Here is a 55690-nt window from a genome sequence, read left to right as displayed (position 1 = left end):
CCCACCGCAGGTTCTCCAGCGCGACGTAGTACACGCGCAGCAGCGCGCCGAACGCCGACACCAGCGTGCAGGACGCCATCAGCGCCGTGATCGGGGTGGGGGCGCCCTGGTAGACGTCCGGCTTCCACATGTGGAACGGCACCGCGCCCAGCTTGAACAGCAGCCCGACCGACAGCAGCGCCACCCCGGCCAGCAGCAGCGGCTCGCTGCCCGCCTCCCGCTGGATCTGCGTGGCGATCACCGAGAGCCGCACCGAGCCGGCGTAGCCGTACAGCAGCGCCACCCCGTACAGGAAGAACGCCGAGGAGAACGCGCCGAGCAGGAAGTACTTGACCGCGGCCTCCTGCGACAGCAGCCGCCTGCGGCGGGCGAGGCCGCACAGCAGGTACAGCGGCAGCGACAGGATCTCCAGCGCCACGAACATGGTGAGCAGGTCGTTGGACGCGGGGAACATCAGCATCCCGGCGACCGCGAAGGTCATCAGCGGGAACACCTCGGTCTGCGCCAGACCGGCCGCGTGCGTCTCCTGCTCGGCCTCGCTGCCGGGCAGCGCGGACGCCTGCGCGGCGAAGTGCACCTGCCTGCGCTCGACGATCAGCAGCAGGCTGACCAGCGCCAGCACCAGGATCGTGCCCTGTAGGAACAGCGTGGGCCCGTCCACCGCCAGCGCGCCTTCGGCCGCCACGTGGTGCGGCTTGTCCCGCCAGGCCAGCGCGATCGTCCACACGAACGCGGCCGCGAGGCCGATGAAGGCCAGCCCCGCCTGCAACGGGAAGCGCAGCCCGCGGCCTGCGAACGCCTCGATCAGCACGCCGACGATGGCGATGCCGAACACCAGCAGCATCGGGCCGAGCTGCCCGTACTCGATGTGCGGTGCGGGGATGTCGGGCGCCGCCTGCGTGAGGACGAGGCTCACGGGGGTGGTGACGCTCATGGGCGTGCTCCGTTCTCAACGGCGGTACCGGCGATCTCCGGCGCCGGGTCGCGCTGGTCGACCCTGACCAGCGTCTGCTCCACCGAGGGTTTGATCACGTTCAGGACCGGCTGCGGGAAGAAGCCCATCACCACGATGATCGCGATGATCGGGCCGATCACCCACTTCTCTCGTCCGGACAGGTCCGGGAAGTCGTCCCCCGCTCCGCTCGGGATGCGGAGCGGACCGCCCATCGTCCGCTGGTACATCCACAGGATGTAGATCGCGGCCAGCACGATCCCGACCGTCGCGATGATCGCGGGCACCCGGTAGCGGGCGAAGGTGCCGGTGAAGACCAGGAACTCCGAGACGAACGGCGAGAGCCCGGGAAGGGACAGCGAGGACAGCCCGGCGACCAGGAACGTCCCGGCCAGCACCGGCGCGACCTTCTGGACGCCGCCGTAGTCGTCGATCCGCGCCGAGCCACGCCGCACGATCATGAAGCCGACCAGCAGGAACATCGCGCCGGTCGAGAAGCCGTGGTTGACCATGTACAGCGCGGCGCCGGACTGCGCCTGGCTGGTCATCGCGAACACGCCCAGCACGATGAACCCGAAGTGGGAGACCGAGGTGTAGGCGACCAGCCGCTTCAGGTCGACCTGGCCGATCGCCAGGACGGCGCCGTAGATGACGCTCAGCACGGCGAAGCCCAGCACGACCGGGGTGGCCCACTCGGCGGCGCCGGGGAACAGCTCCAGGCAGAACCGCAGCATCCCGAACGTGCCGACCTTGTCCAGCACGCCGACGATCAGGACCAGCGCGCCGGGCGGCGCCTGCTGCGCCGCGTCCGGCAGCCAGGTGTGGACGGGCACCATCGGCGCCTTGATGGCGAACGCGACGAAGAACGCCAGGAACAGCCACTTGGCCGTGGTCGGGTCGATGTCCAGCCGGGTCAGCTCGGTGAACAGGAACGTGCCGCGGCCCAGCCCGCCCTCGCTCGGCGACGCGGCCGACAGCGGGTACAGCCAGATCACCGCGACCAGCATCAGCAGCCCGCCGAGCAGCGAGTACAGCAGGAACTTGACCGCCGCGTAGGAGCGCTGGGCGCCGCCGTACGACCCGATGAGGAAGTACGCGGGGATCAGCATCGCCTCGAAGAAGACGTAGAAGAGGAAGACGTCGGTCGCCGCGAAGACGCCGATCATCATCGCTTCCATCGTCAGCAGCAGCGCGAAATAGGTGTTGACGCTGCGCTTGGCGGGGACGCCGACGCCGCCGGAGCGGTCCGCCTCGTTCCAGGACGCCAGGATCACCAGCGGGACGAGGACCACCGACAGCAGGATGAGGACGAGCGCCACGCCGTCCACCCCGACGGCCCAGTGCACCCCGAACTGCCGGATCCACCAGTACTGCTCGGCGAACTGGAACCGCGGCCCGCCGGTCTCGAAACCGGAGGCCATCGCGATCGTCCCGGCCGCGACCAGCAGCGAGACCGCCAGCGCGACCTGCTTGACCAGCGACTCGCGCGCCCGCGGCAGCAAGGCCACCAGCAGCGCTCCCACCGCGGGCACCGCGATGAGGACGCTCAGCCAGGGAAAGTCTTCCATTTAGACGTTCACCACCAGGAGCGCCGCCACGATGACCGCAGCGCCGCAGAACATGGAGAGGGCATAGGTCCGGGCGAACCCGGTCTGGATGCGGCGGACACGGCCCGACGTGCCGCCGATACCGGCGGCCAGGCCGTTGACCAGGCCGTCGACGCCGCGGCCGTCGAACCAGACCGCGAGCCGGGTCAGCCACTGGCCCGGACGCATCAGCAGCGACTCGTTGATCGCGTCGCCGTACAGGTCCTTGCGGGCCGCGACGGTGACGAACGAGCCCGCGGGGGCCTCGCGCGGCACCGGGCGGGCGCCGTACTGCCGCCACGCGATGCCGACGCCGATCAGCATCAGCACGAACGTGGCGACCCCGGGACCGGTGATCGGCTGGAAGCCGTGATGCTCGGCCACGCCCACCACCGGGGCGAGGAACTCGGAGAACCCGCCCAGCACCAGGAACCCGCCGGCGAACACCGAGCCGACCGCCAGCAGCATCAGCGGGACGGTCATCACCTTCGGCGACTCGTGCGGGTGGACGCCCTCTTCCCAGCGTTCCTTGCCGTAGAAGGTCATGAACATCACCCGCGACATGTAGTACGCGGTGATGCCCGCGCCGATCAGCGCGCACGTGCCGAGGACGGCGCCCGACGTGCCGCCCTTCTCGAAGGCCGCCTCGATGATGCCGTCCTTGGTGAACCAGCCGGACAGCCCGGGGAACCCGATGATGGCCAGGTAGCCGAGCCCGAAGGTGGCCCAGGTGACCGCCATCAGCCCGCGCAGCGCGCCGTAGTGGCGCATGTTCACGTCGTCGTTGGTGCCGTGCATGACCGACCCGGCGCCCAGGAACAGGCCCGCCTTGAAGAAGCCGTGCGCGATCAGGTGCGCGATGGCGAAGGCGTACCCGGCCTTGCCGAGCCCGGCGGCCAGGTGCATGTAGCCGATCTGCGACATGGTGGAGCCGGCCAGCGCCTTCTTGATGTCGTCCTTGCCGGTACCGATGATCGCACCGGCCAGCAGCGTGGCGGCGCCCACGATGGTCACCACCAGTTGCGCGTCCGGCGCCATCTCGAAGATCGGCGCGGAGCGGACGATCAGGTAGACGCCCGCGGTCACCATGGTCGCGGCATGGATGAGCGCCGACACCGGGGTCGGGCCCTCCATCGCGTCCAGCAGCCAGGACTGCAACGGCAGTTGCGCGGACTTGCCGCACGCGCCGAGCAGGAGCAGCAGCCCGAGCGCGGTGGCGGTGCCGGTGCTCAGCCGCGCGGCCGCCCCGGCGTGCTCGGCGCCCTCACCCAGGATCTGCTCGAAGCCGACCGTCCCGAAGGTGGCGAACATCAGCATGATCGCGATCAGGAAGCCCATGTCGCCGACGCGGTTCACGACGAACGCCTTCTTGGCCGCGGTCGCCGCGGTCGGCTTGTACTGCCAGAACCCGATCAGCAGGTACGAGGCGAGGCCGACACCCTCCCAGCCGATGAACATGGCCAGGTAGTTGTCGCCCAGCACCAGCAGCAGCATCGCCGCCACGAACAGGTTGAGGTAGGCGAAGAACCGGCGCCGGTCGGGATCGTGCTCCATGTAGCCGATGGAGTAGATGTGGATCAGCGACCCCACCCCGGTGATCAGCAGCACGAAGCTGATCGACAGCGGGTCCACCAGCAGGCCCATGTCGACCTTGAACGAGCCGACGTTCAGGAACTCCCACAGGTGCACGGTGCGGCGGCGCTCCTCGGCGCCGTACCCGAGCATCTGGGCGAACATCGCCGCGCCCAGCGCGAAGGAGGCCAGCGGCGTCAGCACGCCGAGCAGATGCCCCCACCGGTCGGTGCGGCGGCCGCCCAGCAGCAGGATCGCCGCGCTCGCCGCCGGCAACGCGATCAGAAGCCAGGCCAGCGACTGGATGCCTTCCGCTTTCATCCCGGACCTCTCTGGTCTTCCTGGGGACGGCCCCCCAGACCCCCAGGGCTACGCCCAGTCATCAGTACCTGCACTTTCTGGGGGCGGACCCCCAGACCCCCAGGGCTTCGCCCAACCATCAGTACCTGCACTTTCTGGGGGCGGACCCCCAGACCCCCAGGGCTTCGCCCGAACATCAGTACTTAAGCAGGTTCGCGTCGTCCACCGACGACGACCTGCGTGTTCGGAAGATGGTCATGATGATCGCCAGACCCACCACGACCTCGGCCGCCGCCACCACCATCACGAAGAAGGCGATGATCTGCCCGTCCAGGTTGCCGTGCATCCGGGCGAACGAGACGAACGCCAGGTTGGTCGCGTTCAGCATCAGCTCGACGCACATGAACACGACGATCGCGTTGCGCCGCACCAGCACGCCGACGGCGCCGATGGTGAACAGGATCGCCGAGAGCGCCAGGTAGTGCCCCGGACTCATTGACCAGCCTCGCCTTCTGAGCCGCCGGCACCGCCGGAGGCGCCGGCGCCGCCGCGGTCGCCCGCCACCGGCGTCCCGGCCTTCACGACCCGGCCTTCGGCGTCGGCCTGCTTGGACTTCTCGGTCACCGCGCGCACCGCGGCGACGTCCTCCTCCACCGCGCGCTCCTCGGTCTCGCCGTACAGGTCGGCGTGCCGCTCGATGGTGTCGGTACGGGCCGCGATGACGGGGTTGACGGACAGTTCCGACACCGAGCCGTCCGGCAGCAGCGCGGGCATGTCGACCGCGTTGTGCCGGGCGTAGGTGCCGGGGCCGGGCAGCGGGCCCGGGTGGGCGCCGGACGCGAACCGGCGCCGCGCCAGGTCCTTCTGCGTCGGCTTGGGCTTGAGCCGTTCGCGGTGCGCCAGCACCATCGCGCCGAGCGCCGCGGTGATCAGCAGGGCGCTGGTGGCCTCGAACGCGAACACGTACTTGCCGAACAGCAGCCGGGCCAGCGCGACCACGTTGCCGTCGGCGTTGGCCTCGCGCAGCCCGGCCGAGTCGCCCAGCGCCGCGTCGCCGAAGCCGACGCCCAGCAGGACCAGGAAGCCCAGCGCCGCGATCCCGGCCCACAGCCGCTGCCCGCGGATCGTCTCCACCAGCGAGTCGGTGGAGCTCACCCCGACGAGCATCAGCACGAACAGGAAGAGCATCAGCACCGCGCCGGTGTAGACGATCACCTGGACGAACGCCAGGAACGGCGCGTCCTGGATCGCGTACAGCGCGGCCAGCGACAGCATCACCGTCGCCAGCAGCAGCGCGGAGTGCACCGCCCGCCGCATGAAGATCATGCCGAGCGCGGCGGCGACCGACGCGACCGCCAGCACCCAGAAGAAGAACGGCTCTCCCGGCTGGGCGTCGGCGACCTGCGCCACGACGGTCTGGCCCGGGCTCACTTGCCCTCACCGCCTTCGGACGGTGCGGTCTCCGGCTGAAGGCCGAGGCGGTAGTAGTCCTCCTCGGTCTCGCCGAGGCGCATCGCGTGCGGCGGCGCCTCCATGCCCTCGCGCAGCGGCGCCAGCAGCATGTCCTTGGTGTAGATCAGGCTCTCGCGGCTGTCGTCGGCCAGCTCGTACTCGTTGGTCATCGTCAACGCCCGGGTGGGGCACGCCTCGATGCACAGCCCGCACAGGATGCAGCGCAGGTAGTTGATCTGGTAGACGCGGCCGTACCGCTCGCCCGGGGAGTAGCGCTCCTCCTCGGAGTTGTCCGCGCCCTCCACGTAGATGGCGTCGGCCGGGCACGCCCAGGCGCACAGCTCGCAGCCGACGCACTTCTCCAGCCCGTCCGGCCACCGGTTGAGCTGGTGGCGTCCGTGGAAGCGCGGCGCGGTCGGCTTCTTCACCTCGGGATACTGGACGGTCTCGCTCTTCATGAACATCTGGTGGAACGAGACCCCGAACCCCTTGACCGGGTTCAGGAAGTCAGTGACTCCCACTTCCGACCTCCTCACGCGTGGTCGTGCTCGTGGTGGCCGCCGGGGCCTGCCGGGACGTGCCGGCGCTGCGGCCGTGGTAGTGCGGGGCGTCCATCGGCGGCACCGGGAACCCGCCCGCCGCGGCCGCGCCGGTCTCCCCGGGGCCGCCCGCCGCGCCCTGGACGGCGGTCTCGCGCTCCTCGCCGCCACGGCCGCGCAGCGTCTCCCACAGGAGGGTGGCGACCAGCACCACGCCCACCGCGATGGCCGAGTACAGCACGATCTCCTGCATGTCGTGGCCCTCGTTGCGCAGCGCGCGGATGGTGGCGACCAGCAGGATCCAGCCGAGCGAGACCGGCATCAGCACCTTCCAGCCGAGCCGCATGAGCTGGTCGTAGCGCACCCGCGGCAGCGAGCCGCGCAGCCAGATGAAGAAGAAGACGAACAGCCCCGTCTTGATCAGGAACCACAGCACCGGCCACCAGCCGGCGTTGGCGCCCTCCCAGACCGTGGAGATCGGCGCCGGGGCCCGCCAGCCGCCCAGGAACAGCGTGGTGGCCAAGGCCGACAGCGTGGTCAGGTTGATGTACTCGGCCAGGAAGAACATCGCGAACTTCAGCGACGAGTACTCGGTGTGGAACCCGCCCACCAGCTCGCCCTCGCCCTCGGGCAGGTCGAAGGGGATCCGGTTGGACTCGCCCATCATCGTGACCACGTACACCAGGAACGAGGGCAGCAGCAGGAGCACGAACCAGCGGTCGGACTGCGCGTTGACGATCCCCGAGGTGGACATCGTCCCGGCGAACAGGAACACCGCGACGAACGACAGGCCCATCGCGATCTCGTACGAGATCACCTGCGCGGACGAGCGCAGCCCGCCCAGCAGCGAGTACGGCGACATCGACGACCAGCCGGCCAGCACGATCCCGTACACGCCCATCGACGACATCGCCAGCACCAGCAGCACCGCGACGGGCAGGTCGGTGCCCTGCAACGCGGTGTGGTGGCCGAACACCGACACCGTCGGGCCGAACGGGATGATGACGAAGGAGATGAACGCCGGGACCGCCGACATGATCGGGGCCAGCACGAACACGACCTTGTCGACCTGGCGCGGGACGATGTCCTCCTTCAGCGCCAGCTTGATCCCGTCCGCCAGTCCCTGGAGCAGGCCGAACGGACCGGCCCTGTTGGGGCCGACGCGCAGTTGCATGCGGCCGATGACCCGGCGCTCGATCCACATCGTCATCAGCACGGTGACGACGAGGAAGGCGAAGATCGCCACCACCTTGCCGCCGATCAGCCACCACGGGTCGCGCCCGAAGTCCTCCAGGGTGGGCGGCGGCGGGGCCGCGAGTGCGGACGACACCGATGTGCTCATGACGCGCCTCCGGCAGAGATCGTGACCAGGCTTCCCGCGTCCACGCCGAGGTCGCGGTAGAGGGCGCAGCCGGCGGAGTTGACCGGCACCCAGACCACCCTGGCGGGCAGGTCGGGCGTGATCTCCAGCGGGAGCGTGACCTCGCCGCGCCCGGCCGCGACGGTGACCGTGCCGCCCTCGGCGACGCCGATCTCGGCGGCGGTGGCGGGCGCCAGCCGGGCGACCGCGGCCTTGGCGGTGCCCGCCAGGTACGGCTCGCCGTCCTGCATCCGGCCCTTGTCCAGCAACAGCCGCCAGGTGGCCAGCAGCGCCTCGCCTCTCTCCGGCTGCGGCTGCGTGCCCGGCGTGACGCTCGGCGCGGCGGGCCGCTCGCCCTTGTACACGCCCAGCGCGGCCATCTCGCGCTTGGCGGCCTGCGGGTCCGGCAGCGCCAGGTGGACGTCCATCTCCGCCGCCAGGGCGTCCAGCACCCGCAGGTCGGACAGCCTGCCGGTGGACTTCAGGACGGTGTCGAAGGGGCGGCCGCGGCCCTCCCAGTCGACGAACGTCCCGGACTTCTCCGCGACGGCCGCGACCGGCAGCACCACGTCGGCCCGGTCGGTGACCGCGCTGACCCGCTGCTCCAGGCTCACCACGAACGGGGTGGCCTCCAGCGCGGCCAGGACGGCGGCGGGGTCGGGCATGTCGTAGGGGTCGACGCCGCCGACCAGCAGCGCGCCCAGCTCACCGGCCGCCCCGGCGGCGATGATGCCCGCGCCGTCCCGTCCGGGGGACGCGGGCAGGTCGGCGACGTTCCAGACGCGGGCGACCTCGGCGCGAGCCTGCGGGTCGGTGACCGGGCGCCCGATCGGCAGCAGGCCGGGCAGCGCCCCCGCCTCGATCGCGCCGCGCTCGCCGGCCCTGCGCGGCACCCACGCCACCCGGGCACCGGTGACCTGCGCCAGCCGGTGCACGCTCGACAGCGCGCCGGGGCTGGTCGCCAGCCGCTCGCCGACCAGGATCACCGCGCCGTCCGCCTCCAGCGCGCCGCGCGCGTCGGCGTTCCGGCCGCCGGCCTCATCCTGGGGAAACGATCCCCCAGACCCCTCGGCGACCAGCGAGCCGAGCACGTCGGCCTCGGCGCCCGGCAGGGAGCGCAGCAGCGTGCCGCCCATCTTCCGCAGCCCGCGGGACGCGAACGGCGCGACCGAGAAGACCTTGAGCCCGGCCTTCCGGTACGCCTTGCGCAGCCGCAGGAAGACGATCGGCGACTCCTCCTCGGGCTCGAACCCGGCCAGCAGCACCGCCGGGGCCTTCTCCAGGTCGGAGTAGGTCACCTCGATCGGGTGCCCGGCGACGGCGCTGGCCAGGAACTCGGCCTCCTCGCGCGAGTGCGCGCGGGCCCGGTGGTCGATGTCGTTGGTGCCGAGCGCGACCCGGGCGAACTTGGCGTACGCGTAGGCGTCCTCAAGGGTGAGCCGCCCGCCGGGCAGCACGCCCGCGCGGCCCCGGGCGCGCGCCAGGCCCTCGGCGGCGACGGTGAGCGCCTCCGGCCAGGACGCGGGCTCCAGCACCCCGTCCTCGTTCCGGACGAGCGGGTGGGTGAGGCGGTCGGGCTGGGTGGCGTAGGTGAACGCCCACCGGCCCTTGTCGCAGTTCCACTCCTCGTTCACCTGCGGGTCGTCACCGGCGAGCCGCCGGGTGATCCTGCCGCGCCGGTGGTCGGTGCGCATCGAGCAGCCGGACGCGCAGTGCTCGCACACGCTCGGCGCCGACACCAGGTCGAACGGCCGGGACCTGAACCGGTACGCGGCGCCGGTCAGCGCGCCCACCGGGCAGATCTGGACGGTGTTGCCGGAGAAGTAGGACTGGAACGGCCTGTCGGAGGCCGCCCCGACCTGCTCCTTGGCGCCCCGCTCGAACAGGTCGATGAACGCGTCCCCGGCGATCTGGTCGGAGAACCGGGTGCAGCGGGCGCACTGGATGCAGCGTTCCCGGTCCAGCAGCACCTGGCTGGACAGCGCGAGCGGCTTGGGGAAGGTCCGCTTGGTCTCGGTGAACCGCGTCTCGCCGCGCCCGTTGGACATCGCCTGGTTCTGTAGCGGGCACTCGCCGCCCTTGTCGCAGACCGGGCAGTCCAATGGGTGGTTGATGAGCAGCAGCTCCATCACGCCGTGCTGCGCCTTGTCGGCCACCGGCGAGGTGAGCTGGGTCTTGACGACCATCCCCGGCATCACCGCGGTGGTGCAGGACGCCTGCGGCTTGGGCATGCCCCGCCCGTTGCCCGCGTCCGGGATCTCCACCAGGCACTGCCGGCAGGCGCCCACCGGGTCCAGCAGCGGGTGGTCGCAGAACCGCGGGATCTGGATGCCCAGCAGCTCGGCCGCCCGGATGATCAGCGTGCCCTTGGGCACCTCGATCTCGAAGCCGTCGATGGTGACCGAGACCATGTCCTCGCGCGGACCACCCCCGCCTTCGCGGGGAGCACCGGAAGCCGCCGAGCCACTACCAACAGTCACAGTCATCAGGCTTCACTTCCCGCCCACAGCGTGGAGGCGGCCGGGTCGAACGGACAGCCGCCCTGCTCGAAGTGCTGGAGGTACTCGTCGCGGAACAGCTTGATGGACGAGACCACCGGGCTGGTCGCGCCGTCCCCCAGCGCGCAGAACGACCGGCCCAGGATGTTGTCCGACAGGTCCAGCAGGGTCTCCAGGTCCTTCTCCTCGCCCTGCCCGGCCTCCAGCCGCTTGAGCATCTGCTTGTACCAGTACGTCCCCTCGCGGCACGGCGTGCACTTGCCGCACGACTCGTGCGCGTAGAACTCCGACCAGCGCAGCACCGCCCGCACCACGCAGGTCGTCTCGTCGAAGATCTGCAGCGCCCTGGTGCCCAGCATGGACCCGGCGGCGCCCACCGACTCGAAGTCCAGCGGCACGTCCAGATGCTGGTCTGTGAAGATCGGGGTGGACGAGCCGCCCGGCGTCCAGAACTTCAGCCGGTGGCCCTCGCGCACGCCGCCCGCCATGTCCAGCAGCTCGCGCAGCGTGATCCCCAGCGGCGCCTCGTACTGGCCCGGCCTGGTCACGTGCCCGGACAGCGAGAAGATCCCGAAGCCCTTGGACTTCTCGGTGCCCATCGAGGCGAACCACTCGGGGCCGTTGGCCACGATCGAGGGAACCGAGGCGATCGACTCGACGTTGTTGATGACGGTGGGACCGCCGTACAGGCCCGCGACCGCGGGGAAGGGGGGCTTGAGCCTGGGTTGGCCGCGGAAGCCCTCCAGGGAGTCCAGCAGCGCCGTCTCCTCGCCGCAGATGTAGGCGCCGGCGCCGGTGTGCACGACCAGATCGAGGTCGTAGCCGGAGCCGAGGATGTCCTTGCCGAGGTAACCCGCCTCGTACGCCTCCGCGACCGCCTGCTGCAACCGGCGGATCACGTGCAGCACCTCGCCGCGCACGTAGATGAACGCGTGGTTGGACCGGATGGCGTACGAGCTGATGATCACACCCTCGACCAGCACGTGCGGGTTGGCCATCAGCAGCGGGATGTCCTTGCAGGTGCCCGGCTCGGACTCGTCCGCGTTCACCACCAGGTACCGCGGGTTCGGGCTGCTGGGCGGCAGGAACCCCCACTTCATCCCGGTCGGGAAGCCCGCGCCGCCGCGGCCGCGCAGCCCGGAGTCCTTGACCGCCTGCACGATCGCGTCCGGGTCCATCCCGAACGCGGTGCGCAACGCCCGGTACCCGCCCTCCCGCTCGTACGCCTCGCGCGTGAACGAGTCGGGCTGGTCCCAGTTCTTGGTGAGGATCGGGGTGAGGGTGGTCATTGGTTGCGGTCCTCCTGCGAGCCGGGCTTGACCGGTCCGCCGATCGGCTTGCCGGGCTCGTTCGGCGGCGGGTCGGTGATCTCGCTCGGCCGGACGGGCTCGTGCGGGCGCTCGCGCTCGACGTCGGCGGGAGGCGCCGCCCAGCCGCGCCGCCGCGCCACCTCCAGGCCGCTCAGCGACCGCGGCCCGGCCTGGACGCCCTCGTGCGCCCGCCCGTCCGGGAACCCGGCCAGGACGCGGGACGCCTCCTTCCACGAGCACAGCCCGCCGGGTCCGCGGGTGGGGGCCACCTGCCTGCCCTGGCGCAGGTCGTCCACCAGCGCCTTGGCCTTCTCGGGAGTCATGTTGTCGAAGAACTCCCAGTTCACCGTCATCACCGGCGCGAAGTCGCAGGCCGCGTTGCACTCGATGCGCTCAAGGCTGACCCGGCCGTCGGGGGTGGCCTCGTCATGGCCGATGCCCAGATGCTCCGACAGCTCCTCCCAGATCTGGTCGCCGCCCATGACCGCGCACAGCGTGTTGATGCAGACGCCCACGTGGTACTCGCCGACCGGCGCCCGCTTGAACATCGTGTAGAAGGTGGCGACCCCGGTCACCTGCGCGGCCGTGATGCCGAGCTGCTCGGCGCAGAACTCGATGCCGCGCTGCGTCACGTACCCGTCCTCGGACTGGACGAGGTGCAGCAGCGGCAGCAGCGCCGAGCGCGGCCGGGGATAGCGGGCGATGATCTCCTTGGCATCCCGTTCGAGCCGCTCCCGCACCTCCGGGTCGTAGGACTCCGTCGCGGCCTCCGTCATCGGTCCACACCCCCCATCACGGGATCGATGCTGGCCACCGCCGCGATCACGTCGGCCACCATGCCGCCCTCGCACATCGCCGGGACGGCCTGCAGGTTGGTGAACGACGGGTCGCGGAAGTGCACCCGGTACGGCCGTGTGCCGCCCTCGCTGACCACGTGCGCGCCCAGCTCGCCGCGGGGCGACTCGATCGGCACGTACGCCTGCCCGGCCGGCACCCGGAAGCCCTCGGTCACCAGCTTGAAGTGGTGGATCAGGGCCTCCATCGAGGTGCCCATGATGTGCGCGATGTGCTTGGGCGAGTTGCCCATGCCGTCCGCGCCGATCGCGAGCTGCGCCGGCCAGCCGATCTTCTTGTCCTCGATCATCACCGGGCCCCTGACCGACTGCAGCCGCTCCACGCACTGCTCGACGATCTTCAGGGACTCCTCCATCTCCTTCATCCGGACCAGGTAGCGCCCGTAGACGTCGCAGGTCTTCTCGGTGGCGATCTCGAAGTCGTAGGTCTCGTAGCCGCAGTACGGCTGGGACTTGCGCAGGTCCCACGGCAGCCCGGTCGCGCGCAGCACCGGGCCGGTGACGCCCAGCGACATGCAGCCGGTCAGGTCGAGGTAGGCGATGTCCTTCGTCCGCGCCAGGTAGACGTGGTTCTCGTCCATCAGCTTGCGCAGCGCCTGGAGGCGCTTGGGCATCCGGCCCAGATAGTCGCGGATCTTGCTGAGCGCCCCGCTCGGCAGGTCCTGCGCCACCCCGCCGGGACGGACGTAGGCCATGTTCATCCGCAGCCCGGTGATCTCCTCGAACAGGTCGAGGGTGTACTCGCGCTCGATGAACCCGTTGAGCATGACCGTGGTCGCGCCGAGCTCGAGACCGAACGTGGCGATCGCGACCAGGTGCGAGGAGATCCGGTTGAGCTCCATCATCATCACCCGGATGATCTGGGCCCGTTCCGGCACCCGGTCCTCGATGCCCAGCAGCCGCTCCACGCCCAGGCAGTACGCCGTCTCATTGAAGATCGGCGCCAGGTAGTCCATCCGGGTACAGAACGTGGTGCCCTGGGTCCAGGTCCGGTACTCCATGTTCTTCTCGATGCCGGTGTGCAGGTAGCCGATGCCGACCCGCGCCTCGGTCACCGTCTCGCCGTCCAAGGTCAGGATGAGGCGCAGCACGCCGTGCGTGGACGGGTGCTGCGGCCCCATGTTGACGACCAGCCGCTCGTCGCCGAGGTCCCCGGCGCCGGCCACGACCTGGTCCCAGTCCTGCCCGGAGACGTCGAAGACCTTGCCCTCGGCCGCCTCGTCGGCGGCGTAGGCGTCATATTCGGTGTACTTCGTCGAGGGACTCATGCCGCGTACCCCCCTCGCCTCCGAGGCGCACCGGGGCGCCGCATTCCCACGTCCCTCTGGTCCAGCTCGCTCATACGTACGACCGCCGTTCGTCCGGTGGCGGGATCTCCGCTCCTCGGTACTCGACGGGGATACCGCCGAGGGGGTAGTCCTTGCGCTGCGGGTGGCCGACCCAGTCGTCGGGCATCTCGATGCGGGTCAGCGCCGGATGCCCGTCGAACACGATCCCGAAGAAGTCGTAGGTCTCGCGCTCGTGCCAGTCGCCGGTCGGGTACACGTCCACGATCGACGGGATGTGCGGGTCGGCGTCGGGGCAGGTGACCTCCAGCCGCACGCGCCGGTTATGGGTGATCGACAGCAGGTGGTAGACCGCGTGCAGCTCGGCGCCCGCGTCCGAGGGGAAGTGGACGCCCGACACGCCGCTGCACAGCTCGAACCGCAGCTCGGGGTCGTCCCGCATCGTCCGCGCGACCGCCTTCAGGTGCTCGCGCCGCACGTAGAAGGTCATCTCGCCGCGGTCGACCACGACCCGCTCGATCGCGTCCCCGAAGTCGGGCAGCGCCCGCTCCAGCCGGTCGGCGACCTCGTCGAACTCGCCCGGCTCCGCGCCGCCCTTGGGCCCGCCGTACGGGCGCGGCGTGGACACCTTCGGGCTCTGCCGGACGACCAGGCGCCCGTACCCGGAGGTGTCGCCGGTCGTCCTCGCGCCGAACATGCCCATGCGGGCGATCGGCTGCTCCTGGCGCTCCTCCTGGGTGTGCGCGGGGAGCTGGTCCGCCGCCTGCTCCGCCCGCTGCTCGGGATGTTGCGAAGTCATGACATGCCTCCCTTGTGGGGGGACGACCCCCCACACCCCCCGGCAAAAGCTGCGCTCATGCCCTCGCTCCGCTCGGTCATGACGCAGTGGGGGGACGACCCCCCACACCCCCCGGCAAAAGCCGCGCTCATGCCCTCGCTCCGCTCGGTCATGACGCGCCCCCGATCGGCTGGCCCAGCAGCGGGAGCCTGCGGCGCTTGGCCTCTTCCAGCTCCTCGATCTGCCGCTTGCGCTGCGCGCCGAGCTTGGTGTTCTGGATCTTGTCGTGCAGCTTCAGGATCGCGTCCAGCAGCATCTCGGGACGCGGCGGGCAGCCCGGCAGGTAGATGTCCACCGGGACGATGTGGTCCACGCCCTGCACGATCGCGTAGTTGTTGAACATACCGCCCGACGACGCGCACACGCCCATCGCGATGACCCACTTGGGCTCGGTCATCTGGTCGTAGATCTGCCGCAGCACCGGCGCCATCTTCTGGCTCACCCGGCCCGCGACGATCATCAGGTCGGCCTGCCGGGGCGTGGCCGAGGCGCGTTCCATCCCCCATCGGGAGAAGTCGTGCCGCGGGTCGCCGGTCGCCATCATCTCGATCGCGCAGCAGGCCAGCCCGAAGGTGGCGGGCCAGACCGAGCTCTTGCGCGCCCAGCCCGCGACCTGCTCGACCGTCGTCAGCAGGAATCCGCTCGGGAGCTTCTCCTCAAGGCCCATCGCTCTACCCCCGTTCCGCTCCGGCGCGCCGTCCGGCGCGCGCTCGCCTCGTCGCGGGCTTGTCGGCCGGGCGCGCGCCGCGCGTCTGCACCTCGCTCATCAATCCCACTCCAGACCGCCGCGCCGCCAGATGTAGGCGTACGCCACCAGCACGGCGAGGATGAACAAGATCATCTCCACCAGGGCGAAGATCCCCATCCGGTCGAACGCGACCGCCCAGGGGTACAGGAAGATGATCTCGATGTCGAAGACGATGAACAGCATCGCCGTCAGGTAGTACTTGACCGGGAAGCGCCCGCCGCCCACCGGCTGCGGGGTCGGCTCGATGCCGCACTCGTAGGCGTCGAGCCGCGCCCTGTTCCACCGCTTGGGCCCGGTGAGCGCGGCCATCGCCACGGAGAAGGCCGCGAAGGCGAAGGCCAGCGCCCCCAGCACAATGATCGGTACGTAGAGATCCACGCTCTACCGCCCCTCCTCGCAAACCACCGTCATGCCGCCGGCGCCACCTTCTGCATCGCGTTGATGACACGGTCCATCGCGTCCCCGCCGCGCCGGTCGGTGAGGTTGGCCAGCAGCTTGAGCGTGAAGCGCATCAGCGTGGGATGCGGCAGGCCGTGCGCGGTCAGGAACTTCATCACCCGCGGGTCGCCGATGGCCTGCACGAACAGCCGGGCGAGCGTGAAGTAGCCGCCGTGCTCCTCCTTGAGGATGCGCGGGTACTCGTACAGCGTCCGCTCCCGCTGCGCGGGGGTGCTGCGGGCCAGCGCCTGCACCATGATCTCGGCGGCCAGCCGCCCGGACTCCAGCGCGTAGTCGATGCCCTCGCCGTTGAACGGGTTGATCATGCCGCCGGCGTCACCGGCCAGGAGCATGCCTCGGGTGTAGTGCGGCTGGCGGTTGAAGCCCATGGGCAGCCCCGCGCCGCGGATCGGCCCGGTGGCGTGGTCCTCGTCCATCTGCCACTCCTCGGGCATCTGGGCGGTCCAGTCCCTGAGCATGTTCCGGTAGTTGATGTTCTGGAACGCCTTGCTGGTGTTCAGCAGGCCGACCCCGACGTTGGACGTGCCGTCGCCGACCGGGAAGATCCAGCCGTACCCGGGGAGCAGGCGCTGCCCGTCCCACAGTTCGAGCCACGCCTCCATGTACTCGTCGTCGTGGCGCGGGGTGCGGTAGTAGCGGCGGACGGCCACGCCCATGGGGCGGTCCTCGCGCCGTTGCAGGCCCATGGCCAGGGACAGGCGGCTGGAGTTGCCGTCGGCGGCCACCACGAGCGGCGCGCGGAACTCCACCTCCTCGCCCTCGTGGACGGCCTTGACGCCGATGATGCGGTCGGTGCGCTCGTCCAGGATCGGGCCGGTGACGTTGCACCCCTGGATCAGCCGGGCGCCCGCCTTCGCCGCGTGCTCGGCGAGCAACTGATCGAGGCTGGTCCTGGTGCGGACCAGGCCGAAGTCGGGGAAGCTCGCCAGCTCGGGCCAGGGCAGCTCGATCCTGACACCGGCGCCGTAGATGCGCAGGCCCTTGTTACGGGTCCAGCCGGGGGCGTCGAGATCGACGCCCATGCCGATCAGCGCGCGGACGGCGCGGGGGGTCAGCCCGTCACCGCAGATCTTGTCGCGCGGGAAGGTGGCCTTCTCCAGCAGCGCGACATCCAGCCCTGACTGGGCCAGCCAGTAGGCGGTGGACGCCCCGGCGGGTCCGGCCCCCACGACGATCGCGTCTGCCTGCCGGGTGGAGTCGGTCACAACGGTCCTTCTTCGCTCGTTCGCTTGTGAAGCACTTCACAAGGATCCGGGGGGAGTCTATTCCTTTAGGGCGGTTCCTGGATACCTCTGGACCACCTCGATTTTGGACCGGTCCGAAAAGGGCTCTGGCTACGGACCGGTGGTGCTGGGGCCCGGATTGGTGGCGTGGTGCAGGGCGGCGACCCCGAAGGTGAGATCGCGCCACCGCACAGCGTCCCAGCCCGCGGCCTGGATGAGCCGGGACAACGCGGCCTGGTCGGGCCAGGCCAGCGTCGACTCGGCAAGATAGCGGTACGAATCGGGATTCGAGCTGATCCGGGCCAGTGCGGGCAGACCGAATCTCAGATGCAGACGGTGACCGAAACGCAGCACCGCGTTGGACGGGTGACTCACCTCACACACCAGCAGCCGCCCGCCGGGACGGGTGACCCGCCGCAGCTCCCGCAGCGCCGCCTCGGTGTCGGCCACGTTCCGGAGCCCGAAGGAGATCGTCACCGCGTCGAACGCGCCGTCCGCGAACGGCAGGCGCAGCGCGTCCCCGGCCACGAAGCCGAGCCCCTCGAGGCCCTTGTTCCGCTTCACACCGACGTGCAGCATGCCGAGCGAGAAGTCACAGGCCACGGTGAGCGCGCCCGCCCTGGCGAAGGGCACCGAGGAGGTCCCCGTACCGGCGGCCAGGTCCAGGATCCGCTCGCCCGGACGCGCGTCCACGGCGCGCACGACGGCCCGCCGCCAGCTCCGGTCCCTCCCACCCGTCATCAGGGTGTTGAGCAGGTCGTAGCGCTCGGCCGTGCGGTCGAACATCGCCGCCACATCGGCCGGTCGCTTGTCGAGAGAGGCCCGGGTCATGACGTCAGCCTAGGGCGTCCCGCCGTCCTCTTTGGTGCGCGCCCTCTCCAGTCTGCGACGCTGCTCCTTCACTCCGCGCACCAGCGCGGAGGACATCGCGTCGCGCTGCCCCGACAGCAGGACGTAGCTCACGATCCCGCTGACCAACACCGCCAGCGCCAGCAGCAGGAGACCGCGGGCCCCCAGCAACGCCAGAACGGCCGCCGTAGCCAGGAAGATCGCGAAGCGGGCGGCAGTGTAGAGGAGTACCGAACGCATGACACCTCCAGGCTATCCCGCGATGTGCGGAGCCCGGACCCGGGTGCGGCCCTACGCGATGGCCTCGGCAAGGTAGGCGGGATCGACGTTGCCACCGGACAGAACGGAGACATAGGTGCGAGCCGAGGGCAGCTCGTCCCTGCGGTAGAGATAGGCGGCCGTGGCGACCGCGCCTCCCGGCTCGGCGACCAGGCGTGCCTCGCGGGCCAGCCTCCTCACCGTCAGCCGGATCTCCTCCTCGCTCACCGTGACGATGTCGTCCACGAAGGCCCGGATGTGCGCGAACGGGATGTCGCCCACCCGCTGGGCGCGCAGCGCGTCCGCGCTGGTACGGGACGTCTGCGCGGCCGTCCAGGACACCGGGCGCCCGGCCAGCAGCGACGCCCGCGCGTCGGCCGCCAACTGGGGCTCCACCCCGATGACCTTGGCCTCGGGCCGCAGCCGCTTCACCGCCGCCGCGACACCGGAGATCAGCCCGCCCCCGCCGATCGGCACGAGCACCACGTCCACGTCCGGGCGGTCCCGCACGATCTCCAGGCCGGCCGTTCCCTGGCCCGCGACGATCCGCCGGTCGTCGTACGGCGGGACGAGCGTGAGCCCGTGCGCCTCGGCCAGCCGCGCGGCCGTGGTCTCCCGCGCCTCCATCGTCGGCTCGACGTACAGGACCTCGGCGCCCAGCGCGACGCACGCGTCGACCTTCACCTGCGGAGCGGTGTTCGGGACGACCAGGACCGCCCGGATGCCGAGAGCCCGCGCCGTGAACGCCACCGCCTGCGCGTGGTTGCCGCTGGAATGCGTCACCACGCCGCGCTTTCGCACGTCCTCCGGCAACCCGGCGATCGTCGCGTAGGCGCCGCGCACCTTGAACGCGCCGATCGGCTGCAGCGACTCCGCCTTGACCAGCAGCGGCGGATCCGACAACGGGAACGGCACGAGCGGGGTGCGGACCGCCGCTCCCGGCAGCCGCCCGGCCGCCTCTTCGATCTCCGCCAGGGAGACAAGATCGGACATGACGGGGAGCCTATGCCGAGGGTGACCGCACTGGTCAACGGGTGCCGCGAAGGCCCCTGCCGGGAGGGACGGCACGGGCCTGCTGCGCTCCACGGGACGGTTGTGAGCGATGAAGCATGTACTTCCCGTGATCTCGCCTGCTCAGCGAATTACTCAGCGTGATGTTTTCCGAAAACAAGGGAGAAATCGGTCTAGAGCCGCCACACTATGAAACAGTCCACCCGCACCGAGAGCGGGACAAAGGGGGAGAGAAAACGTGGAGAGCACCAGCGAGCGCCTGCTGACCCCCGGAGAGGTCGCCGCCCTCTTCCGGGTCGATCCGAAAACGGTCACGCGCTGGGCAGCGGCGGGCCGGATCAGCAGCATCCGCACGCCCGGAGGCCACCGCCGCTTCCGCGAGTCCGAGGTGCACGCGCTCCTGCGCGGCGACGAGCCCGTCGAGGTTCGCTGAGGCGACCGGACGGCGGGCCGTCCCCGGGCGCGCGACGGGAGTACCCCCGAACCCTCGCGCCGCCGACGACCGCAACCGCCTCCAGGTACCGGCCTCAGGTCGCCGCCCTCAGCCGCCGCCCTCGATGTCGGCCTTGTACTCCTCGAACGCTCGGAGCAGGTCGGCGTCGCCGTCCCGCCAGGCGCGGCGCCTGTCCTCCATCTCCTGCTCGGTGATGGACTCGGGCAGCAGCCGGTCGTAGTCCGGGTCGCCGGGGCCGATCTCGACGTAGCCCTGCGCGATGACCCCGGGCCCCTCGCCCGGCTCCCGCGTCCCCTTCGCGGAGCCGGTGAGGACGCTGTGGGGCACCCGGAGCGTTCCGTCGGGTAGCCGGATCACATACATCGTCGATCACCTTCGGTGCTGGTCGTCGCCGGACGGCGCGGCGGTGCGGGGGACGCGCATCAGATTCCGTACCTGCGGTTGAAGAACAGCATGACATCCAGGGCCATCCGGATGTTGCCCGCGAGCATATCGACCAGGGCGGGCCGCTGCCGGGCGGAGATCGCGGCGAACGCGTCGGCGAAGAACTCGCGGCGGCCCAGCGCGTCGGGCTGCCGGTGGAACTCGGCCGCCAGATGGGGCAGGCACCGCTCGTACAGCCGTCGGAACTCCTCGCTATCGGACCGCCAGCCGTCCCCGCCGTCGATGTCGTCGAGCGCGTGCCCGACCTCGTGCATCATGACGTCCGGCGTGGGCGACGGCCGGTCCCCCACGATGATCTTCCCGTCGCCGTAGGCGCCGGCGCAGATGTCCCAGGTCCCCCGTCCCGAGGGCAGCGGCCGGTCGCGCAGGTGCGCCATGTCGTCGAGCTGCGGGACGCCGCCCGGCCCGACATAGATGCCCTCCAGCCCGCCGGCGAGCTTCACCTTCAGCGTGTCGGGCAGCGCGGCGAGGCTGTCGACAGCCCGCACCACCTCGGGCGGCGGCGGGCCCAGCCGGGCGTCCCACTGCCGGTACAGAATGCTCTCCAGGACGCCACAGTGCCGGCGGCCGTCCGCCACGTACGGAGAGCCCGGCGGGCGCGGCTCGGCGCGCGGCGGCGGTGCGTCGTCGAGCTCGAAGTCCTTCCAGGAGTAACGCGGCGGGCCGTCCGGACCCGCGCCTCCCGTCCAGTGCCCGGGACGGTCGCGTGCCACGTCCGGGACGACGTCCGCCACCCCGTACGGCACCGCGTCGGGGCCGGGATCGCGTGCCTCGTCGCGCCGCACCCGGCGGAAACGCCCCAGCCGGTCGCGTGGATGGTCGCCGCGGGGCCGCAGCCGGAACCGTTCGGGGCGCCACCGCACGCGCTGCCGTGAGTCGGAGGACGAGGGGGCGTACGACACGTCCCTCGTCTCCCGGTGCCTACGGTGGATGCCTTTGAAGCGCATCGGGCTCCTCTGCAAGCGGGCCCCCGGACTCAACAACAGCGTCAGGGCCCCCGAGGCAGGGTAAGGGCAGACCCGACTCGGCGTCATCCCCCTCAGTCACGGTCTACGCTCATTGCATGGTGTATGTGCTGCTCTCGCTGATCCTGATCGGAGTGTGGCTCTTCGGACTCTTCGACGTGCTCACCACGGACGAGTCCGAGGTACTGCACCTGCCCAAGTTCGGCTGGCTGCTCATCGTGCTGCTTGGGCTGCTCCCGGGCGCGGTGCTGTGGCTGGCCGTCGGCCGGGCGAAGGTGCGGGTGCCGCCCGGGCGACCGAGCGGATCGGCGAGCCTGCCCGCGGGGGTGCCGGAAAGCGCCGCCGAACCGCCCAGGGGCCCGGAGGACGATCCGGCGTTCCTGCGCGACCTCGAACGGAGGCTGCGCGGCGAAGAGTGACCCGACGCGGGTGCCGGGCGTCCCGAGCTACGCGTAGGAGTGCAGCCCGGAGAACATGTAGTTCACGCCGAAGAAGTTGAACAGCAGCGCGGCGAAGGCGATCAGCGACAGGACCGCGGCCCGGCGTCCCTTCCACCCGGCCGTGGCGCGGGCGTGCAGGTACGCCGCGTACGCCACCCAGGTGACGAACGACCAGATCTCCTTGGGATCCCAGCCCCAGTACCGGCCCCACGCGTCGTCCGCCCAGACGGCGCCCATGATGATGGCGGCCGTCCAGATCGGGAAGGCGAACATCGTGACCCGCAGGGACAGCCGGTCCAGCGCGTCGGCGCCCGGCAGCCGGTCCAGGAACGTCCCGCCGCCCGCCGTGGCCCGCACTTCCTGGCGCACCTTGAGCAGGTAGAGGATCGTCGTCGCGCCGCCGACCGTGAACGCCCCGGTCGCGATGATGGCCGCCGTCACGTGGATCGCGATCCAGTACGAGTTGAGCGCCGGGACGAGCGGGCCGACCGAGTTGTAGAGCCAGATGTTGGCGATCCCGAGCGCGACGACCGCGGCCAGGGTGACGAACGCGCCGAGGAACCGGGCCTGGAAGCGCCACAGAACGACGAGGAACGCCGTCACCGCCGCGAACGCGATGGCGGTGAGGAACTCGTACATGTTGCCCCACGGCCAGCGCTCGGCGGCCAGCCCGCGGCTCACGATCGCGCCGAGGTGCGCCGCCCACCCGAGCACGTTCAGGACGACCGCCAGCCGCGCCCAGTCGACCTGGGCGCGCTCAAGCCCGCCCGAGCCGGAATCCGAGCCGGCGGCCTCGTCGTCCGCCTTCACGGCCGCGGCCGGGGCGTCCGTACCGGACGTGCCCGCGCCGACGAGGACCTTGGCCTTCTCTTCCGCGACCTGCGAGACCGCGTCCGCCTCCGCCTTCGTACGGCGGCGGCCGAAGCCCAGATCGGCGGCGTAGGACGCCATGGCGACGATGTACAGCACCACGGTCGTCAGCATGAGCTTGTCGCTCAGGTTCGCGAGGTCGGCAGTCCCCACCCTCGTCACTCCTTCGTCTCGGTCGCCGGGTCCCGCTCGGGACGCTCGTCCCGGACCACGGTGCCGCGCAGCGCGGCCACGATCTCGTCGAACTCCGGGGTCGGGTTCCCGAGCGTGAGCCCCCCGGCCTCGACCACGGTACGCCCGCCCTCACCGGCCCGCGCCCGGACCCACACCCGGCGGCGCCGCACCATGAACGACGCCACGATCGCCACGATCGCCAGCACGGCCGCGACCAGCGCGGGCATCCGCCCGGGGTCGTGGTTGACCGACAGGCTCGCCCACTCGCGCATCCCGTCGAAGGTGATCGATCCGGCGCCGCCGGGGAGCGTGAAGGTCTCCCCGGGTTCCAGCAGCTTCTGCCCGCCCTTCACCGGGTGCAGCGTCCTGCCGATGCCCTCCAGCTTGTAGACCGACTGGGGGTTCCCCGTGTCCAGCCCGATGTCGCCCTTGAACGAGGAGATCGTCACCACGGGGCGCAGCGGCGCGGGGAAGCCCGAGACGATCTGCTTGCCGTCCTGGTCGGCCACGGCGGTCGGCCACAGGATGGCGTAGAAGGCCAGTTGCTCGGGTTCGGCGTCGGGGACCTTCACGACGCCTTCGGAGGTGTAGTTGCGCTGTTCCATCGGCAGGAACGGCACCGAGTCCTGGAAGGCGATGTTCCCCTTGGCGTCCCGCACGGTGAAGACGGGCGCGTACCCGTGGTTGAGCAGGTAGACCTTCGCGCCGCCCACCGAGAGCGGATGGTTGACGCGCAGGTTGTACGGCTTCTCCGGGGACGAGGGCGTCTCCCGGAACCGCAGCCTCGCCTGGTAGTCGGTCGCCTGCCCGCGCTGCACGCCCTGGGTCTGGTACGTGGCCTTGAAGTCGTCCAGTGTCAGGGAGAACGGCGGCAGCCTGTCGGTGTCGAACCGCCGTCCGGGCGTGAACTGGTCGTAGTACGACAGGGCGTTGGCGAACGACTTTCCCTCGCTGACCACCACGTTGCCGCGGTAGCCGAACACGTTGCCCATTCCCAGCGCGAACAGCAGCGCGAGCAGGGCCAGGTGGAAGACCAGGTTGCCGGTCTCACCCAAGTACCCCTTCTCCGCGGACACCGCGCCGCTGTCAACCTGGGAAGACAACTGCTCTCGAGCGGCCGCATCATCCTGGGGGGACGACCCCCCAGACCTCCCGGAAAAGCCGCGTGACCGCCCTCCGGGCGCTCGGGCGGCCGCATCATCCTGGGGGGGCGACCCCCCAGACCCCCCGGAAAAGCCGCGTGACCGCCCTCCGGGCGCTCGGGCGGCCGCATCATCCTGGGGGGGCGACCCCCCAGACCCCCCGGAAAAGCCGCGTGACCGCCCTCCGGGCGCTCGGGCGGTCACGCCCCCGTCCACCCGGAACCGGCGCTTGCGCAGTATCTTGCGCGCCTCGGCCAGCACCGCCTCCGGTTCGGCGTCGGTCTCGAACGACGCGGACTGCGGCAGCCGCAGCAGGTTGCGCGGCGCCGCGGGCGGACGGGCACGCATCGCCTTGTAGTGCTGGAACGCCCGCGGGATCACGCAGCCGGCCAGCGACACGAACAGCAGGATGTAGATCGCCGCGAACCAGGGCGCGGCGAACACGTCGAACAGCGACAGCCGGTCGAACCAGGGCGCCAGCGTGGCGTGCTTCTCGAAGTACTCGGCGACCCTCTCCGGCGCCTGCCCGCGCTGCGGCAGCACCGAACCGGGGACGGCGCCCAGCGCCACCAGGAACAGCAGGATCAGCGCCGTCCGCATCGTGGTGAGCTGGCGCCAGCCCCAGCGCAGCCACCCGATGGGGCCGAACCCACGCGGCCTGGGTGCCTCGGGGGCCTCACCGGGCGCGCGCCGTTCGGCGGGAGCGCCCGTCGCCGCGGCCTCGGTACCGGCTTCGGTATCGGCCTTGATGTCGGCCCTGGTGTCGGGCGTGGTCGTCTTCGCCACTCACATCACCGTCTCGAAGCCGCCGATCCACGACTTCAGCTCGATGGTCAGATCGCCCCACAGCCCGGTCACCAGCAGCACGCCGAGGGCGACGAGCATGCCCCCGCCGACCCGCATCACCACCGCGTAACGCCGCTTCACCGCGCCGAACGCGCCGAGCGCCCGCCGGTACGCCAGCGCCGTCAGCACGAACGGCAGGCCCAGGCCCGCGCAGTACGCCAGCGACAATAGCGCCCCGCGGCCCGCGCTCGCCTCGCTGAACGCCAGGGCCTGCACCGCGGCCAGCGTGGGCCCGATGCAGGGCGTCCAGCCGAGCCCGAACAGCACGCCCAGCAGCGGCGCGCCCGCCATCCCGGCCGCCGGCAGCCGTCCCGGCTTGAGCGTCCGTTGCAGGCCCGGGACCAGTCCCATGAACGCCAGCCCGAACACGATGGTGGCCGCGCCGAGCACCCGGGTGATGGGGTCCTGGTACTCCAGCAGCCACCGTCCCAGCCCGCCGAACGCCACCCCGGCCGTCACGAACACCACGGTGAACCCGGCGATGAACAGCGCCGCCCCCGCCAGCAGCCGCCCCCGCCGCTGCTCGGCCAGGTCGGCGCCGGTCATCCCGGTCACGTACGACAGGTAGCCGGGCACCAGCGGCAGCACGCACGGCGACACGAACGACACCACGCCCGCCAGCGCCGCCAGCGGCCCCGCCACCAGCAGCGACCCGCCCGCCACCAGCTCGGTGGTGTCCAGGGCGGTCATCGTTCTTCGAGGATCTGGGTGACGAGGGGACGCAGCTTGGAGTAGGTGGTGGCGCCGATGACGCGGGCCGCGACCCGGCCCTGGCGGTCGAGGACGAGGGTGGTGGGGATCGCGTTCGGCGGGACCTCGCGGAAGGCGAGGGTCACGGCGCCGTCGGCGTCGAACAGGCTCGGATAAGTGATCTTGAAGGTGCGCTCGAAGGCCAGCGCGTTGGCCTTGGCGTCCTTGAACGCCACCCCGACGAACCGGACGTCCTCGCCCTTGCTCACCGTCTCGTCGTGGACCTGCTTCAGCGAGGGCGCCTCGCCGCGGCACGGCGCGCACCACGACGCCCAGAAGTTCACGACGGTGACCTTGTCATCGCCGTCGGGCAGCGCGAAGCGCTCGCCCTCCAGGGTTGTGCCCGAGGCCCGCACCGGGGCCTTGCGGTCGGCCGCCTTGATCACCTGGACGGAGCCGTCGCCCGCGACGAACCGGTTGCCGCCGCCCGTGCCGTCCCCGGACGCGCCGGTGCCCGCGCAGCCGGCGAGCAGAGCGCAGGCCGCGAGGCCGGCCGGCAGGGCGGACGCGGCGCGCACGGTGATCGCTCGGGGGCTCAACACGACCCTCCTACTACAAGACGTAGTACACAATCTAACGGGCGTCTCAGGCGCCCGCGACACTGGGTCCCTTCGCGATGCCGGCGGCGGGCTCCCGGTAGGTCACCTCCACCAGCCGCGTCCCCTCGAACGACAGGCTGGTCACGCTGGCCAGGCCGCATTCGCGCTTGACCGGATGGTGCCAGAGCCTGCGATGCTCGGCGTGCAGGCGCAGGATCCAGATCGGCAACTGGTGACTGACGCAGACCGCCTCGTGGCCGCGCGCCGCCTCGCGTGCCCTGATCACCGCCGCCCGCATCCGCGCGGCGATCTGCTTGTACGGCTCGCCCCATGACGGCCGGAACGGGTTGATCAGGTACCGCCAGTGCTCTGGGCGGCGCAGCGAGCCCTTGCCCACCCCGAAGGTCATGCCCTCGAAGTGGTTGTCGGCCTCCAGCAGGCCGTCGTCCACCGTCACCGTCAGGCCGAACGCCTCGGCGATGGGCGCGGCCGTCTCCACGGCGCGCTGCATCGGTGAGGAGAAGATCGCGGCGACGTCCCGCTCCGCGAACCACCGCGCGGCCGCCTTCGCCATGAGGACCCCGTCCTCGCTCAGGCGGTAACCGGGCAGCCGCCCGTACAGGACGCCGTCGGGATTATGCACCTCACCGTGCCGCAGCAGGTGAACGATCGTCTTGTCAGTCATGGCGTGGCCAGATTACCCGCGCTCCGCCCGCCTCCCGACCGGCGGCCTCCGCCCGGCGGGTCAGCGTGCGGCGGCGGCCCCCAAGGGGGTGAGCCCGGCCGGGACGGAGGCGCGGAGGGCGTCCAGGGCGGCGCGGATGGCGGGACGGCGGGCGGCCTCCTCCCGCCACACCGCGTACACCCGGCGGATCAGCGGGGAGGACAGCGGGACGACCACCACGCCGTCCGGGACGTCGCAGCGGCCCATCCGCGGCAGGACGGCGTTGCCGAGCCCGCCGGCGACCAGGGAGAGCTGGGTGGCGAACTCGTAGGCCATGTGGTCGATGCGGGGTTCGGAGTCGATCGCGCGCAGGGTGCGCATCAGCCAGTCGCAGCAGATGCTGTCCGGGGACGAGCTGATCCACGGGTCGCCGGCCAGTTCCTTGAGCTCGATCTCGTCCCGCCCGGCCAGGGGGTGGTCGGCGGGCAGCGCGACATCGACGACGTCGTCGCAGATCGCGCCCTTCTGCAGGCCCTCCTGTATCGCCATCGGCTTGTTGTTCCAGTCCTGGGTGATGGCCATGTCGAGGTCGCCGCGCGCCACCAGCGGCATGCTCCGCAGCGGGTCGTCCTCGCGGAGCAGCACCGAGAGCCCGGGGTGGTCGGCGCGCAGGCGTCCCAGCGCGGCCGGCATCAGCCCGCGGATGGCGGTGGGGAACGCTGCCACCGTGAGCCGGCCCACCACGGCGCCGCGCTGGGCCTCCAGATCGGCCTGGGCCTGCTCGACCAGCGACAGGATGCGGTCGGCGTGCTCGACGAGCAGCAGCGCCGCGTCGGTGAGGCGAACGCCGCGCCCGTTGCGCTCCAGCAGCTTCTGCCCGGTCTCCCGTTCCAGCTTGGCCAGTTGCTGCGATACCGCCGAAGTGGTGACGTGGAGGACGTCGGCGGCGGCGCTGACCGAGCCGTAGGTCGCCACGGCGTGCAGGGCCCGCAGCCGTTCCAGATCCAGCATGTAAGCGATACTAAAAGGAGATCGGCAGCAATACTAGATCGTCCTAAATGATCGCCGGGCGTGCCTCAGCCGGACTGGGCCGCCGCGGCGGCGCGAGCGGCGTGCGGGAGCGCGTCGACGACCCGTTCCAAGGCCGTCTCGTCGTGCGCCGCCGACAGGAACCACACCTCGTACGCCGAAGGCGGCAGGTACACGCCGCGTTCGAGGGCGGCGTGGAAGAAGGCGGCGTAGGCCGCGCCGTCCTGGCGCTGCGCGGCGGCGAAGTCCCCGACCGCCTCCCCCGTGAAGAACACCGAGAACAGGTTGCCCGCCGCCTGCACCCGGTGCGGGACGCCCTCCTTCTCCAGGGCCTCCGACGCGGCGCTCGCCACGAGCGCGGCCGAACGGTCGATCGCCTCGTACACCTCGGGCGTGGCGTTGCGCAGCGTCGCCAGCCCGGCGGCGGTGGCCAGCGGGTTCCCCGACAGCGTGCCCGCCTGGTAGACGGGACCGGCCGGCGCGAGCCGCTCCATGATCTCCGCACGGCCGCCGAAGGCCGCCGCGGGCAGCCCGCCGCCCATCACCTTGCCGAAGGTCATCAGGTCACCGGCCACGCCCTCGATCCCGTACCAGCCGGACGGCGACGCGCGGAACCCGGTGAGCACCTCGTCCACCACCAGCAGCGCGCCGTACCGCTCGCACAGCGCCTTCAGCAGCCGGTTGAAGTCGGGCAGCGGCGGCACCACGCCCATGTTGCACGGCACCGCCTCGGTGATCACGCAGGCGATGTCGGTGCCGTGCTCGTCGAAGGCCGTCTCGATCGCGGCCACGTCGTTGTACGGCAGGACGAGGGTGTCGGCGGTGGTGGCGCCGGTGACGCCGGGGGTGTCCGGGAGCGCCAGCGTGGCCACGCCCGACCCGGCGGCGGCGAGCAGCGCGTCCACATGGCCGTGGTAGCACCCCGCGAACTTCACGACCTTCGTCCGGCCGGTGAAGCCGCGCGCCAGCCGGATCGCCGACATGGTCGCCTCGGTGCCGGAGTTGACCAGCCGCACCATGTCCACCGGCGCGCGGGAGGTGATCTCCTCGGCCAGCTCCACCTCGCCCGGCGTGGGCGCCCCGTAGGACGTGCCGCGCCCGGCCGCCGCCCGCACCGCCTCGACCACCGCCGGGTGGGCGTGCCCGAGGATCAGCGGCCCCCACGAGCAGACGAGGTCGACGTACTCGTTGCCGTCGGCGTCGGTGAGGTAGGGCCCGCGCCCGCCCGTCATGAACGGCGGCGTGCCGCCCACCGCGCGGAAGGCCCGCACCGGCGAGTTGACCCCGCCGGGCACCACCCGGGTCGCTCTGTCGAACAGCCGCTGGGAGACTTGCTGGGAGACATGCTGGGAGACATGGAATTCGGTCACCGGCCCAGTCTCTCAGTTGCAGTTCGGCATCTGCTCGTGACCTGTGCGCTAAGCGGCCGATATTCCACCGGATACACAGATACCATTGCGCCCACAGCTCAGTCTCAAGGCAACCGGTCACAAGGCATTACGGGAGCCTCACGCGCACCCGGAACCGGCCGTATTCGAAAGGGATGGCTCGCACGTGGCTGACGGCTGGATGGTCCCTGGCTTCTCCCACGTCCAGGAGCTGGGCGCGGGTGTCACCGGCCGGGTCATGCTCGCCCTCGACGAGGTCACCCAGACCAAGGTCGTGATCAAGTATCTCGACCGGCGGCTGGACGGTGACGAGGCGTTCCTCTCGCGCTTTCGCGCGGTGGCGCGCCGCCTGTCGCAGCTTGAGGACCCGAACGTCGTGGACTTCTACGAATTCGTGGAATCCCCCGAGGGAACCGCGATCGTGATGGAACGGGTGGAGGGCCTGGGGCTGCGCCGGCTGCTGGCCGCCCAGGGCCCGACCGGGCCGCTGGCGGCGCTGGCCATGGTCAGCGGCTCGCTGCTCGGGCTGGCCGCCGCGCACGCCAAGGCGATCGCGCACGGCACGCTGCGCCCGGCGGAGATCCTGATCGACGGCGAGGGCAACTGCCGGCTGACCGACTTCGCCCTGGCCCGCTCCGGCACCGAGGCGCAGACCATCCCCTCGTACGCCGCGCCCGAGCTGTGGGACGGCGCGCCCGCCTCGGTCGCCTCCGACCTGTACGCGGTCAGCGCCGTCTTCTTCGAGTGCCTGACCGGGCATCCGCCCTACGGCGGGCGCACCCAGGCGGCGATCGCCAAGCAGCACCGCGAGGCCGCGATCCCGGTGGAGATGGTCCCCGGGCCGCTGCGCGAGCTGATCGCCCTGGGCCTGGCCAAGGACCCGGGCTCGCGTCCCGAGTCGGCCGCCGACTTCCTGGGCGCGGTGGAGGACGCGGCGGTCGAGGCGTACGGGCCCGCGTGGCTCGCCCAGGGACGCAGCCGCCTCACCGAGCTGGCCGAGCAGGCCGCCAGGCAGCCCGAGCCCGCGCCGGGGAAGACACCGAAGGTGCCCAAGCCGAAGCCCGCGAAGGCGTCCAAGGCGCCCGCCGCCCGCATGGCACAGCCCGCGGCCGTCCCGTCGGCATGGCCCGACCCGCCGGGGACGACCGCCACCGCCCCGACGGCGACATCGGCGCACCCGGACCTCTCCACGTTCCCGCCTCCCAGCGCGCCCGAGGGCGGGGGACAGCGCGGCCGTTCCTGGGTCGTCGCCGCCGCGCTCGCGGTCGTGGTGATCGCCGGCAGCACGGTCGGCGCGGCGCTGTTCCTGGGCGGCGACGACAACGACTCCGTCGGCCCCACCGGCCCGGCGACCAGCGGAAGCCCGCGGCCCGCGGCGCCGCCCGGCCCCGCCGACCCGGCCGCGGCGGCGCTGGCGACCCGTGTCCAGCAGGCGACCTCGCAGGCGTCCGGCGCCTCGTTCACCTACAAGCGGGCCGGCTGCTGCGGCGGCAAGTCCGTGGCCAAGGGGACGTTCAACCTGGTGAACGGTTCGTCCCCGTCCTACAGCATGAACGTCGCGGGAACGGGTGAGACACGGCGCGCCACCCGCGCCGTCCTGGTGGGCGACGTCTCGTACATCATGGTCGGCAGGACCTGGCGCACGATCCCGGCCGGCGGCCAGTCCTCGGGTTACCCGGCCCTGGCCGCGCAGGCCCGGTCGGCCAGCGCGGTGAGCAACGTCGTCGCCCTGCTGAACTCCAGCACGACGTTCAAGCGGGAAGGGCAGATCTACCGGGGCACGGCCCCGATGGACCGGCTCACCCGGCTCCCCGAGATCGGCGCGCTCTACACGCAACTGGTCAGGATCTCGGGGGCGCAGCAGGTCTCGTTCGCCCTCAGGCTGGACCGCGCCGGACGCCCGGCGCAGCTGTGGTTCAGGGCCGCCGGCACGGAGAAGACCCGGACGCAGACGATCTCGGCCACCTACGCGAAGTGGGGCCGCGCGAAGGCCATCGCCGCTCCCCGTATCGCCGGTCAGTGAGGGGAGGACGTCAGCAGGCGGTGTGCTCGGCGGCCTCGCAGCTGTCGGACAGCACTTCGAGAAGCCGCAGCGGGTCGGGCAGCGGCCCGTCCCCGGGCTCGCGCAGCCAGGTGACCTGGCGGCCATAGGGAAGGGCGGACGGCGGGGCGAGCACGTAGCTGTCGCGGCAGTGCCACCGCATGCCCGGGGTGTCGGCGATCGTCTCCGGCGAGCAGTCCAGATGGCACGACCACCATTCGTCCTCGTCCACGGGAGCGCCCCTGGTCGCGACGAAGAACAGGGAGCGCTCGCCCGCCACGGACGCGACCGGCCCGACCGGCAGGCCCGCACGGTCGATCCGTTCCAGCGCGAGCTCCCCGGCCCGTGCGGGGACGTCGAACACGTCGAAGACCCGGCCGGTCGGCAGGACGATGTTGGCGTCGGGACGTTTGCTCCACCACCGGTCCAGCGTGGCCGTGTCGACGGTGGCCTCCAGCGCCCACGCGCCCGACAGCGGGTGCGCGGCCGGGTCGGGACAGCCGAGCCGGTCACAGGAACACGCGCGGTCGCCCGCCGCCGGGGGGTGCGCTCCGGGGATCACGGGCCAGCCCAGCTCGGCGTACGCGCGCGCGGCCGCCGCCGTCCGGCCGCGTCCGGTCCGCTGCCGTCTTCCCCCCGAGACCACCAGCATCGCGCCCCCCTCAGCCAGGTTCCTTGGTACCGATGATGCCGCTGGGCCGTGAGGTGGGACACGGCGACCCCGAGGAAACGGTCCTAAGTGACTAGACCGGGGTGATCATCGGCAAGCGATCACCGGAACGCGGGCGTCCGGGCCTCAGCCCCGCAGGACGCGCGCCACCTCGGCCGCGTAGTACGTCAGGATGATGTCGGCGCCCGCCCGCCGGATCGCGGTCAGCGACTCCATGACCGTCCGCTCCCGGTCCAGCCAGCCGTTGGCCGCCGCCGCCTCGATCATCGAGTACTCGCCGCTGACCTGGTACGCCGCCACCGGCACCTGGACGGTGTCGCGGACCCTCCGCACGATGTCCAGGTAGGGCCCCGCGGGCTTGACCATGACCACGTCCGCGCCCTCGTCGAGGTCAAGCAGCACTTCGCGCAGCGCCTCGTCCGCGTTGGCCGGGTCCTGCTGGTGGGACGAACGGTCGCCGAACCGTGGCGCGCACTCGGCCGCGTCCCGGAACGGGCCGTAGTAGGCGGAGGCGTACTTGGCGGAGTACGCCATGATCGCCACGTCCGGGTGGCCGGCCTCGTCCAGCGCGGTGCGGATCGCGCCGACCTGGCCGTCCATCATCCCGCTCGGCGCGACCACGGCCACGCCCGCCTCGGCCTGCGCGACCGCGATCGAGGCATACCGCTCCAGCGTCGCGTCGTTGTCGATCTCGCCGGACGGGGTGAGGATGCCGCAGTGCCCGTGGTCGGTGAACTCGTCCAGGCACAGATCCGTGATGATCACGGTGCTGTCGCCCAGGTCGGACACCAGGTCGCGGACCGCGGCCTGGACGATCCCGGCCGGGTCGTCGGCGGCCGAGCCGGTGCCGTCCTTGGCCGCGGGTATGCCGAACAGGATGATCCCGCCGACGCCCGCCTCGACCGCGTCGTGCGCCGCCTTGCGCAGGCTCTCCCGGGTGTGCTGGTACACGCCGGGCATGGACGGGATCGGCTGGGGCTCGGCGATGCCCTCCTTGACGAACATCGGAAGGATCAGGTCGGCGGAAGCGAGCCGGGTCTCGGCGACCAGGCGCCGCAGCGCGGGTGTGCGGCGCAGCCGGCGGGGCCGCGCCACGGGAAAGCGGGCAGTCATGCGTCCTCTCTCGTTGCTGGGCCGCCGTGGCTCACCCGCCACGGCGGGTCACCTGCGGCGGCGGGCGCCCCGGCGCATCTGGCTCGGCTTGCGCAGCGGGTCGCCGTTCTCGATCTGCGTGGCCCTCCGCCTGGCACCGTACTCCGCCAGCGCCTCGGCGAGCGCCGACACCGACGGTTTCTCTGACAGCACATCGACCCGCAGCCCGTATTCCTCGGCCGTCTTGGCGGTCTGCGGGCCGATGCAGGCGATCACCGTGACGTTGTGCGGCTTGCCGGCGATCCCGATCAGGTTCTTGACCGTGGAGGACGAGGTGAACAGCACCGCGTCGAACCCGCCGCCCTTGATCGCCTCGCGGATCGGCGCGGGCGGCGGCGCGGCCCGCACCGTCCGGTACGCGGTCACGTCCTCGCACTCCCAGCCGAGGTCGGTCAGCCCGGCGATGAGGGTGTCGGTGGCGATGTCGGCGCGCGGCAGCAGGATCCGGTTGATCGGGTCCAGGTCCTCGTCGTAGGGCGGCCAGACCTCCAGCAGGCCCTCGCTGGACTGCTGCCCGGTCGGCACCAGGTCGGGCTGCACGCCGAACTCCACCAGCGCCCGGGACGTCTGTTCGCCCACGGCCGCGACCTTGAGCCCGGCGAACGCGCGGGCGTCCAGGCCGTAGTCGGAGAACTTCTCGCGGACGGCCCGCACGGCGTTGGTGGAGGTGAAGACCACCCACTCGTACCGTCCGGTGACCAGGCCCTTCACGGCACGTTCCATCTGCTGCGGGGTGCGCGGCGGCTCCACCGAGATGGTGGGGACCTCCTCGGGCACGGCGCCGTACTCGCGGAGCTGCTCCGACAGCGACGCGGCCTGCTCCTTGGTGCGCGGCACCAGCACCCGCCAGCCGAACAGCGGCTTGGTCTCGAACCAGGCCAGCCGGTCCCGCCAGGTCACCACGTCCCCGACGATGATCATCGCCGGGGCCTCCATGCCCTTGGTGTCGGCGGCGAGCCGCTGCAGCGTGGAGACCACCGTCTCCTGCTCGGTGGTGGTGCCCAGGGTGGTCATCGCGGCGGGCGTGGTGTCGGGACGGCCCGCCGCGATCAGCCCCTTGGCGACCTCGGCGACGGTGTTCTCCGCGCCCAGGACGACCAGGGTGGCGTCCGGCGAGGAGAACCGGTCCCAGTCGACGCCGCCCTCGCCGATGTCGACGATCCGGACCTCGCGGTGGTCGGCGTCGGTCAGCGGGATGCCCGCGTACCCGGGCACCCCGGTCACCGCGGACACGCCCGGGATCACCTGGAACGGGACGCCGGCCTTCTCCAGCCCACCGCCCTCGCCCGCGAGGTCGCAGGCCAGGCCGGGGTCGCCGCGGAACAGCCGGACGACGTACCGGCCGGCCTTCGCGGCCCGCACGGCGAGTTCGAGGTGCCCGCCCTCGGCGGTGTCGACGATCTCGGCGTCCTCGCGGCAGTGCGCCAGGATCTCCGGCGGGCACCCGGCCCGGTCGGCGATGACCAGGTCGGCCTTCCGCAGCGCCTCGGCGGCGCGCAACGTCAGCAGCCCGGGATCCCCCGGGCCCATGCCGACCAGCGCGACGCCCGGGAACTCCCGTGACACCGGCTTGGCCGGCAGCGGCTTGGCCGTGCCGTACTTCGCGGAGGTCTGCTTAGCGGGGCTCACTCTCGCTCCCCCATCAACTGATCGGCGCCCAGGGCGAGCAGGTCGGCGGCGAGCCCCCGCCCGATCCGCTCCGCGTCGCCGGGATGGCCGCTTGCGGACAGCCTGATCTGCCGGGCGCCGTCGTGAGCGACGACGGCGGCCGTCAGGTGCAGCTCCTGTTCTTCCCGGCCGTGGTCCTGGACGGCGGCGTAGGCGCCCACGGGCGCCGAGCAGCCCGCCTCCAGCACGGCGAGTACGGTGCGTTCCGCGGTGACGGCCGCCCTGGTGGCGGGGTCGTCCACCGTGGCCAGCAGCTCGCGGAGGTCGGCCCGGTCGCTGCGGCACTCCACGGCCAGCGAGCCCTGGCCGGGCGCGGGCAGCATCTGGTCGGGCTCGAAGATCTCGGCGACGTCGTCCATCCGGCCGATCCGGCGCAGGCCCGCGTACGCGAGCACCACCGCGTCGAGCTCACCGCCGGTGACCTTGCGCAGCCGGGTGTCGGCGTTGCCGCGGATCGGCACCACCTCCAGGTCGGAACGCAACGCCTTCAGTTGCGCCACGCGGCGCGGCGAGCCGGTGCCGACGCGGGCGGCGCGCGGCAGGTCGGCCAGCTTCGGAAGACCGCCCGGGGGGTGGGGCGAAGGCAGGGGCGCGGAGCATAGCGCGTCGCGCGGGTCGTCGCGGCGGGGCGTCGCGGCCAGCGTGATGCCCTCGGCCGGACCGGTGGGGAGGTCCTTGAGCGAGTGGACCGCGAAGTCGATGTCGCCGGAGAGCAGATGGTCGCGCAGCGCGCTGACGAACACGCCGGTGCCGCCCATCTGGGCGAGCTGCGCCTTGGAGACATCGCCCTCGGTCGTGATCCCGACCAGCTCGACGGCCCGGCCGGTGAGGCGGGTCAGGGCGTCGGCGACGCCCTGCGACTGCGTGGTCGCCATCAGGCTCTTGCGCGTCCCCAGCTTGAGCGCGGTCACCGCGCCTCCCTGTTCATGTCGGCCGTCCCCTTCCGGGACGACGACCCGGCGGCATCGCCGTGGATGTCGGCGCGCTGGACGGCCTCGGGGGCCTTCGGGTCGAGATCGAAGAGCTCGCGGAGGGCCTCGGCGTAGGTGTCGCCGCCCGGGGCGGAGGCCAGCTCCTTGACCCGTACGGTCGGCGCGTGCAGCAGCTTGTCGACGACGCGCCGCACGGTCTGGGCGATCTCCTTGCGCGCCCGCTCGTCCAGCTCGGGCAGCCGCCCGGACAGCCGGGCCAGCTCGGCGTCCACGACCTCGGCGGCCTTGCTGCGCAGCGCCACCACGGTCGGGGCGACCGACGCGGCGCGGGCCGCGTCCAGGAACGCCGCCACCTCGTCCATGACGATCCGGCGGACGGCCTCCACCGCCTCCGGCCCGATCGCGTCCGCCGCCTCCTGCGCGGTGCGCAGATCGTCCAGGCCCGCCAGCTCCACGCCGGGAAGGTCGCGGACGGACCGGTCGATGTCGTGCGGCAGCGCGAGGTCGAGGAAGAAGCGGCGCCGCCCGTCCCCGCCCACGCCCCGGGCCGCGAGCTGCTCGGCGGTCAGCACGAGCCCGCCCGCCCCGGTGCAGGAGACGATCAGGTCGGCGTCGGCCAGCTCGGCGTCCACCGTCCACAGCTCCACGGCGCGGGCGGGCACGGACGCCGACTCCGCCAGCCGGACGGCGCGGTCATAGGTGCGGTTGGCCACGACGATCTCGCGGGCACCGGCCCGGGACAGCGTCGCCACGGCCAGTCCGCTCATCGACCCGGCCCCGACGACCAGCGCGCGGACCCGGTCGAGCGGCCCCAGATGCGCGGCGGCCACGTCCAGGCCGACGGAGACCAGCGAGGCCCCCGCCTTGTCGATGCCGGTCTCGTGGTGCGCGCGCTTGCCGACCCGCAGGGCGTGTTGCAGGACGTCGTGCAGCACGCGGCCGAGCGTGCCGCGCTCCTGCGCCAGCCGGAACGCCTGCCGGAGCTGCCCGAGGATCTGCCCCTCCCCGACGACCATCGACTCCAGCCCGCACGCCACCGAGAACGCGTGCTGGACGGCGCGGTCCTCGTAGTGGACGTAGAGATGGCGGGCGAGGTCGTCGAGCGGGATGCCCGAATGCCGCGACAGCAGATCGGAGATGGCCGACACGCCGCCGTGGAACTTGTCGACGACCGCGTACACCTCGACCCGGTTGCAGGTCGAGACGATCGCGGCCTCGCCCACGTGGACGCCGTCATGCACCTCGTGCAGCAGCTTGACCAGGTCGTCCCCGGTGACCGCCGCGCGCTCCAGCATCGCCACCGGGGCGCTGCGATGGCTCAGCCCCACGACCAACACGCTCATGATGATCCGCTCCCGCCGCCGCCACTCACCTCTGCACAGCCTCCACGTACTGCGTCGTCCCCGGCGGGCCCTCCCCGGCCCGCGGGTCGTGGTCGCCGGGTCCACCGGCCTTGCGCTGCTCGTGGAACGCCAGGATCTGCAGCTCGATGGACAGATCGACCTTGCGCACGTCCACGCCGTCGGGCACCGACAGGACCACCGGCGCGAAGTTGAGCACGCTGGTGACCCCCGCCGCGACCACCCGGTCACAGACCCCCTGCGCCGCCGCGGCGGGCGTGGCGATCACGGCGATCGACACGCCCCGCTCGGCGATCAGGTCCTCCAGCCGGTCGATGTGCTCCACCGTCATCCCGGAGATCTCCTGCCCGACGATCGCGTCGTCGGCGTCCAGCAGGCCCGCCACGCGGAAGCCACGGGAGGCGAACCCCCCATAGCCTGCCAGTGCCCGGCCCAGGTTACCTACCCCGATGATGGCGACTACCCAATCTTGGGTGAGTCCCAGCTCACGGGATATCTGGTACACGAGGTACTCGACCTCGTAGCCGACCCCGCGGGTGCCGTACGACCCGAGATGGGACAGGTCCTTGCGGAGCTTGGCGGAGTTGACCCCGGCGGCCGACGCCAGCTCCTCGGAGGAGACGGTGGCCACCCCACGTTCCTGCAGGCTGTGCAGGGCGCGCAGGTAGACCGGCAGCCGCGCGACGGTGGCCTCGGGGATGCCACGGTCGGCGCGATCGCGGTTGCGGTTCTGTCGAGGTGTCACGGCCTGCTCTTCGGGGGCTCGACGCTGGGCACTTCGGGGCGGGGCCCGGGAACCCCTCGCCCCGGTCGCGCGCGATCGGGGTCGTCCGGCCTCGGTCGTGGCCTCCAGGGCTGCCTCTCAGATTAGCCTTTGTGAATAGACGCACAAAGTCGGCCCCCCGCGAACGGATTGGGCGCCGCCCGGACCCGATCCGACGAAACCCCGCCTCACCTGGGGCTTCGCGGCGTTCGACGGGGCATGGAAGGGCGGCTCGGCGGCCCGCCGATGTGACGGACAAGACATGGCAAATAGTCGCGGAATTACCGGGCGCGGCCGAGCAATTCCCCGATCGCCGCCCTCAGCCTGGACTCGTCCACCCGCCAGAAGTCGTGCTGCACCCCGTTGATCAGCGTGACGGGGATCTGCTCCCAGTAGCGCCGGGTGTCCTCCTCCGACCGGGTGATGTCCCGCTCCTCCCAGCGCACGCCCAGGTCCGCCGCGACCCGCTCGATCACCGCGCGGGCGTCCTCGCACAGGTGGCAGCCCGGCTTGCCGTACAGGGTGATCAGCACCTCGTCCGGGCTCGGCATCCGGCTCGGTGTCCGGCTCATCGTCCCGGGCTCACGGGGTTGACCGCCGGGGGCAGCTTGGCCGATCCCAACTTGAGCTCGATGACGTTGGTGGCCAGTACGTGCGTCCGCGACTCGGCCAGGAACCGGCGCAGGTACGGCTGGCGCTGGTGCGCGGCGAACGCGGCCTGGTCGCGGAACAGCTGGTAGAAGATCCGCTGCGTGGGCGCGTTCACCACCTCGTGGCAGGTGAAGATCAGCGTGTCCGGCTCGCTGGTGCGGGCGGCCTGCACCAGCTCCTCGGCCTGCCGGTCGAACGCCTCCTCGCGCCCGTCCAGCAGGGTGTAGACGGTGATCTGCCCGCACGCGGCGGACAGGTCGACCCCTCCCGGCATGCCCGGCATGCCGGGCGCGGCGCCCGGCGGCGAAGGCTCGGGGATCATGGCCCTGAGGTCGTCGTTGACGGTCGCCGCCGCGGGCTCGGCCAGGGGCGGCAGCGGCTCCTCGGCCGGTTCGGGGAAACGCAGCTCCCCTCGCCTGCTCCTTCTCCTCCCCTGGGACGGTGGTGGCGCCGCGTAGGACTGCTGGCCCTGGTCGGCGTAGGGCTGCTCCTCGTACCCCGTTGCGGGCGCGTCGCCATAACGGTCGTCGCCATAGCGATCGTCGCCATAACGATCCTCGTCGTACCCCGCGTCCTCGTCGTACACCGGGATCGTGCGCATCGCCCCGTACCAGACAAGCCCGGCGGCGCCGCCCAGCGCGATCACCGCGAGCGGGCCCGGCAGGAACCCGCGGGTGCCGCTCACCACCAGCACCCCGGCCAGCGCCACCAGCGCGATCGGGATCAGCAGCTCGCCGGCCTCCCGGTCGCGCCGGCCCGCCAGCAGCGCGGTCACCGCCAGGCAGGCCACCAGCGCGATCACGGCGACCACATGGGCGCCGTCGATCAGCAGCAGCGGCAGCGCGTCATAGGTCTTGCCCGGCTTGGGCAGCGACGTGGTGAACGTGCCCCTGGTCGGGTCCACCAGGAGGATCACCACCGCCACCACGCTGTAGGAGACGGCGTAGAGCCAGGCGCCGAACCGCACCTGGACGGGACGGGCGATCAGCTCGATCATGCCGAGCGCCAGCCACATCGGCCCGAGCAGCGCCGCGCCCATCTCCATGACCCGGAAGAACAGGCCGTTGAAGCCGAGGAGGAAGCCCAGCGCCATCGAGATCAGCGCCAGCGACAGGCCCACCTGGGTCACCGACCAGGCGATCAGGTAGAGCAGCCGCTCCTTGGAGGCGCGCTTCACCAGCAACCCGGTGGCCGCCACGCAGCCGAGGGTCGCGATCAGCGCGAGAAGAGCTGAGACCATGGCGCCCCCCATGGTGCCCGATCCACCGCCCATCCCGGTAACCGTGCTCACGCATGCGCGAGCCGCGTTCACCGGAGGCATCCCGATCGCCCGCGGCCCCGCGCTGTGAAAGCGACCATTGCCCGGCGTACCCGCGAGTATTTACAGTGGCAACGCACGCCGGAGGTCGCGCCGTTCCGAGGAGGACTGCATGAGCAGCCTGGCTCTCGACGCACACGTGGCGGTGCCCTCTCCGGCGCTCCCGCTGCCCTTGCAGCGCGCTCTCCCCCGCAACCTGGGCCTGGGCCTTGGGCGCCGCCGCGCCGACGCGCACGAGGACGCGCTGAGGGAACTGGTCCTGCGCGCCCGTGACGGCGACGCCGAGGCGTTCGGCGGCCTCTACGACCACTACGTGGACCTCGTCTACCGGTACGTCTACTACCGCGTCGGCTCCCATCCGCTCACCGAGGACCTGACCAGTGAGACGTTCCTGCGCGCGCTGCGCCGCATGCCCTCGTTCAGCTGGCAGGGCAGGGACTTCGGCGCGTGGCTGGTGACGATCGCCCGCAACCTGGTCGCCGACCACTTCAAGTCCGGCCGGTACCGGCTGGAGATCTGCACGGACGAGCTGCTGGAGGGCGGCCGGGCCGAGGAGGGGCCCGAGCGGGTGGTGCTGGACGCGATGACCCACCGCGCCCTGCTGGAGGCCGTCCGGCGCCTGGGATCCGAGCAGCAGGAGTGCGTGGTGCTGCGGTTCCTGCACGGCCTGTCGGTCGCCGAGACGGCGCTGATCATGGGCAAGAAGACGGGTGCCATCAAGGCGTTGCAGTACCGGGCGGTGCGCTCGCTTGGCCGGATGCTGCCACCCGACCTGATGAGCGTGTGAGATTCTCAAGTAATCCGACACGGCTTCGGCCGTAACCCCGCGTGCCCACCGTCGTTTTGGGGGGCAACCGCATTCCTAGTGGGGGGCTGCCATGAGGATGAGGCGGAGCAAGGTCGCCGGGGGCGTGAGCACGCTGGAGCGCCTCCAGGTGCGCGGCGCCGGGCCCGATCCCGGCTTCCGCGCCGATCTGCGCGAACGGCTGCTGGCGGCGGCCGTGGCGAACCGGGCGGGAGCGCACGAGCCGGGACGGGCGCGCGGAACCGCCGATCCGGTCGACTGGTCACCCGCCGACTAGGCTGCGGGGCATGCGGCGATTCTGGCAACGGGCCAAGGACGAGGATCACAAGAGCGCGGGTGAGGCCGCCGCCGCGGCGGCGGCGGAGCCCGTCCCGATGCCGGAGCCCGACCCCACGGCGGCGGCGTTCTTCGACGTGGACAACACGATGATGCGCGGCGCCTCGATCTACTACTTCGCCCGCGGCCTGGCCGCCCGCAAGCTGTTCACGATGCGCGATCTGGCCATGTTCGCCTGGGGCCAGGCCGCGTTCCGGGTGCGCGGCGCGGAGAACGCCGAGCACATCCACAGCGCCCGCGAGGCCGCGCTCGCGTTCGTCGCCGGGCAGCGGGTGGACGACCTCGTCCGGCTGAGCGAGGAGATCTACGACGACGTGATGGCCGACCGGATCTGGCACGGCACCCGGTCGCTCGCGCTCCAGCACCTGGAGGCGGGCCAGCAGGTGTGGCTGGTCACCGCCACCCCGGTGGAGGTCGCCCGCACCATCGCCCGCCGTCTCGGCCTCACCGGCGCCCTCGGCACGGTCGCCGAGGCCAGCGACGGCGTCTACACCGGACGCCTGGTCGGCAACCTGCTGCACGGCCCCGCCAAGGCCGAGGCGGTACGGGCGCTGGCACAGCGCGAGGGCCTGGATCTGAGCCGCTGCTCCGCGTACAGCGACTCGGTCAACGACCTGCCCATGCTGACCGCCGTCGGCCACCCCCACGCCGTCAATCCGGACTCGGCCCTGCGCGACCACGCCAAGGAGCACGGCTGGCCCATCCACGACTTCCGTACAGGGCGCAAGGTCACCATGGTCGCGCTTCCCGTCGCCGCCGGCGCCGGCGCCCTCGCGGGCGGCGTCGCCGCGGGCGTGGCCCTCCGCAAGCACTACCGCACCTAGAACGACGACAGTGGCGCACCCCCTGGCGGGAGGTGCGCCACGCGTTCCCCCTCACTCGGAGAAGTACTCACTCACCGCCTTCCCCATGGAGGCCGGGTCGACCTGGCCGTGCGCCTGGCCTTCCAACCATTGGAGGCGGGCGTCGGGAAGCCGGTCGGTGACCGCCTGGGCGGCCGTGCGCATCCGCTCGGTGCTGGCCGAGCCCGCCAGCACCAGCGTCGGGACGGCCACCTTGGACAGCCGTTCCGGAACCGGGCCGCCGCCTACGACGGCGGCCTCGTAGGCGAGGGTGTGCGCGACGGCCTCCATCTGCGGCCAGAAAGGCTGGCCCTTCATGCCCGCCACCGCCTCCGGCGGCATCTCGGCGCCCTTGGTGAGGAACAGCTCCACCGCGTCGCCGCGCCGCCCCTCCTCGACCAGCGCGCCGAGTTCCTCGGCGGAAGGGAGCGAGCGGCCGGGGTCGGTGACGTACGGGGGCTCGAACACGGCCAGCTTGGTGATCGGGACGCCCGCGGCCGCCGCCTCCAGCGCCAGCGCGCCGCCGGAGGAGCCACCGAACACCATCGCCTCGCCACCGGCCGCCTCCACCAGGGCCGCCAGATCCTCGATCTCCCGCTGGACGGCGTAGGGCGCGGTGTCGCCGCTGTCGCCACGGCCGCGCCGGTCGTAGTTGACGACGGTGTGGCCGGTGGCCAGCGCTTCGACGATGCCGGTCATGAGGGGGTCCTGGCGGGTGGAGAACGCGCCCTGGACGACGATGACCACGGGTCCTGCACCGATGCGCTCGTAGGCGATGGACGTGCCGTCCGCCGAGGTCACCGTGTGGTAGCGGGGGCGGTAGGTGAGCACCACGACCCCGTCGTCACCGACCGGCCGGGCCTCCACCAGCCGCAGCGCCGTCTCCGGGTCGCCCTCCTCGAACAGCCGCTGCCCCTTCCCGAGCAGGATCGGGTAGACCATCAGGCGGTACTCGTCCACCAGGCCGCGCCGGGCCAGCGCCCGCACCAGCATGGCACTGCCGTTGACCAGGATGTCCCCGCCGGGCCGCCGCTTCAGCTCGGCCACGTCGTCCAGCGAGATCACGGTCGTGTTGTTCCACGTCGGGTCCTTCAGCGTGCCGGACACCACGTACTTCGGCATCGAGTTCATCGCGTCGGCGAACTCCCCGGTCCGCGACGGCCAGGCGTCGGCGAAGCCCTCGTAGGTCGTGCGGCCCAGCAGCAGCGCGCCCGCCGAGGTGACCTCCTCGGACTTGAACGTGTGGCCCTCGTCGCCGCGGTCGAACCGGAACGCCCAGCCCAGCTCGCCGGGCCTCTCCATGACGCCGTCCAGGGTCATGAACTCCGAAACGATGATCTTCCTCATATGTCCTTCCTTTCCTGCGTGTCCCGCCGGAGGCCGAAGGGGAGCGAGGGGGCCGGGACGCGCGGGACCGAGGCCGCGATGGGGGCGTGGGCCAGGTTCCATGGCGCGCCGACGGTCCCGGGCTCCGCCGGTGGGACACGGTCTAGATCAGGACCATGCCGGTGTTCACGGTGAGGCCGGTCCGATGCCGGGCACGACCATCCCGGCCATGGCGGCGGGGGGCGGGCACCATCACCAGCAGGGCTGTCCGGCCATGGAGGTTAGCAGCCCCGGGACCAGCCGCTTCGCGGCGATGTCATGGTCGCCGTGGTCAGGGCGTGCCCTCCACGGAGCCTCGGCGGACTGGCATGATCGGCGTACCGAGGACGGAGGTGCGCAGATGAACGATGCGATGTGGGCCGGGACGGTCGGCATCACCGGGGGCGGCGGCGCCGAGCTGGAGGCGTACCTGGCGCGGCCCCTCGGCGACGCTCCGCGCGGCGGGGTCGTGGTGATCCACCATCTGCCCGGGTACGACGCCGCGACCAAGGAGATCACCCGCAGGTTCGCCGCGCACGGGTACGCGGCGGTCTGCCCGAACCTGTACTCGCGCGAGGGCGCCGGCGTGAGCCCGGACGACCAGGCCGCCGCCGTCCGCGCGCGGGGCGGGGTCCCGGACGAGCAGGTGGTCGCGGACGTCGCCGGCGCCGCCGAGTACCTCAACTCGCTCGACCACGCCAACGGCAGGATCGGCACGATCGGGTACTGCTCGGGCGGGCGGCAGAGCTTCCTGGTCGCGTGCTCGCTGCGGATCGACGCCGCCGTGGACTGCTACGGCGCCTTCGTCTACAACGAGTCACCGCCGGACGCGCCGTTCAAGGGGCTCTCGCTGGTGCCGAAGATGCCGGACCTGTCGTGCCCGGTGCTCGGCCTGTTCGGAGACGAGGACCGGTTTCCGTCGCCGGACGAGGTCGCGGCGCTGGACGCCGAGCTGAACCGGCTGGGCAAGGAGCACGAGTTCCACAGCTACCCGGACGCCGGGCACGCGTTCTTCGCCACCGACCGGCCGTCTTACCGGCCCAAGGCCGCCGTGGACGGCTGGAAGAAGATCTTCGACTTCTTCGGCCGTCATCTGACCGCCGCCTGAGGAGGGCGACATGTGCACCTACCAGACCCAGCGAGTGGAGCTCGACGGCGCCGCCAAGGGGGCCGCCGGCTGGTTCACGGTGACGGCCGGGACCGTCTATGTCGACCATCCCTTCCACGCCTGCCACGAGCACACGGTGAACATCGACTTCACCAACCCGTCCGAAGGCCCGTCGGCGCGCGCCGCGGTCGAACTCACCGAGGAATCCGCGCTGGCCCTGATAGAGGCGATCCGGCAGGCCCTCGCGGCGGCGCCCCCCGGCCTGGCCTCCGCCACCGGGACGTCCGCCTAAGCGGTGCGCCGCATCCGCGCGGCCGGCTCATAGGTGGTACGGTCCCCGCAGCGGGAGGGGGCCGCATCATGACCGAGGGCGTCGCCGGTCGCGCGGGCGACCGGATCTGGATGATCAACAGCTGGATGCGGTTCGTCACCACGGCCGAGGACACCGGGGGTCGGCTCGCGGTCCTGGAGCAGCGCATCACCCCCGCCGGTGAACCGCCCCGGCACGTGCACGCCAACGAGGACGAGGCGTTCTACGTCCTGGAGGGGCGGCTCGCGGCCACCCTCGGCGACGACACCACGCTCAGCGCCGGGCCGGGAGAGCTGATGTTCCTGCCCCGGGGCATCCCGCACAGCCTGCACGTCCGGACCGACGAGGCCCGCCTTCTGGTGATGCTCAACCCCGCGGGGTTCGAGAAGTTCTTCGCCGCCGTGGGCGAGCCCGCCCGCGGCGACGGGCCGCCCGAGCCCACCACTCCCGACGTGGAGGCGATCGCGGCCGAGGCCGCCCGCTACGGCGTCACGCTTCTGCCCCCTGGCTGAGGCGCCGGAAACGCCCCTGTCAACCCGTCCGATGGACCGCGCCCGGCGAGTGGCCCGAGCCGTACCGAAGGCCGTACCGGAGGTCAGAGGAAGGCGGGGCCCCGGCGCAGCAGCGTGTCGTAGAGCATCTGCTGGACGACCTCGCGCACATGGTCGGTGATCTCGAAGACCGTCATCGGGTCGTCGGCGGTGCTCGCGTCGTGGTCGTCCAGCGGCATCGGCTCACCGAACCGGATCATCCACTTCGACGGCAGCGGGATCAGCCCGGCCGGGCCGAGCAGCGGGAACGTCGGCGTGATCGGGAAGTAGGGCAGGCCGAGCAACCGGGCCAGCGGGCGCAGATCGGCGATCTTGGGATAGATCTCCTCGGCTCCGACGATCGCGCACGGGATGATGGGGACGTCCGCGCGCAGCGCCGTCCCGACGAAGCCGCCACGGCCGAAGCGCTGAAGGCGGTAGCGCTCGTTGAACGGCTTCCCCACGCCCTTGAAGCCTTCCGGGAAGACCCCCACCAGCTCGCCCTTGCCCAGCAGGCGCCTCGCGTCCGCCCGGCAGGCCAGGGTGTGCCCGGCCTTGCGGGACAGGTGGCCGAGCAGCGGCACCTGGTAGATCAGGTCGGCTCCGAGCAGCCGCAGGTCGCGGTGCAGATGGTCGTGGACGGCGACCGACAGCATGATCCCGTCCATGGGGACCGTCCCGGAGTGGTTGGCGACGATCAGCGCCCCGCCCTCCGCGGGCAGGTTCTCCAGGCCGGACAGCTCCACGCGGAACCAGCGCTCGTACAGCGCGCGGGCCGCCGGGAGCAGGAACGTGCTGTTGAACTCGGGGTCGAAGCCGAACTCGTCCACCTCGTACTCGCCCGCCAGCCGGCGGCGCAGGAAGGCCAGGCCCGAGGTGAGCCTGCGTTCCAGGGGTCCCAGCGGCGAGCGCCCCGGCTCCCGTTCGCCGCGCTCCCGCTCGTCGCGCGCCTTGTCCTCGCGCGCCTTGTCCTCGCGCGCCTTGTCCTCGCGCTCTCGCTTGAGCGGGATCACCTTGGCGCCCGCGTCGAAGCGATCTTCGTTGTGGGCGTTCATCGGGTGCCTCCGTCAGCCGCGGTGCAGTGCGTCGGTGAGCCGGTCGATGAGCTGGAGCGGCATCCCGGGGCCGAGTCCCTGGGACGAGACGAAGTCGGCCAGGGCCGCCTCGGTTCCGTACTTGGGACGCCAGGACAGCTCCGACACCAGCCGCCCGGTGTCCACCACCCGGCCGTAGGTCAGCCAGCGCAGCAGCTCGGGGGAGAAGCCCGACATCCCGGCGAACCGGCGCCCCAGGTCCCCGACCACCGACATGGACCGGGACGGCAGCGGCAGTTGCGACCGCCCGGCCCGCCGCAGCACCTGCGACAGCAGCATCACGCCGTCGCCGGCGACGTTGTAGCAGCCGGGGTGGTCCTCAACCGTCATCCGGCGCAGCACCTCGGTCCCGTCGTCCTCGTGCAGGAACTGTAGCCGGGGATCGAAGCCCAGCACGGTCGGGACGACGGGCATGCGCAGGTAGCGCGTCAGCGGCGAGTCCACGCCGGGGCCGAGCAGGTTCGCGAAGCGCAGCACCGAGACCACCAGGTCGGAACGGCGCCGTTGCAGCCCGCGCACGTACCCCTCGACCTCGACCGCGTCCTTGGCGTACCCGGACGTGGGCGGCTCCACCGGCTCGTCCTCCTCCGTGAACACCGCCGGGTCCATGGGGGACGACCCGTACACGGCGGCCGAGGACCGCACGACGAGCTTGCGCACGTCCGGGGAGCGCTGGCAGGCCGCCAGCAGCTGCATGGTCCCGATGACGTTGACCTCCTTCACCTTGGACCGCGGTGCGGAGGGCGAGGTCACCAGGTTCAGGTGGATCACGGTGTCCACCCGTGCCGAGGCGATCACCTTGGCGATGCTCGGCCTGCGGACGTCCACGCGCACGAACTCGGTGCGTCCGAGCGGCGCCGTGGGCGGGACGGTGTCCACGCCGATGACGCGCTCGATGCCCGGGTCCGCCTGGAGGGCGGTCGCGACCCGGGCCCCGATGAGCCGGGACACGCCCGTGACGAGCACGACACGGGCCGCGGTCGAGGGCATGGACGACACTGTGCGCTCCACCCCTTACGGGTGAGTGGCCAGGACGTTTACTTCTTGTTGCGGCGCTGGATGCGCGTCTTCTTCAGAAGCTTGCGGTGCTTCTTCTTGGCCATCCGCTTGCGGCGCTTCTTGATGACAGAGCCCACTAGACCTCGCTAGGTGAATCGGGTGACGACGGGATTCGCCCGGCGAGGGATCACGCACCACTACGCACGGGCCGAGGCCCAAGCGTACCGCCCAAGTTTGCAGGCGCGAGCAGCGCTCCTCACCTATGGGGGAGCGCGTTCGCGACGACGCCCGAGGTCCGCTCAGGCTGAAGCACCGGCACAGGTCCGTCCGCACCTGGACCGTCCGGTTCCGGCCTGCCGCGCGCAGGCCCCCTTTCCGGTGCCCAGGTCGCCTACGGCATCGGCGATGCCCCGGCTCCCCGGACACCGGACCCGGCTGCCTGATGGCCGCCGACCGGTCGTCGTCCCTCGGTTCCCGGCTGCCGGCGAGGTCATGGGTCATGGCCTCGCCTTACCCCGCTATCCGGCTTCGATGAAGGCTTCGCGCAGATAGTCGTGGACGGCCTGCTCGGGGACCCGGAACGAGCGCCCCACGCGGATGGCGGGAAGCTCGCCCGAGTGGACGAGACGGTAGACGGTCATCTTGGACACCCGCATCACCGAGGCCACTTCGGCCACGGTCAGGAACCTGACCTCACTCAGAGGTCGCTCGCCTGAGCTCATCGGACGCCCTCTTCCACACGTGCCGCGCACCGGCCCTTTGGGTGACTTTGATCACGCACGTGTTCTTCCCCCAGCGTAAATCGTGTATCGGTAGTCGCAAGAGGGGGGTTCCACCCATTTACGTACCCTCACCCTTTCCCTGCCGCCACAGTGTTATTGCGAACGCAACGTGGGCGTGGCGGCACGCAGCGTGGCCCGGCGCGTGACCATCGCCCAAAACCACCCGATGACCTGCGACTCAAGCGTTGATGGGCGTTCCGGCGCACCCTGCGGTCCCGCGATGACTCCTGCGTCACATTGAGTGACCGGACGGCGCTGGGTCAGGGGTGGCGGAACGCCACGGCAGGGTCGTGGGCGGCGGGCGGCGCGGCCCGGGACGGTCAGGCCAGACCGGCGCGGTCCAGGATGTAGGCGGTCAGAGGCGCGTAGTGGGGCGGCGACACGCCGTCGTCCAGCGGGACCACCACATCGATCTTGCCTTCGGCGGCGCCGACGAACAGCGCGGGATCGTTACAGTCAGCGAACCCCACGGTGTCGATGCCCGCCTCCCCGGCGGCGCCGGCCCAGCCATGGTCGGCAATGGCCAGATCCGGCCAATCGCCTGATTCGGCTGCGAGCTCGGCCAGCATCGCCTCCATCGGAAACGGGTCGTGGGTGTGGTGGGTGCGCCCCGACCGTCCCTCCAGCATCGCCACGCCGCCGGGCGAGTAGACGATCCGCCGCATCTTGGCGACCCCGTAGACGGTCTCGGCCTCGTACGACCAGCCGGCGGCGGGGGTGGGGATGCGGCAGCCCGCCTCCCGCAGGGCATGGGCGACCGCCTCGTAGACCGGGCTCAGGGTGGCCGGGTGCCCCGTCGCCAGGACCACGGTCTCGCGCCTCCGCGCGGCCTCCCCGATCCGCTCGCCCATGGCCTCCAGGGCGTCGATGGTCAGGTCGGGGTCGATGGTGTCGTCGCCGTAGACGTGCCTGGGGTCGGGGTTGACGCCGCAGCGCTCCACCATGACCTCCAGGACGTCCCGTTCCGTCCAGGTGGGCTTGAGGTCGAGCCCGAACATGTAGTAAGGGTTGCGCGCCGCCATCCGCCGGTAGTGCAGCAGGTTGTTCTGGCGCGGCGTCGCCACATCGCCGGCGATCATCGTGCGGACCAGGTGCCGGCGCAGCTCGGCCCGGCTCGGTCCGCTGGACGGTGCGCTGGACGCCATCAGCTGTCCGTCATGGGGTCGAGGCCGTGCTCGGGGAACACCGCGCGCCGGGTCGCCAGCACCGCCTGGTCGAGCGGGCTCGCGGGGTCGATGCCGTCCGCCCAGGACGCCACCGGCACCTCGGCCGTGCCGTCGGTCATCCGGCGCGGCGCGACCTCCTCGGTGCGCTCGCGTACGAACGCGCGCCACGGATCGGGCGTGGCGGTCTCCGGGTCGATGGGACCGCCCGCGGCCTCGGCGAGCAGGTGCGTCCAGGCCCTCGGCACCACCTGGACCAGTTCGTATCCGCCGCCGCCCGTCACCAGCCACCGCCCGCCGGCCAGCCGGTGCGCCAGCCGGTGCAGTTTCGCGTACGCCGTGCGCTGGCCGTCCACGCTGAGGGTCAGGTGGGCGAGCGGGTCCAGGGAGTGGCTGTCGCACCCGTGCTGGGTGACCAGGATCTCCGGCCGGAACGCCTCCAGCAGCGGCGGCACGATCGCGTCGAACGCGCGCAGCCATTGGCCGTCGCCGGTGCCGGGCGGGAGCGCGACGTTCACCGCGGTGCCCTCGGCTCCCGTCCCACCGGTCTCGCCGGGGAACCCCGTGCCGGGGAACAGCGTCCGCGGCGACTCGTGCAGGCTGATCGTCAGCACCCGCGGGTCGTCGTAGAACGCCGCCTGGACGCCGTCGCCGTGGTGGACGTCGACGTCCACGTACGCGACCCGCTCGGCCCCGTTGTCCAGCAGCCAGGCGATCGCGATCGCCGGGTCGTTGTAGACGCAGAACCCGCTGGCCGCGTCGGCGAGGGCGTGGTGCAGGCCGCCGGCGATGTTGGCGGCATGCTCGGACCCGCCGGTCCAGACGGCGCGGGCGGCGGCGACCGATGCCCCTGCGACCAGCGCGGACGCGTCGTGCATGCCCAGGAACACCGGGTTGTCGGTGCTGCCGATGCCGTGCCGCGGATCGGGCAGTCCGGTCTCGCCGCAGCGTTTGACGGCCGCGATGTAGCCCTCGTCGTGGACGAGCCCGAGCAGCTTGTCGTCGGCCGTCTCGAACGGGACGACCCGGACGTTCGGCCGGTCGAGCAGGCCGAACTCGCGGGCCAGCGCCATGGTCAGCTCGACCCGGACCGGGTTGAGGGGGTGGCCGGACCCGAAGTCGTAGGTGATGAGCCGGTCGTCCCACAGGACCTCCAGCCCGCAGCCGGCCGGGGTTTCCTGGGACGGGGTGCCGCTCATGGGCACACGCTACCGTCACCTGCCCGAAACCTGCCGCGTGGCCTGGGTCACAGTGGCGAAACCCCACAGACGCATAGTTGTCCCCCAAAGCCGTTGCCGAGTGAACTATCAGCGAAAAACGGGCATAGAGGTAACACACCGGAAACGGGGGATGGGGGCGCTATGGAACCGGAGAACGCCTGCGAACGCGCCCCCAGCCTCCGCAGCCTGGCGGTGACGGGGGCGATCCGGTTCGGCGTGCGGCCCTTCGTCCACTACGTGCCCGGATACACGATCGGCATCCGCACCGCCCGTTCCACCATGGACCTGGCGGCCCGGCTGATGCCGCCGACCCTGGGGGTCAGGGTCCGCTCGGTGGACGAGCCGGAGGCCGGCGGACGGCCCGCGACCCACGGCGAATGGATCATCGCCCGGGACGCCGAGAAGAGCGGGAAGCCGCCCGCCGGTGCCGTCCTCTACCTGCACGGCGGCGGCTACGTGGTCTGCTCGCCCCGCACGCACCGGCCGATCACGTGCAGGCTGGCGCAGGGCACCGGCCTCCCCGTCTACGCGCCGCGCTACCGGCTGGCGCCCGAGCACCCCTTCCCGGCCGCGCTGGAGGACGCCCTGGCCGCGTACCACTGGCTGATGGACCAGGGCATCCCCGCGGACGGCATCGTCATCGCGGGCGACTCCGCGGGCGGGCACCTGGCCGCGTCCCTGACCGGCGAGATCTGCCGGACGGGCCTGCCGCGCCCCGCCGGGACGGTCCTGTACTCCCCCTGGGTCGATCTGACCTGCGAACTGGCCAGCCAAGCGCAGCGGGCCGCGCGGGACCCGTACATCAGCCCCCACTCGGCGCGGCGCGTGGCCCGGCTCGTCGTCGGCCAGGCGGACGCGGACGACCCCCGCCTGGCGCTGCTGAACTGCTCCTGGACGGACACGCCCCCGTTCCTGATCCAGGTGGGCGGGGCGGAGGTGCTCAAGTCCGAGGCGGAGGCCCTCGCCGAGGCGCTGGACGCGGCGGGCTGCGACTGCCGGCTCCAGGTGTGGAAGGGCCAGATGCACGTCTTCCAGATGTTCCACCGCGTCCTGCCCGAGGCGAGCGCGGCGATGGACGAGACGTCCCGCTTCGTCCGCTCCCTCGTCCGGGGCGCACAGGACGCGGAGAGCGAGGCGGCCTGAGCCTGAGGCGCTTCCGCGGGGTCGCCGGGCGGACGGCCGCGGCCCCGCGGAAGCCCCTCGCCAGGCACGGTCCGGACGGTCACTCGGTACGGAGCGCGACCACCGGGTCCAGGCGTCCCGCCCGGCGGGCCGGCATGACGCCGAAGAACACCCCGACCGCCGCGGAGACCACGAACGCCAGCACCGGAGACCACCAGGTGATCGTGGCCGGCACCGGCGACAGCGCCGAGATCAGCACCGACGCGCCCGCGCCGAGCGCGATCCCGGCCAGACCGCCCAGCGTCGTCAGCATCACCGCCTCCGCCAGGAACTGGGCGAGGATGTCCCGCTGGCGGGCGCCCAGGGCCTTGCGCAGGCCGATCTCGCGGGTCCGCTCGCGCACCCCCACCAGCATGATGTTGGAGACCCCGACACCGCCCACCAGCAGCGAGATCGCGGCGATGGCGGCCAGCACCCCGGTGAGCGCGCTCAGCACGGTGCCGATGGTGCCGAGCAACTGGGTCTGGGTGATCGCCGTGAAGCGCTCGCCCTGGTAGCGGGTCTGAAGCGCGTCCACGATGTCGCGCTGCAACCGCGGGATCGCCTCGCTGGAGGGGGCGCGGACGGCCAGCACGTCGATCCTGGTGACGCCGAACAGCCGCTGGGCCGTGGTCACCGGGATGTGCACCTCCGCGTCCCTGGCCTGCCCGAAGGTCTGCCCGACCTCCTCCAGCACCCCGACCACCCGGAACCGGGCGCCGCCCGCGATGGTGACCTGCCGCCCGATCGGGTCGACATCCCCGAACAGCCGCCGCGCGACCGTGGCTCCGAGCACCACCACCCGGCGCCGCGTGTCGACATCGGTCTCGCTGAGGTACCGTCCGCGGCGCAGCGGCCGGTCGAACACGTTCCGCAGGTTCTGGTTGGCCCCCATGATGCTGGCGTAGGTCTCCGCCCGCCCCGCCCGCACCGTCTCGCCGGAGCTGAGGGCCGCGGCCACGCGGCTCTCGTCCCCCACGACCCGGCCGAGGTAGGCGACGTCGTCCAGCCGCATCCGGCTGATGGACGGCGGCGAGCCGACGCCGATCTGCCCCGGCGCCACAAAGATGATGTTGGAGCCGAGCCCCTCGATCTCGCTCTCGACCAGGTCGCGCGCCCCGGACCCGATCGCGACCAGCACCACCACGGCCGCGACCCCGATCACCACGCCGAACATGGTCAGCGCGCTGCGCAGCCGGTTGACCCGCAGCGCCTCCAGCGCCACCCGCAGCGACTCGCCGATCCTCATGCGGACTCGTCCCGTTCGATGAGGCCGTCGCGGATGTGGACGCGGCGGCGGGCCCGCTCCGCCACGTCCGGCTCGTGCGTGACCAGGACGACGGCCACGCCCCGCTCCCGGTTGAGCCGTTCGAGCAGGTCCATGACCTCGTGCCCGGTACGGGTGTCGAGGTTGCCCGTGGGCTCGTCCGCCAGCACCACCCGCGGGGCGCCGACCAGCGCCCGCGCGATCGCCACCCGCTGCTGCTCGCCGCCCGACATCTGGCCGGGACGGTGTCCGACGCGATGCTCCAGCCCGACCGAGGTGAGGGCGTCGACGGCCCGGCGCCTGCGTTCCGCTCGGGGCACGCCCCGGTAGACCAGGGGAAGCGCCACGTTCTCCCGCGCGGTCGTCCTGGGCAGCAGGTGGAACGACTGGAACACGAACCCGATCAGGGAGTTGCGCAGCTCCGCCAGCTCGTTGCCCGACAGCCGCGCCACGTCCCGGCCGCCGATCCGCAGCGTGCCGGAGGTGGGCCGGTCCAGGCAGCCCAGCAGATGCATGAGCGTGGACTTGCCCGACCCGGACGGCCCCACGATCGCCACGAACTCGCCCTCGTCGATCCGCAGGCTCACGCCGCGCAGCGCCTGCACCTCGACACCCTCCATGGTGTACGCGCGGGTAACGTCCACCGCCTCCAGCGCCGGTCCGGTCACGACGCCGCCTTGTCTGGACTGAGGAGCGAGGGACGAGCGACGAGGGAAGACAAGGCGTCAAAGCGCCATGACCCGGAGCGGCGAAGCCGCGACCATGAACACGTCACGACGCCGCCTTACCTGGACTCAGGAACGGGGAACGAGCAACGAGGGAGAACAAAGCGCCACACCACCACAACCCGAAGCGGCGAAACCGCAACCACAAGCACGTCACGACACCGCCCTGCCTGCACTGAAAAACCAGGGACAAGCGACGAGGGAAAACAAAGCGTTAACGCGCCACAACCCGAGGCGGCGAGACCGCGACCACGAGCACGTCACGACGCCTCCTTGCCTGGACCGCGAAGCGAGGGACGAGCAACGAGGGAAGACACGGCGCCAACGCGCCACGGCTCGGAGCAGCGAAACCGCGACCATGAGCACGTCATGGCGCCAGTTCCTGGCCCTGCCGGACGGAGTCCGCGCCGCGCACGACGATCCGCTCCCCCTCGCGCAGGCCCCGGACGACCTCGACCGTGGTGTCCCCCTGCGCGCCCAGGCCGACCACGCGGCGCTGTGCCCGTCCCCCGGCGACGACCCACACGATCGACTCCCGGCCGCTGCTGACAATCGCAGACGACGGCACGGACAGCACGCCGCGCCGCTCGTGGACGCGCAGATTGACCACCGCGCTCATGCCGGGTTTGGGACGCGGCGCGACCCCTCCGCCGGACAAGGTCCCGTTGCCGAGAGACAGTGTGACCTTGTAGCTGACGCCGCCGCCCGTGGCCTCCGAGGGCGTGGCCCCTACCCCGGTCACCTCGGCCGTGTACGTGCCGCCCTGGACCGCGTCGAACTCCACGTCCGCGCGCACGCCCTCGGTGACCCGCAGCACGTCGGTCTCGTCCACGTCGGCCGTGAGAGACAGCCGCGACACGTCGGTGACCGTGACCACCGCGTCCCCTGCCGAGATGGGTGCGCCTGTTGCGATCGAGGCGGCGTCCTTGGCCGCCCCGCCGCCGAGCGCCGCGCCTCCAGGGAGGGATGTGGCACCGCCGGGAAGGCCCTGCGGAAGCTGCTCCAGCATGCCGCCGAGCCCGCCCGCCCCCGACGCGGGCCCGCCCAGGCCCACCACGCCGTCGAACGGGGCCTTGATCGTCAGCGCCCGCACGGTCTGCTCGGCGGACCGCACCGCCGCGCGGGTCTGCACCCGCTGCGCCGCCGTGATGGACGAGACCGCCTGCCCCACACTGCCGAGCCCGGCGTTAAGCCGCGCCACCGCCTCACGGGCCGCCCGCGACGCCGCTCGGTACTCGCCCTCCGCCTTGGTGATCCCGGCGAGGACGCTCGCCCGCCGCCCCGGGTCGGGGATCTGCGCGGCCACCTTCCTGGCCTCCGCGAACCCGTCCCTCGCCGTACGGTCGGTCCCGCGCTGGAACGCGGTCAGGTCGAGGCCCGCCGGGACGGCCGCACCGCTCCCGGCGACCGAGCCGTCCGCCTCGCGGGCCCGCGCGAGCTGCTCCCGCGCGGACGGCGAGTCGATCGTCGCGAGGACCTCGCCCTTCTCGACCTCGTCGCCGTCCGCCACGTACAGCCGTTCGATCGTGCCCTCGGCCGGTGCCCGCAGCGTCGCGGTCGCACGGGCGGTCACCTTCGCGGGCGCTTCGACCAGCTCGGTCACGTCGGCGCGCGACGCCCGCCCTATCTGGACGCGGTCCTCGCCGGAGTCCCCGCCCGAGCAGGCGCTGAGCTGCCCGGCCAGCAGGAGGGCGAGGACGAGGAGAGACGCGGGAGGAAGGGACCGCCGGGAAGCCACGAGGGCATCGTAAGAGCGACCTTACCGTCGCGTCAGTATTTATCCGGCATCTACTGCCCGTCCCGGGGGTCGCTCAGACGGTCGCGGTCTCGCTCGGCTCGCCCGGTGCACGGCCGGACCAGCGCCGGCCCCCGGTCAGGAAGCCGATCAGCGCGGCGACTGCCGCCACGCCCTCCCCGATCAGCGCGATCGTCTTCTCCCGGTACCAGGACGGGTCGTACATGTCCGGGAACGGGCCGATCGAACCCACGTCCAGGAAGTAGTAAAGGAACATCGCGCCGAGCACGCTCACCGCGACCAGGAACGCCACCGCGTAGGTCCACCGCCGGGCCAGTGCCAGGATCAGCAGCGCCGCCAGCGCCGCCACCACCGCCTGTACGCGGAAGAGAGTGTCGCCGCCGATGCTCCCGCCCTCGACGAAGCCCATGTCCGGGGCAAAAGCCCAATGAACATAGGCATCAACGGCCAGACCGGCAGCCACCAGCAGTCGCAGCAGTATCCCCATGCCTCTTACACGTACAGCACTTTCGTAGTGGATCAAACAACAATGTGTGACATATCCCGCGAAAAGGACCAGCGGCCAACCGTAACCGGCGCCCTGGCCGACCGTGACCGGTCCCGTGGCCAGCCGTGACCAGCGCCGTGGCCGACCGTGAACGGCGCCGTAGCCAGCCGTGGACCGGTGCCCTGGCCGACCGTGAACGGCGCCGTAGCCGACCGTGAACGGCGCCCTGGCCGACCGTGACCGGTCCCGTAGCCAGCCGTGACCAGCGCCGTGGCCGACCGTGAACGGCGCCGTAGCCAGCCGTGGACCGGTGCCCTGGCCGACCGTGAACGGCGCCGTAGCCGACCGTGAACGGCGCCCTGGCCGACCGTGACCGGTCCCGTA

56 protein-coding genes (1 of these 56 only partly in view) are annotated in these 55690 nt (G+C 71.8%); 10 read left to right on the top strand and 46 right to left on the bottom strand.

Annotated features, from left to right (window positions below):
* The 18 genes from nuoN to QSK21_RS19300 form a co-directional block, all read right to left on the bottom strand.
* On the bottom strand, positions 1–934 hold the 5' portion of the coding sequence (nuoN, locus tag QSK21_RS19385; RefSeq protein ID WP_285697613.1) for an NADH-quinone oxidoreductase subunit NuoN. The gene continues 644 nt to the left of window position 1, outside the view; only the first 934 of its 1578 coding nucleotides appear in the window; the start codon lies at positions 932–934; the stop codon falls past the left edge of the window.
* The gene (locus QSK21_RS19380) at positions 931–2520 is read right to left on the bottom strand and encodes an NADH-quinone oxidoreductase subunit M (RefSeq protein ID WP_285697612.1); all 1590 of its coding nucleotides are present in this window, start codon (positions 2518–2520) and stop codon (positions 931–933) included. Before QSK21_RS19380 ends, nuoN begins: the two co-directional genes overlap by 4 nt.
* Entirely contained in the window at positions 2521–4431 is a 1911-nt protein-coding gene (gene nuoL / locus QSK21_RS19375; RefSeq protein WP_285697609.1) for an NADH-quinone oxidoreductase subunit L, read from the bottom strand.
* Between the two features lie 175 nt (positions 4432–4606).
* Positions 4607–4906, bottom strand: a complete 300-nt coding sequence (nuoK, locus tag QSK21_RS19370; RefSeq protein ID WP_160821744.1) for an NADH-quinone oxidoreductase subunit NuoK — start codon at positions 4904–4906, stop codon at positions 4607–4609.
* Complete coding sequence (locus QSK21_RS19365; protein ID WP_502871576.1) at positions 4903–5841, bottom strand: NADH-quinone oxidoreductase subunit J; 939 nt, start codon at positions 5839–5841, stop codon at positions 4903–4905. Before QSK21_RS19365 ends, nuoK begins: the two co-directional genes overlap by 4 nt.
* Entirely contained in the window at positions 5838–6383 is a 546-nt protein-coding gene (gene nuoI, locus QSK21_RS19360; RefSeq protein ID WP_285697604.1) for an NADH-quinone oxidoreductase subunit NuoI, read from the bottom strand. The genes QSK21_RS19365 and nuoI overlap by 4 nt, the downstream gene beginning before the upstream one ends.
* On the bottom strand, positions 6370–7743 hold the full coding sequence (nuoH, locus tag QSK21_RS19355; RefSeq protein WP_285697602.1) for an NADH-quinone oxidoreductase subunit NuoH: 1374 nt from the start codon (positions 7741–7743) through the stop codon (positions 6370–6372). Before nuoH ends, nuoI begins: the two co-directional genes overlap by 14 nt.
* Positions 7740–10247, bottom strand: a complete 2508-nt coding sequence (locus QSK21_RS19350) for an NADH-quinone oxidoreductase subunit G (protein ID WP_285697600.1) — start codon at positions 10245–10247, stop codon at positions 7740–7742. Before QSK21_RS19350 ends, nuoH begins: the two co-directional genes overlap by 4 nt.
* Positions 10247–11548: an NADH-quinone oxidoreductase subunit NuoF gene (gene nuoF, locus QSK21_RS19345; RefSeq protein ID WP_285697598.1), complete on the bottom strand. Its 1302-nt coding sequence runs from the start codon at positions 11546–11548 to the stop codon at positions 10247–10249. The genes QSK21_RS19350 and nuoF overlap by 1 nt, the downstream gene beginning before the upstream one ends.
* Entirely contained in the window at positions 11545–12345 is an 801-nt protein-coding gene (nuoE, locus tag QSK21_RS19340; protein WP_285697596.1) for an NADH-quinone oxidoreductase subunit NuoE, read from the bottom strand. Before nuoE ends, nuoF begins: the two co-directional genes overlap by 4 nt.
* Entirely contained in the window at positions 12342–13691 is a 1350-nt protein-coding gene (locus QSK21_RS19335) for an NADH-quinone oxidoreductase subunit D (protein WP_285697594.1), read from the bottom strand. The genes nuoE and QSK21_RS19335 overlap by 4 nt, the downstream gene beginning before the upstream one ends.
* 70 nt (positions 13692–13761) lie before the next feature.
* Positions 13762–14508 carry an NADH-quinone oxidoreductase subunit C gene (locus QSK21_RS19330; protein WP_285697591.1) on the bottom strand — a complete coding sequence of 249 codons (747 nt, stop codon included), beginning with the start codon at positions 14506–14508 and terminating at the stop codon, positions 13762–13764.
* Between the two features lie 148 nt (positions 14509–14656).
* Positions 14657–15214, bottom strand: coding sequence for a NuoB/complex I 20 kDa subunit family protein (locus QSK21_RS19325; protein ID WP_285697590.1), 558 nt, complete (start codon positions 15212–15214; stop codon positions 14657–14659).
* 99 nt (positions 15215–15313) lie between these two features.
* Positions 15314–15673, bottom strand: a complete 360-nt coding sequence (locus tag QSK21_RS19320; RefSeq protein WP_285697589.1) for an NADH-quinone oxidoreductase subunit A — start codon at positions 15671–15673, stop codon at positions 15314–15316.
* A 29-nt stretch (positions 15674–15702) separates the two neighbouring features.
* Entirely contained in the window at positions 15703–16959 is a 1257-nt protein-coding gene (locus tag QSK21_RS19315; protein WP_285697587.1) for a geranylgeranyl reductase family protein, read from the bottom strand.
* 129 nt (positions 16960–17088) lie between these two features.
* A complete protein-coding gene (locus tag QSK21_RS19310) occupies positions 17089–17808 on the bottom strand; it encodes a demethylmenaquinone methyltransferase (protein ID WP_285697586.1) in 720 nt (239 codons plus the stop codon).
* A 9-nt stretch (positions 17809–17817) separates the two neighbouring features.
* A complete protein-coding gene (locus tag QSK21_RS19305; protein WP_285697582.1) occupies positions 17818–18066 on the bottom strand; it encodes a DUF4229 domain-containing protein in 249 nt (82 codons plus the stop codon).
* Positions 18067–18117: 51 nt separating this feature from the next.
* Positions 18118–19077 (bottom strand): threonine ammonia-lyase, encoded by a 960-nt coding sequence (locus tag QSK21_RS19300; protein WP_285697580.1) that lies wholly within the window; start codon positions 19075–19077, stop codon positions 18118–18120.
* A gap of 256 nt (positions 19078–19333) precedes the next feature.
* On the opposite strand from QSK21_RS19300, the gene QSK21_RS19295 reads away from it, so the two are divergent.
* A complete protein-coding gene (locus tag QSK21_RS19295) occupies positions 19334–19528 on the top strand; it encodes a BldC family transcriptional regulator (protein ID WP_285697579.1) in 195 nt (64 codons plus the stop codon).
* Positions 19529–19636: 108 nt separating this feature from the next.
* Here QSK21_RS19295 and QSK21_RS19290 read toward each other — a convergent pair whose 3' ends face one another.
* On the bottom strand, positions 19637–19912 hold the full coding sequence (locus QSK21_RS19290) for a hypothetical protein (RefSeq protein ID WP_285697578.1): 276 nt from the start codon (positions 19910–19912) through the stop codon (positions 19637–19639).
* A 59-nt stretch (positions 19913–19971) separates the two neighbouring features.
* Positions 19972–20940 carry a hypothetical protein gene (locus QSK21_RS19285; protein WP_285697577.1) on the bottom strand — a complete coding sequence of 323 codons (969 nt, stop codon included), beginning with the start codon at positions 20938–20940 and terminating at the stop codon, positions 19972–19974.
* Positions 20941–21056: 116 nt separating this feature from the next.
* On the opposite strand from QSK21_RS19285, the gene QSK21_RS19280 reads away from it, so the two are divergent.
* Positions 21057–21377, top strand: coding sequence for a PLDc N-terminal domain-containing protein (locus tag QSK21_RS19280; protein ID WP_285697576.1), 321 nt, complete (start codon positions 21057–21059; stop codon positions 21375–21377).
* A 27-nt stretch (positions 21378–21404) separates the two neighbouring features.
* On the opposite strand, the gene ccsB is transcribed toward QSK21_RS19280, so the two are convergent.
* The 7 genes from ccsB to hemL form a co-directional block, all read right to left on the bottom strand.
* A complete protein-coding gene (gene ccsB / locus QSK21_RS19275) occupies positions 21405–22421 on the bottom strand; it encodes a c-type cytochrome biogenesis protein CcsB (RefSeq protein WP_285697573.1) in 1017 nt (338 codons plus the stop codon).
* 5 nt (positions 22422–22426) lie between these two features.
* A complete protein-coding gene (gene resB, locus QSK21_RS19270; protein ID WP_502871575.1) occupies positions 22427–24370 on the bottom strand; it encodes a cytochrome c biogenesis protein ResB in 1944 nt (647 codons plus the stop codon).
* Positions 24371–25120 carry a cytochrome c biogenesis CcdA family protein gene (locus QSK21_RS19265; protein WP_285697572.1) on the bottom strand — a complete coding sequence of 250 codons (750 nt, stop codon included), beginning with the start codon at positions 25118–25120 and terminating at the stop codon, positions 24371–24373.
* Positions 25117–25722, bottom strand: a complete 606-nt coding sequence (locus tag QSK21_RS19260; RefSeq protein WP_352231297.1) for a TlpA family protein disulfide reductase — start codon at positions 25720–25722, stop codon at positions 25117–25119. The genes QSK21_RS19265 and QSK21_RS19260 overlap by 4 nt, the downstream gene beginning before the upstream one ends.
* Before the next feature lie 43 nt (positions 25723–25765).
* On the bottom strand, positions 25766–26404 hold the full coding sequence (locus QSK21_RS19255; protein ID WP_285697570.1) for a histidine phosphatase family protein: 639 nt from the start codon (positions 26402–26404) through the stop codon (positions 25766–25768).
* Between the two features lie 60 nt (positions 26405–26464).
* Complete coding sequence (locus QSK21_RS19250; protein WP_285697568.1) at positions 26465–27394, bottom strand: LysR family transcriptional regulator; 930 nt, start codon at positions 27392–27394, stop codon at positions 26465–26467.
* A 65-nt stretch (positions 27395–27459) separates the two neighbouring features.
* Positions 27460–28782, bottom strand: a complete 1323-nt coding sequence (hemL, locus tag QSK21_RS19245) for a glutamate-1-semialdehyde 2,1-aminomutase (protein WP_285697566.1) — start codon at positions 28780–28782, stop codon at positions 27460–27462.
* Between the two features lie 184 nt (positions 28783–28966).
* Between hemL and QSK21_RS19240 the strand changes: the two genes are divergently transcribed.
* Positions 28967–30823 (top strand): serine/threonine-protein kinase, encoded by a 1857-nt coding sequence (locus QSK21_RS19240; protein WP_285697565.1) that lies wholly within the window; start codon positions 28967–28969, stop codon positions 30821–30823.
* Between the two features lie 10 nt (positions 30824–30833).
* On the opposite strand, the gene QSK21_RS19235 is transcribed toward QSK21_RS19240, so the two are convergent.
* The 8 genes from QSK21_RS19235 to QSK21_RS19200 form a co-directional block, all read right to left on the bottom strand.
* Complete coding sequence (locus QSK21_RS19235) at positions 30834–31493, bottom strand: bifunctional DNA primase/polymerase (RefSeq protein WP_285697563.1); 660 nt, start codon at positions 31491–31493, stop codon at positions 30834–30836.
* Between the two features lie 144 nt (positions 31494–31637).
* Entirely contained in the window at positions 31638–32624 is a 987-nt protein-coding gene (hemB, locus tag QSK21_RS19230) for a porphobilinogen synthase (protein WP_285697562.1), read from the bottom strand.
* Positions 32625–32672: 48 nt separating this feature from the next.
* A complete protein-coding gene (locus QSK21_RS19225) occupies positions 32673–34292 on the bottom strand; it encodes a bifunctional uroporphyrinogen-III C-methyltransferase/uroporphyrinogen-III synthase (RefSeq protein WP_502871574.1) in 1620 nt (539 codons plus the stop codon).
* Positions 34289–35206 (bottom strand): hydroxymethylbilane synthase, encoded by a 918-nt coding sequence (gene hemC / locus QSK21_RS19220; protein WP_502871577.1) that lies wholly within the window; start codon positions 35204–35206, stop codon positions 34289–34291. Before hemC ends, QSK21_RS19225 begins: the two co-directional genes overlap by 4 nt.
* Positions 35207–35238: 32 nt before the next feature.
* Positions 35239–36606 carry a glutamyl-tRNA reductase gene (locus QSK21_RS19215; RefSeq protein ID WP_285697559.1) on the bottom strand — a complete coding sequence of 456 codons (1368 nt, stop codon included), beginning with the start codon at positions 36604–36606 and terminating at the stop codon, positions 35239–35241.
* A 25-nt stretch (positions 36607–36631) separates the two neighbouring features.
* A complete protein-coding gene (locus QSK21_RS19210; protein WP_285697558.1) occupies positions 36632–37369 on the bottom strand; it encodes a redox-sensing transcriptional repressor Rex in 738 nt (245 codons plus the stop codon).
* Positions 37370–37668: 299 nt separating this feature from the next.
* Entirely contained in the window at positions 37669–37959 is a 291-nt protein-coding gene (locus QSK21_RS19205; RefSeq protein WP_285697555.1) for a glutaredoxin family protein, read from the bottom strand.
* The gene (locus QSK21_RS19200) at positions 37956–39278 is read right to left on the bottom strand and encodes a putative quinol monooxygenase (RefSeq protein WP_285697553.1); all 1323 of its coding nucleotides are present in this window, start codon (positions 39276–39278) and stop codon (positions 37956–37958) included. The genes QSK21_RS19205 and QSK21_RS19200 overlap by 4 nt, the downstream gene beginning before the upstream one ends.
* A 190-nt stretch (positions 39279–39468) precedes the next feature.
* Here QSK21_RS19200 and QSK21_RS19195 point away from each other — a divergent pair, with 190 nt between their 5' ends.
* The 3 genes from QSK21_RS19195 to QSK21_RS19185 all read left to right on the top strand — a co-directional run bounded on the left by QSK21_RS19195 (position 39469) and on the right by QSK21_RS19185 (position 41321).
* Complete coding sequence (locus QSK21_RS19195) at positions 39469–40143, top strand: sigma-70 family RNA polymerase sigma factor (RefSeq protein ID WP_285697551.1); 675 nt, start codon at positions 39469–39471, stop codon at positions 40141–40143.
* Positions 40144–40234: 91 nt separating this feature from the next.
* Complete coding sequence (locus QSK21_RS19190) at positions 40235–40438, top strand: hypothetical protein (protein ID WP_285697550.1); 204 nt, start codon at positions 40235–40237, stop codon at positions 40436–40438.
* Between the two features lie 10 nt (positions 40439–40448).
* Positions 40449–41321 (top strand): HAD family hydrolase, encoded by an 873-nt coding sequence (locus QSK21_RS19185; protein ID WP_285697549.1) that lies wholly within the window; start codon positions 40449–40451, stop codon positions 41319–41321.
* A gap of 51 nt (positions 41322–41372) precedes the next feature.
* Here QSK21_RS19185 and QSK21_RS19180 read toward each other — a convergent pair whose 3' ends face one another.
* Positions 41373–42686 carry an alpha/beta fold hydrolase gene (locus tag QSK21_RS19180; protein WP_285697547.1) on the bottom strand — a complete coding sequence of 438 codons (1314 nt, stop codon included), beginning with the start codon at positions 42684–42686 and terminating at the stop codon, positions 41373–41375.
* A 379-nt stretch (positions 42687–43065) separates the two neighbouring features.
* On the opposite strand from QSK21_RS19180, the gene QSK21_RS19175 reads away from it, so the two are divergent.
* The 3 genes from QSK21_RS19175 to QSK21_RS19165 all read left to right on the top strand — a co-directional run bounded on the left by QSK21_RS19175 (position 43066) and on the right by QSK21_RS19165 (position 44634).
* Positions 43066–43812, top strand: a complete 747-nt coding sequence (locus tag QSK21_RS19175) for a dienelactone hydrolase family protein (protein ID WP_285697545.1) — start codon at positions 43066–43068, stop codon at positions 43810–43812.
* A 10-nt stretch (positions 43813–43822) separates the two neighbouring features.
* On the top strand, positions 43823–44104 hold the full coding sequence (locus tag QSK21_RS19170; RefSeq protein ID WP_285697544.1) for a DUF6295 family protein: 282 nt from the start codon (positions 43823–43825) through the stop codon (positions 44102–44104).
* A gap of 68 nt (positions 44105–44172) precedes the next feature.
* Positions 44173–44634 carry a cupin domain-containing protein gene (locus tag QSK21_RS19165; RefSeq protein WP_285697542.1) on the top strand — a complete coding sequence of 154 codons (462 nt, stop codon included), beginning with the start codon at positions 44173–44175 and terminating at the stop codon, positions 44632–44634.
* 83 nt (positions 44635–44717) lie between these two features.
* On the opposite strand, the gene QSK21_RS19160 is transcribed toward QSK21_RS19165, so the two are convergent.
* The 6 genes from QSK21_RS19160 to QSK21_RS19135 all read right to left on the bottom strand — a co-directional run bounded on the left by QSK21_RS19160 (position 44718) and on the right by QSK21_RS19135 (position 49889).
* Positions 44718–45707: a lysophospholipid acyltransferase family protein gene (locus tag QSK21_RS19160; RefSeq protein WP_285697539.1), complete on the bottom strand. Its 990-nt coding sequence runs from the start codon at positions 45705–45707 to the stop codon at positions 44718–44720.
* Between the two features lie 12 nt (positions 45708–45719).
* A complete protein-coding gene (locus QSK21_RS19155; RefSeq protein ID WP_285697538.1) occupies positions 45720–46736 on the bottom strand; it encodes an NAD-dependent epimerase/dehydratase family protein in 1017 nt (338 codons plus the stop codon).
* A gap of 47 nt (positions 46737–46783) precedes the next feature.
* Positions 46784–46882 carry a 30S ribosomal protein bS22 gene (locus QSK21_RS19150; protein ID WP_018654693.1) on the bottom strand — a complete coding sequence of 33 codons (99 nt, stop codon included), beginning with the start codon at positions 46880–46882 and terminating at the stop codon, positions 46784–46786.
* Positions 46883–47263: 381 nt separating this feature from the next.
* Positions 47264–47467, bottom strand: a complete 204-nt coding sequence (locus QSK21_RS19145) for a helix-turn-helix domain-containing protein (RefSeq protein WP_197009276.1) — start codon at positions 47465–47467, stop codon at positions 47264–47266.
* A gap of 380 nt (positions 47468–47847) precedes the next feature.
* Positions 47848–48672 carry a phosphatase gene (locus QSK21_RS19140; protein ID WP_285697535.1) on the bottom strand — a complete coding sequence of 275 codons (825 nt, stop codon included), beginning with the start codon at positions 48670–48672 and terminating at the stop codon, positions 47848–47850.
* Complete coding sequence (locus QSK21_RS19135) at positions 48672–49889, bottom strand: acetoin utilization protein AcuC (RefSeq protein ID WP_285697532.1); 1218 nt, start codon at positions 49887–49889, stop codon at positions 48672–48674. Before QSK21_RS19135 ends, QSK21_RS19140 begins: the two co-directional genes overlap by 1 nt.
* Before the next feature lie 162 nt (positions 49890–50051).
* Between QSK21_RS19135 and QSK21_RS19130 the strand changes: the two genes are divergently transcribed.
* The gene (locus QSK21_RS19130) at positions 50052–51053 is read left to right on the top strand and encodes an alpha/beta hydrolase (RefSeq protein WP_285697531.1); all 1002 of its coding nucleotides are present in this window, start codon (positions 50052–50054) and stop codon (positions 51051–51053) included.
* Positions 51054–51132: 79 nt separating this feature from the next.
* Here QSK21_RS19130 and QSK21_RS19125 read toward each other — a convergent pair whose 3' ends face one another.
* The 4 genes from QSK21_RS19125 to QSK21_RS19110 all read right to left on the bottom strand — a co-directional run bounded on the left by QSK21_RS19125 (position 51133) and on the right by QSK21_RS19110 (position 55228).
* Positions 51133–52320 (bottom strand): ABC transporter permease, encoded by a 1188-nt coding sequence (locus QSK21_RS19125; RefSeq protein ID WP_285697527.1) that lies wholly within the window; start codon positions 52318–52320, stop codon positions 51133–51135.
* Positions 52317–53006, bottom strand: a complete 690-nt coding sequence (locus QSK21_RS19120; RefSeq protein WP_352231296.1) for an ABC transporter ATP-binding protein — start codon at positions 53004–53006, stop codon at positions 52317–52319. The genes QSK21_RS19125 and QSK21_RS19120 overlap by 4 nt, the downstream gene beginning before the upstream one ends.
* A 424-nt stretch (positions 53007–53430) precedes the next feature.
* Positions 53431–54801, bottom strand: coding sequence for an efflux RND transporter periplasmic adaptor subunit (locus tag QSK21_RS19115; RefSeq protein ID WP_285697524.1), 1371 nt, complete (start codon positions 54799–54801; stop codon positions 53431–53433).
* A 73-nt stretch (positions 54802–54874) separates the two neighbouring features.
* On the bottom strand, positions 54875–55228 hold the full coding sequence (locus tag QSK21_RS19110; RefSeq protein WP_285697522.1) for a hypothetical protein: 354 nt from the start codon (positions 55226–55228) through the stop codon (positions 54875–54877).
* Positions 55229–55690: the final 462 nt, after the last annotated feature.

Source organism: Actinomadura sp. NBRC 104412 (assembly GCF_030269515.1).
Taxonomy (GTDB): Bacteria; Actinomycetota; Actinomycetes; order Streptosporangiales; family Streptosporangiaceae; genus Spirillospora.
Note: the sequence above shows the minus strand (reverse complement) of the source record. Positions and strands in the feature narration are given on the sequence as shown.

Excerpts from the sequence above, each read along its gene's own strand:
- QSK21_RS19285 (WP_285697577.1), bottom strand. The coding sequence starts at position 20,940 with ATGCGCTTCAAAGGCATCCACCGTAGGCACCGGGAGACGAGGGACGTG.
- QSK21_RS19190 (WP_285697550.1), top strand. The coding sequence starts at position 40,235 with ATGAGGATGAGGCGGAGCAAGGTCGCCGGGGGCGTGAGCACGCTGGAG.
- QSK21_RS19280 (WP_285697576.1), top strand. The coding sequence starts at position 21,057 with ATGGTGTATGTGCTGCTCTCGCTGATCCTGATCGGAGTGTGGCTCTTC.
- QSK21_RS19110 (WP_285697522.1), bottom strand. The coding sequence starts at position 55,228 with ATGGGCTTCGTCGAGGGCGGGAGCATCGGCGGCGACACTCTCTTCCGC.
- nuoF (WP_285697598.1), bottom strand. The coding sequence starts at position 11,548 with ATGACCACCCTCACCCCGATCCTCACCAAGAACTGGGACCAGCCCGAC.
- QSK21_RS19140 (WP_285697535.1), bottom strand. The coding sequence starts at position 48,672 with ATGGCGTCCAGCGCACCGTCCAGCGGACCGAGCCGGGCCGAGCTGCGC.
- QSK21_RS19155 (WP_285697538.1), bottom strand. The coding sequence starts at position 46,736 with ATGCCCTCGACCGCGGCCCGTGTCGTGCTCGTCACGGGCGTGTCCCGG.
- QSK21_RS19235 (WP_285697563.1), bottom strand. The coding sequence starts at position 31,493 with ATGCTGGTGGTCTCGGGGGGAAGACGGCAGCGGACCGGACGCGGCCGG.
- QSK21_RS19205 (WP_285697555.1), bottom strand. The coding sequence starts at position 37,959 with ATGAGCCGGACACCGAGCCGGATGCCGAGCCCGGACGAGGTGCTGATC.
- QSK21_RS19180 (WP_285697547.1), bottom strand. The coding sequence starts at position 42,686 with ATGAGGAAGATCATCGTTTCGGAGTTCATGACCCTGGACGGCGTCATG.
- QSK21_RS19125 (WP_285697527.1), bottom strand. The coding sequence starts at position 52,320 with ATGAGGATCGGCGAGTCGCTGCGGGTGGCGCTGGAGGCGCTGCGGGTC.
- QSK21_RS19170 (WP_285697544.1), top strand. The coding sequence starts at position 43,823 with ATGTGCACCTACCAGACCCAGCGAGTGGAGCTCGACGGCGCCGCCAAG.
- QSK21_RS19310 (WP_285697586.1), bottom strand. The coding sequence starts at position 17,808 with ATGACCCGGGCCTCTCTCGACAAGCGACCGGCCGATGTGGCGGCGATG.
- QSK21_RS19335 (WP_285697594.1), bottom strand. The coding sequence starts at position 13,691 with ATGAGTCCCTCGACGAAGTACACCGAATATGACGCCTACGCCGCCGAC.
- QSK21_RS19135 (WP_285697532.1), bottom strand. The coding sequence starts at position 49,889 with ATGAGCGGCACCCCGTCCCAGGAAACCCCGGCCGGCTGCGGGCTGGAG.
- QSK21_RS19255 (WP_285697570.1), bottom strand. The coding sequence starts at position 26,404 with ATGACTGACAAGACGATCGTTCACCTGCTGCGGCACGGTGAGGTGCAT.
- QSK21_RS19300 (WP_285697580.1), bottom strand. The coding sequence starts at position 19,077 with ATGTCCGATCTTGTCTCCCTGGCGGAGATCGAAGAGGCGGCCGGGCGG.
- QSK21_RS19160 (WP_285697539.1), bottom strand. The coding sequence starts at position 45,707 with ATGAACGCCCACAACGAAGATCGCTTCGACGCGGGCGCCAAGGTGATC.
- QSK21_RS19350 (WP_285697600.1), bottom strand. The coding sequence starts at position 10,247 with ATGACTGTGACTGTTGGTAGTGGCTCGGCGGCTTCCGGTGCTCCCCGC.
- QSK21_RS19215 (WP_285697559.1), bottom strand. The coding sequence starts at position 36,606 with ATGAGCGTGTTGGTCGTGGGGCTGAGCCATCGCAGCGCCCCGGTGGCG.
- QSK21_RS19195 (WP_285697551.1), top strand. The coding sequence starts at position 39,469 with ATGAGCAGCCTGGCTCTCGACGCACACGTGGCGGTGCCCTCTCCGGCG.
- nuoL (WP_285697609.1), bottom strand. The coding sequence starts at position 4,431 with ATGAAAGCGGAAGGCATCCAGTCGCTGGCCTGGCTTCTGATCGCGTTG.
- QSK21_RS19185 (WP_285697549.1), top strand. The coding sequence starts at position 40,449 with ATGCGGCGATTCTGGCAACGGGCCAAGGACGAGGATCACAAGAGCGCG.
- QSK21_RS19290 (WP_285697578.1), bottom strand. The coding sequence starts at position 19,912 with ATGTATGTGATCCGGCTACCCGACGGAACGCTCCGGGTGCCCCACAGC.
- QSK21_RS19175 (WP_285697545.1), top strand. The coding sequence starts at position 43,066 with ATGAACGATGCGATGTGGGCCGGGACGGTCGGCATCACCGGGGGCGGC.
- QSK21_RS19165 (WP_285697542.1), top strand. The coding sequence starts at position 44,173 with ATGACCGAGGGCGTCGCCGGTCGCGCGGGCGACCGGATCTGGATGATC.
- QSK21_RS19305 (WP_285697582.1), bottom strand. The coding sequence starts at position 18,066 with ATGCGTTCGGTACTCCTCTACACTGCCGCCCGCTTCGCGATCTTCCTG.
- QSK21_RS19330 (WP_285697591.1), bottom strand. The coding sequence starts at position 14,508 with ATGACTTCGCAACATCCCGAGCAGCGGGCGGAGCAGGCGGCGGACCAG.
- QSK21_RS19325 (WP_285697590.1), bottom strand. The coding sequence starts at position 15,214 with ATGGGCCTTGAGGAGAAGCTCCCGAGCGGATTCCTGCTGACGACGGTC.
- QSK21_RS19250 (WP_285697568.1), bottom strand. The coding sequence starts at position 27,394 with ATGCTGGATCTGGAACGGCTGCGGGCCCTGCACGCCGTGGCGACCTAC.
- hemB (WP_285697562.1), bottom strand. The coding sequence starts at position 32,624 with ATGACTGCCCGCTTTCCCGTGGCGCGGCCCCGCCGGCTGCGCCGCACA.
- nuoE (WP_285697596.1), bottom strand. The coding sequence starts at position 12,345 with ATGACGGAGGCCGCGACGGAGTCCTACGACCCGGAGGTGCGGGAGCGG.
- QSK21_RS19130 (WP_285697531.1), top strand. The coding sequence starts at position 50,052 with ATGGAACCGGAGAACGCCTGCGAACGCGCCCCCAGCCTCCGCAGCCTG.
- nuoK (WP_160821744.1), bottom strand. The coding sequence starts at position 4,906 with ATGAGTCCGGGGCACTACCTGGCGCTCTCGGCGATCCTGTTCACCATC.
- QSK21_RS19380 (WP_285697612.1), bottom strand. The coding sequence starts at position 2,520 with ATGGAAGACTTTCCCTGGCTGAGCGTCCTCATCGCGGTGCCCGCGGTG.
- hemC (WP_502871577.1), bottom strand. The coding sequence starts at position 35,206 with ATGGCGACCACGCAGTCGCAGGGCGTCGCCGACGCCCTGACCCGCCTC.
- nuoH (WP_285697602.1), bottom strand. The coding sequence starts at position 7,743 with ATGAGCACATCGGTGTCGTCCGCACTCGCGGCCCCGCCGCCGCCCACC.
- QSK21_RS19265 (WP_285697572.1), bottom strand. The coding sequence starts at position 25,120 with ATGACCGCCCTGGACACCACCGAGCTGGTGGCGGGCGGGTCGCTGCTG.
- QSK21_RS19145 (WP_197009276.1), bottom strand. The coding sequence starts at position 47,467 with ATGAGCTCAGGCGAGCGACCTCTGAGTGAGGTCAGGTTCCTGACCGTG.
- QSK21_RS19200 (WP_285697553.1), bottom strand. The coding sequence starts at position 39,278 with ATGGTCTCAGCTCTTCTCGCGCTGATCGCGACCCTCGGCTGCGTGGCG.